The organism is Oceanimonas doudoroffii, assembly GCF_002242685.1.
Classification (GTDB): Bacteria; Pseudomonadota; Gammaproteobacteria; order Enterobacterales; family Aeromonadaceae; genus Oceanimonas; species Oceanimonas doudoroffii.
In genome coordinates, this window is record NZ_NBIM01000001.1 from 1885218 (window position 1) to 1942888 (window position 57671).

Here is a 57671-nt window from a genome sequence, read left to right on the forward strand (position 1 = left end):
ACAAGATGTGGATCACCAACGGCCCGGATGCTCGAGTGTTTGTGGTGTATGCCAAGACCAATCCGCAGGCCGGGGCCAGGGGCATCAGCGCCTTTATTGTGGAAGCCGGCACCCCCGGGTTTTCCACGGCGCAGAAGCTCGACAAGCTTGGCATGCGCGGCTCCAACACCTGCGAACTGGTGTTTCAGGACTGCCGGGTGCCCGCCGCCAATCTGCTGGGGCCACTGAATGAAGGCGTGAGCGTACTGATGAGCGGCCTGGATACCGAGCGGCTGGTGCTCTCCGGCGGGCCGCTCGGCATTATGGCGGCGGCCATGGATCTGGTGGTGCCCTATGTGCGCGAGCGCAAGCAGTTTGGCCAGGCCATTGGCGAATTTCAGCTGGTGCAGGGCAAGCTTGCCGACATGTATACCCGCATGAACGCCGCCCGCTGTTATACCTACATGACCGCCATGGCCGCTGACAGAGGCAGGCTCAGCCGTCAGGACGCCGCCGGGGTCATTCTGCTCGCCGCCGAAACCGCCACCCAGGTCGCCCTCGACGCCATTCAGCTGCTCGGCGGCAACGGCTATATCAATGAGTACCCCGCCGGCCGCCTGCTGCGGGACGCCAAGCTCTATGAAATCGGTGCCGGCACCTCGGAGATTCGGCGCATGCTGATCGGCCGGGAACTGGTGCGCGAACCCTAAGGAGCCGTTATGACCCAGTTTGTCAGCCGGGTACAGCCGGCCTCAGCGGAGTTTATTGCCAACCACAGCACCATGGCCGCCGAGGTGACGGCCCTGCGTGAACAGGTGGCCGCCATTGCCGAGGGCGGCGGGGCCGAAAGCACAAAGCGCCACCGGGCCAGAGGCAAACTGCTGGCACGGGAGCGCATTGCCGCCTTGCTGGATGAGGGCGCGCCCTTTCTGGAGCTGTCGCAGCTGGCGGCGCTCAACGTGTATGACGAGCCGGTGCCGGCGGCGGGCATCATCACCGGCATTGGCCGGGTGCAGGGGGTGGAGTGCATGATTGTGGCCAACGACGCCACGGTCAAGGGCGGCACCTATTACCCACTCACGGTAAAAAAACACCTGCGGGCCCAGGCCATTGCCGAACGCTGTCGCCTGCCCTGCCTGTATCTGGTGGACTCCGGCGGCGCTCACCTGCCCAGCCAGGATGAAGTCTTTCCCGACAGAGAGCACTTTGGCCGCATTTTTTTTAATCAGGCACGCATGTCCGCCGCCGGTATTCCACAACTGGCGGTGGTCATGGGCCTGTGTACCGCCGGCGGCGCCTATGTCCCGGCCATGGCGGACGAGTCCATTATGGTGCGCAATCAGGCCACCATTTTTCTCGGTGGTCCGCCTCTGGTCAGGGCTGCCACCGGCGAGGTGGTCAGTGCCGAGGAGCTGGGCGGTGCCGGCGTGCACACACAACAGTCCGGGGTGGCGGATCATGCCGCCGATGACGATCACCAGGCGCTGGCCCAGGCCCGCCGGCTGGTGGCCAACCTCAACCATGCACCGGTGCCGCCACCGCCTCGCGAGCCTCGCCCTCCGCGCTACGCCATTGATGAACTCTACGGCATTGTCGGCACCAGTCTGCGCACCCCCTTTGAAGTGCGGGAGGTGATCGCCCGGCTGGTGGATGATTCTGTGCTGGACGAATTCAAGCGCGACTATGGCCCCACCCTGGTCACCGGCTTTGCGCACCTGCACGGCTACCCGGTGGGCATTATCGCCAACAACGGCATTCTGTTCAGCGAATCGGCCCAAAAGGGGGCCCACTTTATCGAGCTGTGCTGCCAGCGAAAGATTCCCCTGCTGTTTCTGCAGAACATCACCGGTTTTATGGTGGGCAAAAAATACGAGGCCGAAGGCATTGCCAAGCACGGTGCCAAGCTGGTGACGGCGGTGGCCTGTGCCAGCGTGCCCAAGGTGACACTTATCATCGGCGGCAGCTTTGGCGCCGGTAACTACGGCATGTGCGGCCGGGCCTATGATCCCGACTTTTTGTGGTGCTGGCCCAATGCCCGCATTTCGGTGATGGGCGGCGAGCAGGCCGCCAATGTTCTCGCCACTGTGCGCCGGGATGCCCTGGCAAAAGCCGGCAAGGACTGGTCCGCCGAAGAGGAGGCCGCCTTTAAAGACCCCATTATCGAGCGTTACGAGCAGCAGGGGCATCCTTGGTATGCCAGCGCCCGGCTGTGGGACGACGGCGTCATTGATCCCAAAGACAGCCGCGCCGTGTTGGCCATGAGCCTGGCGCTGGCAGGCAATCGCACCCAATCCCCCACCCGCTTCGGCGTGTTTCGCATGTAAGGAGGCGTAATGTCCGAACCCGTGCTGCTGCAACCCGCCGGCAGGGGAGTATGGGAGCTGGCACTGAACAACCCCGAGCGCCGCAATGCGCTTAACGAAGCCACCATAGCCGCCTTTCATGCTCGCCTGAATGAAGCCGAAGCCGAGCCGGCCCTGCGCCTGCTGGTGCTCAGGGCAGAGGGCAAGCACTTTTGCGCCGGGGCGGATCTGGGCTGGATGCAGCGGGCCGCCCGGTTAAGTCCGGAACATAACCGCGCCGATGCCGCCCGGCTGGCCGAGCTGCTGTGGCGGCTGGACCGTTTTGCCCACCCTACTGTTGCGTTGGTGCAGGGGGCGGCCTACGGCGGGGCGCTGGGGCTGGTATGCGCCTGTGATGTGGTTGTCGCCGCCGATGATGCCCGCTTTTGCCTGAGCGAGACTCGCCTCGGGCTAATTCCCGCCACCATCTCCCCCTATGTGCTGCGGGTGCTGGGCGCCCGTCAGGCCCGGCGCTATATGCTGAGTGCCGAGGTCATAGATGCCATCCGCGCCGAACGACTGGGGCTGGTGCATGAAGTAACTACGCAGCCCTTGCAGCAGGCCGCCGCGCCCGTGATTGAGTCGCTGCTGCGGGGCGGCCCTCGAGCACAGATCGCGGCCAAGGCGCTGATTCGGGACTATGCCGGCCGGCCGGTAAACAAGGCGCTGGTAACTGACAGCGCACAGCGACTGGCCGCCCTGCGCGTCACCGATGAAGCCCGGGAAGGGCTGGCCGCCTTTCTGGACAAGCGCACTCCGAACTGGGAGGACGACTCATGCTGACCAGACTGCTGGTGGCCAACCGGGGCGAGATTGCCTGCCGAGTGCTGCGCACCGCGCGCCGGCTGGGGCTGCATACCATGGCCGTGTATTCCGATGCCGACCGCCACGCCCTGCATGTGGACATGGCCGACGAGGCCTGGTGCATAGGCCCGGCACCGGCGGCGAAGAGTTACCTTAATCAGGCGGCGCTGCTGGAGATTGCCGGCGCCTGCGGTGCCGATGCGGTGCATCCGGGCTACGGCTTTCTCTCGGAAAATGCCGGCTTTGCGCAGGCCTGTGCCGACACCAACCTGGTGTTTGTGGGGCCGCCTCCATCCGCCATTGCCGCCATGGGCGACAAGGCCGCCGCCAAGGCGCTGATGGCGTCTGCCGGTGTGCCCCTGGTGCCCGGTTATCACGGCGAGGAGCAGAGCAATGAACGGCTGAAAACCGAGGCCGCTGCCTGCGGCTACCCGCTGTTGCTTAAAGCCGTGGCCGGCGGCGGCGGCAAGGGCATGCGCGTTGTGCATACCCCTGCCGAGTTCGATGAGGCGCTGGCCGCCGCCCGGCGGGAGGCTAGGGCCGCCTTTGGCAACGACGCCATGCTGCTGGAGCGCTACCTGCCCGCGGCCCGCCATGTGGAAGTGCAGGTGTTCTGCGACGCTCACGGCAACGGCCTCTACCTCTCGGAGCGGGACTGCTCGGTGCAGCGCCGCCATCAGAAAATTCTGGAAGAAGCCCCCGCCCCCGGACTAAGCCCGGCCACCCGCACCGCCATGGGGGAAGCGGCGGTGCGCGCCGCTCAGGCCATCGACTATCGCGGCGCCGGCACCGTAGAGTTTCTCTATACCGACGACGGCCACTTTTACTTTATGGAGATGAACACTCGATTGCAGGTGGAGCACCCGGTGACCGAGCTGATCACCGGACTGGATCTGGTGGAATGGCAGTTGCGGGTGGCGGCGGGCGAGCCCCTGCCACTTACTCAGGAGCAAGTAACCATTCGGGGACACGCGGTAGAAGCCCGCATCTACGCCGAAGACGCCGAGCACGGCTTTTTGCCCGCCGCCGGCACCCTGCATGTGCTGCGCGAGCCGGCTACCTCGGAACGAGTGCGCCTCGACACAGGGGTGCGTGAGGGCGACGAAGTCGGCATTTACTATGATCCGCTGATCGCCAAACTGATCGTGCATGATCAAACCCGTGACGCCGCCCTGGCCGGGCTGGCACAAGCACTGGGGCAGTACCGAATCGGCGGGGTGAAAACCAATATCGGCTTTTTGCACCGCCTGTGCCGTCACTCGGCCTTTATCAACGAAGAGCTGCACACTCAATTTATCGAGCAGCATGAATCCAGACTGTTTACAGCGCCGACTCTTGCCAGCGGCGAGGTGCTGGCGCTGGGGGCACTGGCTTATGCTCTGCTTCTGCCACCACGTGGCACCTCCCCCTTTGCTGCCGCCACCGGCTGGCGGCTGAACCAGCCCGCCATTCACTCACTGCGGCTGGACTATGCCGGCGATATTGATGCAATCACACTGACCGCCACCGAGTCCGGCTGGCGAGCAAAAGTGAGTGGACAAGAGTTTGATCTGCAGGGCGAGTTGGCCGGTGAGCAGCTAAGGGTGACCATGAATGAGCGCCGGCTCAGCCTGTATATAGCCGGGTACGGCTCTCAGCTTTGGCTGTTTTATCGGGGTCAGCGCTTTGATCTGCACAGAGTGAATGACGAAGCCGGCAGCACCCAGCACGGCGCCGGCGGCGGCCTCACCGCCCCCATGCCCGGACTGGTGAACGAACTGAAGGTGGTCGAAGGCGACCAGGTAACGGAAGGCCAGACCCTGCTGGTGCTGGAAGCCATGAAAATGGAGCATCCCATTCGCGCGCCCATGGCGGGCAAAGTGGCGGCCATCCACTTTCGCGCCGGGGAGCAGGTGAGTGAAGGAGACGAGCTACTACGGCTGGAGGCCGATGATGGATAGCGTCAGACTGGTGGAAATGGGCCCCCGGGACGGCCTGCAGAACGAGCCGGTACAAGTGCCCACCCATATCAAAATCGAGCTGGTGGAACGGCTGGCCGACTGCGGCCTGACGCATATCGAGGCCGCCAGTTTTGTCTCCCCCAAGTGGGTGCCGCAAATGGCGGACGGCAGTGAGGTATTAACCGCTATTCGCCGGCGGCAAGGGGTTATTTACTCGGCGCTGACTCCCAATGTTAAAGGCCTGGAAGCGGCGCTGGCCGCGGGTGCCGATGAAGTGGCAGTGTTTACCGCCGCTTCCGAAAGCTTTTGCCGAAAAAACATCAACTGCTCGGTAGCGCAAAGCCTTGAGCGCTTTACCCCGGTACTGCAGCTGGCCCACGAGCACGGCCTGCGGGTGCGCGGCTATGTCTCCACCGTGCTGGGCTGCCCCTATGAAGGCGACATTACCCCCGCCGCCGTGGCCCGGGTTGCCGGCGCGCTGTACCGCCTGGGCTGCGATGAAATCTCTTTGGGCGATACCATTGGCACGGGCACGCCGAAAAAGGCCATCGCCATGTTGTCTGCGGTACGCCAGGAAGTCCCCCTGGCGCGGCTGGCGGCCCATTTTCACGATACCTACGGCCAGGCCCTGGCCAACCTTTATGCGGTGCTGGAGCAGGGCCTGCGCATTATCGACAGCTCGGTGGCTGGCCTGGGAGGTTGCCCCTATGCGAAAGGGGCCACCGGCAATGTGGCCAGCGAAGACGTGGTCTATCTGCTGCACGGCCTGGGCCTGGAAACCGGCGTAAACCTTGACCGGCTGGTGCACACCGGCCGCTGGATCAGCCGGCGGCTGGGCCGGGTGAACGGGGCAAAAACGGGCCTTGCCTGGCACCCCAACAAGTAAGGAGTCAATTGACATCAGAAAACCTCGTAATGATAATGCCTCTCACTATGGAATATTCATGACAGCCTCATGCTCCAGCGAGCCCAGGATTACATAGACAACTTCACCCTTTACGATCTGGTGCAACACCGTCGCTTTGGTGCCGAGTATCAACCCATAGTGGAACTGAGCAGTGGCGATATCATGGGCTGGGAAGCCTTGGCGCGCTTTTATACCCCCAGCGGCGATACCTTGCGTCCGGATCGCGTATTTGAGGCTCTGCACAGCGATAACCTCAGCCTGTTCAGCGTTGAGCATCAAATGAAGTCGCTGCAAATTGCTCAAGCTCCCGGCCAGGGGGACTTGTTTCTGAACCTGGACCCTCATGCCTTTGCCCTGTTCGGCCGGGATCCCCGCAACCCTTTACTGGAACTCTTCGCAGATCGGGACCGGCTGGTGGTAGAAATCATCGAAAACAGTGACGCCAACGATGCCCTGTACAGCGCCAGCATGAGCGACGCCCTGCGCGGACTGGGATTAAAGCTGGCGCTGGATGATATTGGCGCGCCCGACAGTATGCTGTCCTTTGAGCTGCTGGTGGATATGGATTACCTGAAGCTGGATCGCTCCTGGCTGAAGCCCGGGCAGTCGGAGCAGCGTCAGCAGCTGCTGCTGGCCCTGTGCCGCTTTGCCAGAAATTGTGGCAAACCCATAGTACTGGAAGGGGTCGAGCGGCAGGAAGATCTGGAAGTGGCCCGCCGACTGGGGGTCGACTATGTGCAGGGCTTTCTTTACCGGTCCCTGTTTAAAACCATTAAGGTTTAACTCGAGTCCCCAGCCCCAGTCCTCTGAATAAAAAAGGGAGCCGAAGCTCCCTTTTTAGTGTTTTAATCCGCCAACCTTACTGGTTAACGAACTCCACACCTTTCTGAATGTCGCCACGCAGGGTTTCCAGCATGCCGTCCATTGCCGCCTGTTCAAAGGCGCTGATGTCACCGTAGGGCAGCACTTTTTCCACGCCGTTCTTGCCGAGCAGTACCGGCTGGGCGAAGAATTCAGCGTGCTCGCTGCCGCCGTCTACATAGGTGCACTCAACCACGTTGGCTTCACCCTGCATGGCCTTGACCAGAGACAGCGCGAAACGGCAAGCAGCCTGACCCATGGACAGGGTGGCGGAGCCGCCACCGGCCTTGGCTTCAACCACTTCGGTACCGGCGTTCTGAATGCGGTAGGTCAGCTTCTCGATTTCCTCGTCGGAGAAGGAAGCGCCTTCCACCTGGGACAGCAGCGGCAGAATGGTCACACCGCTGTGGCCACCGATAACCGGAACCTTGACTTCAGACACGTTCAGGCCCTTGGCTTCGGCCACGAAAGTCTCGGCGCGGATCACGTCCAGGGTAGTGATGCCGAACAGCTTGTTCTTGTCGTATACACCGGCCTTTTTCAGTACTTCGGCGGCAATCGGTACAGTGGTGTTCACCGGGTTGGTGATGATGCCGATGCAGGCCTGCGGGCAGGCGGCAGCGGCTTTTTCGATCAGGTTCTTGACGATGCCGGCGTTCACGTTGAACAGGTCGGCACGGTCCATGCCCGGCTTGCGGGCCACACCGGCGGAGATCAGCACGATGTCGGCGCCGGTCAGGGCCGGAGTGGGATCTTCACCACCAAAACCAACCACGCTTACGGCGGTGGGGATGTGGCTCAGATCGGCAGCAACGCCGGGAGTGACAGGAGCGATATCATACAGGCTCAGTTCAGAGCCGGCAGGCAGGTTGTTCTTCAACAGCAGGGCGAGAGCCTGGCCGATACCACCGGCAGCTCCGAGTACGGCAACTTTCATAGCTGAACTCCGTTTATTATTGAATAGTTATACGTTTCCTAGGCCTATGCAAAATAGCGAAACCGCCGTGCAAACACAATGCCCAGGCCCATCAAATGTAACAGTTCTGTGAGCCAGCCGGCTCATTCATCCCTGTTGCTGAAACGCCAGCGCACGCCGCTCCAGCAACCGGAACAGCCAGGTCAACAGGCTGTTCATCAGCAGGTAGATTACTCCGGCCACGCCGAATACCGTCAGGGTGTCGTAGGTCTGGCCGTTGATGCGCTGGGCCAAGCCCATAATGTCCATAATGGAGATGGTGCTGGCCAGGGAACTGCCCTTGAGCACCAGCACCACCTCGTTGGAATAGGCCGGAATCACTCGGCGCATGGCGTGGCGCAACTTCACACTCAGGGTCTGCCATTCGCTCATGCCGAGCGCGCGGCAGGCCAGGGTTTCGCCCTTGGGCACCGCGTCCAGTGCGCCCTTGAACAACCGGCAGGTGTAGGCGCCGGCATTCATGCCCAGGGCCAGAATGGCACAGAACATTGGCTCGCGCAGATACTGCCAGGCCCAGCTTTGCTTGATGCTGTCGAACTGGGCCGGGCCGTAGTAGATCAGAAAGATCTGCACCAGCAAGGGCGTTCCGGTGATCAGCAGCAAATAGCCTTCCGCCAGCCAGTTCAGCACCGGTACCCGCTTGTCCAGGATCCAGGTCAGCAACAGGGCGATCACCAGGCCCAGCAGCAGGCCGGTGGTGGTGATCAGCAAGGTGATCTGCAGGCCGTCCAGCAAGGCAAGGGAGTAATCGAGCAATTTAGTCATAGCGGGTCACCCTCGCCTGCAGTCGTTTCAGGCCCTGCTGGCTGATCAGGGTAATGGCCAAATAGATCAGCGCCGCCGAGGCATACCAGGTAAAGGGCTCATAGGTACTGGCCGCCGCGGTCTTGGCCTGATGCATAAGATCATGCACGCCAATCAACGACACCAGCGCGGTGTCTTTCAGCAACACCAGCCACTGGTTGCCGAGCCCCGGCAGGGCATGGCGCCAGGCCTGGGGCAGCACGATGCGAAAAAAGCTGTACAAGGGGGGCAAACCCAGTGCCAGGGCCGCCTGCCGCTGGCCGCGAGACACCGCATTGAGCGCCCCGCGCAGGGTTTGGGCGCCATAGGCGGCAAACAGCAACGACAGTGCGGTCACCCCGCACCAGAACGGGCTGAATTCAATGTATTCCCCGGTCAGCAAAAACAGCAAATGGGTGGAGCCAAAATAGATAAAGAACACCACCAGAATTTCCGGCAGGCCACGCAGCACGGTAGTGAGCGCGGACGCCGGCAGCCGCAACAGCCGCCAGCGGCTCATTTCCGCGCCGCAGAACAGCATGGCCAGCACCATGCCCACCACCAACGAGACCAATGCCAGCCCGAGGGTCATCAGGCCGGCATTAAACAGATGCGTCATCATCAGTGCGGGAAGTACTTGCCGTAGAGCCGATCATAGGTGCCGTTGGCCTTAAGTTCGGCCAGGCCCTGGTTGAGCTTGTCGAGCAGTTCCTGGTTGCCCTTGGTGACGGCAATGCCAAAGCCGGTGCCAAAGTAGTTGTCGTCGGTCACCGCCTCGCCTACGACGTCATAGCCTTCGGACTTGGCCAGCCAGTCACCCACCACGGCGGTGTCGGCAAACACGGCTTCAATGCGGCCGTTGGTCAGATCCAGCAGGGCGTCCTGCACGCTCGGGTAGGCACGGGGATCCAGGCCATCGCTTTCAAGGTTGTCCTGAATGTACTTCTGGTGCGAGGTGCCGTTCTGCACGCCCACGGTTTTGTCCTTGAGGGCCTCAATGGCATTGAACTGGCCGGCGGGTGCCACAAACACCGCAGAGTTCTCGTAGTAGATGTCGCTGAAGTCGACCTGCTCGGCCCGCTCCGGAGTAATGTCCATGGCGGCGATGGCGGCATGATAGCGCTTGAACTTGAGGCTGGGGATCAGGCTGTCAAAGGCCTGATTGTGAAAGCTGCACTCAAGCTCTGCCACTTCACACAGGGCCTTGGCCAGATCGATGTCAAACCCCTGCATTTCGTTGTTGTCGTCAACGAATTCAAAGGGAGGATAGGCGGCGTTGGTCACGAACTTTACTTCGTCGGCCTGGGCGGCGGTGCTGCCGGCGGCGGCCAGCAGGGCCAGGGACAACAGGGTCTTTTTCATGGGTATGTCCTTATCAATGAGTCAGAAATTCCGCCAGACGCTTGGTCTGGGGATGGTCAAGCAAAGCAGCGTCGCCGTATTCCACCAGCTTGCCCTGCTCCAGATAGGCGACCTTGGTCGCCACTCGGCGGGCAAAGCCGACTTCGTGGGTAACGATCACCTGGGTAATACCGGTTTTGCCCAGTTGTAAAATGATCTCCGCCACCTCCTTGGTGATCTCCGGATCCAGCGCCGCCGTGGGTTCGTCAAACAACAACACCTCGGGGTTCATCATCAGTGCCCGGGCGATGGCCACCCGCTGCTGCTGGCCACCGGACAAGGCACCGGGCCAGGCCTGACGCTTGTCGGCCAGCTTGAGCTGAGCCAACAGGCCGGCGGCCTTGTCTCTGGCCTCGGCCTTGTTCATGCCCAGCACCTTGAGCGGGGCTTCCAGCAAGTTTTGCTCCACGGTCAGATGGGGCCACAGATGGTATTGCTGAAACACCATGCCCACCTTGCGGCGCAACTCCTGCGCCCGTCTTGCCAGACGGCCGTTGTCGTCGGCGGGAAAGCTGAATTGCTCACCGGCCATGGCCAGGGTGCCGGCATCCGGCACATCCAGCAGGTTCATCAGCCTGAGCAAAGAACTTTTTCCTGCGCCACTGGGCCCAAGTAGCACTAATGTCTCTCCGGCGTCGCATTGCAGCGAAACCTGGCTTAAAATTTCCTGCCCGGCCCAGGACTTGCTTATGCCGCTGAATTCTATGCCCATGCGCTATGTTCACTTCATCTGTCAGAGTCTTTGGCTGATTTTATTTTGCATTATTGTTAATGCAAGCTAAATCTGCATCTTTATGCAAGATAAATGACTATTCCTTGATAAAACCCCATAACGGATAGACAATATGCCCCATTCACTCACGCTCGGTCGGCTGCAAAAAATGAACGAAAAACAGGAACAACTGGTCAAGGCATTCAAGGCGTTGCTTAAAGAGGAACGCTTTGGCTCCCAGGCGGAAATCGTTAATGCCCTGCAGGAGCTGGGGTTTGAAAACATCAACCAGTCCAAGGTGTCACGCATGCTGAGCAAATTCGGCGCCGTGCGTACCCGCAATGCCAAGATGGAAATGGTGTATTGCCTGCCGGTCGAACTGGGCGTGCCCACCAGCAGCAGCCAGCTCAAGAACCTGGTGCTGGACGTGGGTCACAACAGCGCGCTGATTGTCATTCATACCAGCCCGGGGGCGGCCCAGCTCATCGCCCGCATGCTCGACTCCCTTGGCCGGGCCGAAGGCATTCTCGGCACCATTGCCGGCGATGACACCATCTTTATTACCCCCACCAAGGAAACCCCCATCGAAGAGCTGTACCAGAGCGTACTGGAGCTGTTCGAACAATACGTGTAAGCGAACGCACCAAGAGGGGTGAAGAGTAAGGGGTGAGGCGCCCTGAGCGCCAGTGCGCAGTCCCCCTCACTCCTCTCCCCTCCCTTTTCACTCGGGGTTACGCATCCCCCTGCGATAACAGCCAGTTTTCCGATGGCGCGAAAAACGCGGCGCCGGTTTCCGCCCGGGTAAACAGTGTTAAATGATCAAAATTCCCCTGCTCGTCACGCCGGTACATGCTCTCCAGCATGCGGGTAAAGTGTAGTGGCGTACGGCAGCAGGAAATAAACACCAGTCCCTGCTCGGTGGCACTGCCCCAGGGCATGCTCTGGCGCAGAATTTCCATGCTGTTGCCGTTGGTGTCCTTCAGGCTGGTACGCCGGGTATGGGCGGTCATCGGTTTGTCGGCTGCAGCATACTCGATGTTATCGGCCTTGGTGCGGCCATAAATGTCTTCCTGCGTCTTCAGCGCCAGCTTTTGCCAGCGGGCCATGCGGTGATGGTAGCGCTGTACATGCACATAGCTGCCGCCGGCAAAGGGCCCCTCGGCCACCAGGGCAACGGTTGCCCTGTCTTCGCCTTGCGGGTTTTCGGTGCCGTCCACAAAGCCGGTCATGTCGCGGCTATCCAGGTAACGAAAGCCCTGGCGCTCGTCCTTGAGCTCCACCATTCCTGCCAGCAGCGCCATCACCTTCTGCACCGCGATATAGGCCACGTCGAGGCGATCGGCACGCAGCTGAAAGAACAGATCAAAGGGCGTTTCCGGCGCCGCGCGTTCGCCTTCTCCCTGGGCCGGAAAGGCACGCAGCTCGGCGGGGCGCTGCCGTGGATACAGCTCGTCCCAGGCCTGGTGACCGATGGCCACCAGGCCGGAAAAGGCGGCATTCGAATAAGTATCGGCCAGCTCCCGCCACAACGCGGGCACGGCCTTGAGCTTGTTTCTTACCTCGGACTGATGGCCGGGTAAAATATTGAAAAACAGGTAATGGGCGTGAAGATTGGGTTCGGCGCAAATGCCGGCTTGTGCTGTCATTCTTTGCTCTTCCATTGCTTCAAAAGAGGTCAGTATAACGGCAAACAGTGACACTGGGGATGGGGGATGATCAAGGCAGGCTGGAATTAAGCAGGACTCATTCCAACCTGGATGTTGCCCGCCTCACGCCACTTCCCGCCGGCGCTCGGCTTCGTCGGGAAAAAAGGTCAGGGCATGGGGTGCCACGGTCACCTGCACATTGGCCACTGCCGGCAGCGGCTCGTTGATGCTCACCTCCAGGGTCAACCCCTGGCATTCCACCAGACAGCGGGTATGGGCACCGAGAAACTGCTGCTCCAGCACCCGGCCATTGCCCTGCTCCGCTTCGCTCAGCAGCAGCTGACGCGGTCGCAGCAACAGCCGACCTTCACTGCCGGGCTCGGCACTAATGGCCGCCAGGCTGGCAATCCGGCCCAGGGGAGTCTGCAGGCTGTGGCTGTCGTGCACCGTGGCCGGCACATAGTTGCTCTGACCGAGAAAGTCGGCCACAAAGGGGGTCTGCGGATGCTGATACAGGGTTTGCGGCCGGCCCACCTGTTCGATGTGGCCCTGGCGAAACAGCGCCAGCTTGTCGGCAAAGGCAAAGGCCTCTTCCTTGCTGTGGGTCACAAAGATGGCGCTGATGCCCTGCTCCTTGAGCAGGCTGCGAATTTCACTGATCAGGCGCATGCGAACCTGAGTATCAATATTGGAAAAAGGCTCGTCCAGCAACATCAGCTGGGGCCGGCAGATCAGCGCCCGGGCAATGGCCACTCGCTGCTGCTGGCCACCGGAAAGCTGGTGCGGATAGCGCTCGCCCAGGCCGGCCAGGTTGACCAGCTCCAGCACCTCGTCGACCCGCGTCCGAATCACCGCCTTGTTGCTTTCCTTGCTCTGCAGGCCAAAGGCCACGTTTTGCGCCACGTTGAGGTGGGGAAACAGGGCATAATCCTGAAAAATCATGCCGATATTGCGCTCTTCCGGCACCACCGCCGCGCCGTTGCCGTTGACCTTGCGGCTGTTGATGCAAATGTCCCCGCCAGACACCGGCAGCAACCCGGCCACCGCCTTCAGCAGGGTGGTCTTGCCGCAGCCGCTGGCACCCAGCAGGCACATGATTTCATTGCTTTCTACCCGCAGCGACAGGCCATCCAGCACCGCCTTGCCGTTGTAACTGCAACAAATGTCGTCAATCGTGAGTGCCGCCATCAGTGATGTTGCTCCAGTGAACGGTTTAGAAAAATCAGAGGTATCAGCCCCACCAGCACAATCACGATGGCGGGCAGCGCCCCCAGCTCCAGTTGCTCGTCGGAAACAAACTGATACACATAGGTGGCCAGGGTCTGAAAGTTGAACGGCCGCAGCAGCAGCGCCGCCGGCAGTTCCTTCATGCATTCAATGAACACCAGCAGGGCCCCGGCCAGCATGCCCTTGCGAATCAGCGGCAGGTGCACTCGACGAATCATGGCCGCCGGGCCATAGCCCATGGTCTGGGTCACCATATCGAGGGATGGCGACACCTTGTTCAGGCTGCTTTCCACCGCCCCGATGGCCATGGCACCAAAACGCACCAAATAGCCAAAGGCGATGGCGGTCATGGTACCGGTCAGCAGCAGGCCAGGCTCGGGCAAGCTCAGCCACAGCGCCAGATCGTTGATGGCAAAGTCCATCATAGTCAGCGGCACCAGCACCCCAATGGCCAGCACGGTGCCGGGCAGGGCATAGCCCATGGCCGCCAGCCGCAACGGCAGCACGGTATGACGCTTGCCCTTGAGCCGGTGGGTCATGCCCAGCAGCAGGGCAATGGCCAGCCCCAGCACCGCCACCACCGCCGACAGCACCAGGCTGTTAAGGCTGTATTCAAAGAAGCGGGCATTCCAGGCCTGATCGAAATAGCGCACCGCGTGGTAGCACAGAATGACAAAAGGCAGCAGGAAGCCGAGACCGACCAGGCCCCAGCAGAACGCCAGCGCCGCCCATTTTCGGCCGCCGGTGAGCCGGTAGCCGGCCTCCTGCTCGTGGCCCATGCTCTTTTGAAACACCTGCTGGCGCTTGCGGCTCATGCGCTCCAGGCTCAGCAGCACCATCACCACCAGTAGCATGATGGCGGAGATCTTGGCCGCCGCCTGCAGGCTGCCATAGCCAAGCCAGGTGTCGTACACCGCCGTGGTCAGGGTGTTGACCGCAAAGAAATTGACGGTGCCGAACTCGGCCAGGGTTTCCATCGCCACCAGTGACAGCCCCACCGCAATGGCGGGACGGGCCAGGGGGAGGCTGACCCGGCAAAAGCTTTGCCAGGGCGTGCAGCCCAGCAGCCGGCTGGACTGAATTAGGCTGGTGGACTGTTCCAGAAAGGCGGTGCGCCCGAGCAGGTAGACGTAGGGGTAGAGCACCAGTCCCAGCACCAGGGCGGCGCCCCCGAGACTACGAATGGGAGGAAAATAGTAGTCGCCGGCAGACTGCCAGCCGAACCAGTCGCGCAGCGCCAGCTGCACCGGGCCGGAATAGTCGAGCAAGTCCGTATAGACAAAGGCGACAATGTAGGACGGCATGGCCAGGGGTAATATCAGTGCCCACTGCAACCAGCGGCGTCCGGGCAGCTCGCACATGGCCATCAGCCAGGCGGCGGGCAGGCCAAACAGCAGGCTCAAGCCCATCACCAGCGACACCAGCCAGAAGGTGTTGCCAATGTAGGCCGGAAGCACAGAAGCCCACAGATGACGGAAGATGTCTTCTGCGGGCAACAGGGCTTCGACTATCAGTGCCAGAATCGGCAAGGTCAGCACCAGGGCGATGCCCCAGCTGCTGACCGTCCAACCATATCTTTTCATGTACAACTCAAAACGGGGGACAGGCCCCCGTCTTTTTACAGATCGTATTTCACTTCGTCTACCAGCTTGATCGCTTCCTGGGCGTGTTTGGCCACGTCGGTCAGCGGCAGGGTATCGGACTTGAAGTCACCCCAGGCCTTCACCAGGTCGGACGGATCCACGCCCGGCTTGACCGGATATTCGTGGTTGGCGGACGCATACAGGTGCTGGGCTTCGTCGCCGGCCAGGAACTCCATCAGCTTGAGGGCCGCATCCTTGTTCTTGGCATGCTGAGTCATGGCCACGGCGGAGATATTGACGTGGGTGCCACGATCGCCCTGATTGGGGAAGTTGATGTAGACGGACTCGGCCGCTTCACGCTGATCGTCGTTGGTCAGCATCACGCCGTAGTAGTAGCTGTTGCCCAGGGCATAGTCACACACGCCGTCACGAATGGCCTTGATCTGATCCCGGTCGCCGCCCTGGGGCTTGCGCGCCAGGTTATCTTTCAGGCCCTGCAGCCAGTTTTTGGTGTACTCGCTGCCGTGCTCGGCAATCATGGAGGCGGTCAGCGCCACGTTGTAGGGATGCTTGCCGCTGCGGGTACAGATCTTGCCCTTGTACTTGGGATCCGCCAGCTCTTCATAGGTAATGTCGTCACGCTTGCCCACCCGGTCAACCGAGCTGTAAATGGCACGGGCGCGGGTGGTTACCGCGAACCACTTGCCGTCGGCATCGCGATATTGGGCCGGAATGTTTTGTTCCAGCACGTCGCTTTGCACCGGCTGGGTCAGATCCTTGTCCACCACGTCCATCAGGCGGCTGACGTCCACGGTCAGCACCAGATCGGCCGGAGAAAGACGACCTTCCCGCTCCAGACGTTCACCCATGCCGTCCTTGATAAAGACCACGTTCACATCGATACCGGTTTCCTTGGTAAAGGTGTCGAGCATGGGCTTGATCAGGAATTCCTGACGGTTGGAGTAGACGTTGACTTCTTCGGCTGCAGCCTGGGCGGTGAAGCTGGAAGCCAGCAGGGCAGCGGCGGCGGTGAGGAAAAACGGTCTGGTCATTATCCGGTTCCATTGGTTGACTGAGAATAATTAACGTTCAGCAGTATACCGGGCTCCAAGAGGGAATCAACCACCGGCGAACACTCAAATAATAAAAATTGTTATCTTCACTTCGGTGTTTTGAGGCGGATCAAAAAAAGAGGAGCACAAGGCTCCTCAAAACAAGACCCGGCGGCCTCGTGACGTAAGCGTGTTACTGGGCCGGCAATCAGCGCGGCTTGAGGGTAACGAACTCGGGATAGGCGTCGATGCCGCAGTCTATCTGGTCCATGCCCGACATCTCTTCTTCCTCACCCACACGAATACCCATGGTGCGCTTGAGCAGGTACCACACCAGCAGGCTGGCACCGAATACCCAGCAGCCAATAACCAGGATGCCGACCAGCTGGGCAAAGAAGGTGGCATCGGTGTTGGCCACCGGTACCAGCAGCAGGCCCAGAATGCCGCACACACCGTGTACCGAAATGGCACCCACAGGATCATCGATGCGCAGTTTGTCCAGGGCCACGATGGAGTACACCACCAACACGCCGGCCAGCAGACCAATGGCGGCAGACCACAGGTGGCTCGGTGACAGCGGGTCGGCAGTAATCGCCACCAGACCGGCCAGGGCACCGTTGAGAATCATGGTCAGATCTGCCTTGCCCCAGGTGATTTTGGTGACCAGCAGTGCGCCAATGGCACCGGTGGCAGCGGCGGCGTTGGTGTTAACGAAGATTTTGGATACGGCAGTGGCGTTTTCCACATCCGACAGCAGCAACTGAGAGCCGCCGTTAAAGCCGAACCAGCCCATCCACAGAATAAAGGTACCCAGGGTCGCCAGCGGCATGTTGGAGCCGGGAATCGGGTGAATGGCGCCGTTTTTGCCATATTTGCCCTTACGAGCCCCCAGCAGCAGCACACCGGCCAGGGCCGCGGCGGCACCGGTCATGTGCACAATGCCGGAGCCGGCGAAGTCACTGAAGCCCAGCTCGGACAGGAAACCACCGCCCCAGGTCCAATAGCCTTCCAGCGGATAGATAAAGCCGGTCAGCACCACGGAGAAGCCCAGGAAAGCCCACAGCTTCATACGTTCGGCCACGGCACCGGATACCACGGACATGGCGGTAGCCACGAATACCACCTGGAAGAAGAAATCGGACTCCAGGGAGTGATCCGCATCGGCACTGGGGCTGCCAATCAGGCTGCCCAGGCTCGGCAACCAGCCGCCTTCGGCATTATCCACATACATGATGTGGTAACCCACCAGCAGGTACATGGTGCAGGCGATGGCAAACAGCAAAATGTTCTTGGTCAGAATTTCGGTGGTGTTCTTGGCTCTAACCAGGCCGGCTTCCAGCATGGCAAAGCCGGCAGCCATCCACATTACCAGCACGCCCGACATCAAAAAGTAAAAGGTGTCGAGGGCAAATTTCACTTCGGTTAATGCATCCATGACATTGTTCTCCCTTAAATGGCTTCCACGTCCCGCTCACCGGTACGAATACGTACCGTTTGCAGCAGGTCAAATACGAAGATCTTGCCGTCTCCGATTTTGCCGGTTCCGGCAGCCTCGGTAATGGTCTCGATCACCCGCTCCACGTCTTCACTCTGGGCGGCGATCTCCAGCTTGATCTTGGGCAGAAAATCCACCTGGTATTCGGCACCCCGATACAACTCGGTGTGCCCCTTCTGGCGGCCAAATCCTTTGACTTCACTGACCGTCATACCATCTATACCCAGGCTGGACAGGGCCGAACGCACATCGTCGAGCTTGAAGGGTTTGATAATGGCGCAAATCATTTTCATGGGGGGCTCCTCGCGCAGAAAAGAAAGTCCCCCTGTTCTTTACAAGCTTCGTGCCAATTTTTTAAACCATTAAAATCAATAACTTAAAATCATTCCCTTGGATGGTGCAATGAGCATCATGTTATGCTGGTGCATCCATCCGACAGCGCGCACCAAAACAGTGCAAAGGAAAGTTACATGCTGGAAATTTCCGCCCGAGTAAGCATTCCGGAACGGGAACTGGAGTTTATTACCACTCGTGCCGGTGGCCCCGGAGGTCAACACGTCAACAAGACCGACTCCGCGGTGCAACTGCGCTTTGACTACGCCAGCAGCCCCAGCCTGCCTGAGGGTTACAAGGAGGCGCTGGCGAAAATGCGGGATCACCGCGTGCTGCCCAGCGGCTGGATATTAATCAGGGTGGAAAGCGAACGCAGTCAATTGATGAATCGGGAAGCGGCCAGGGAGGCCTTGGTGGCCCTGCTGCAAAAAGCCGGCAAGCCGGTCAAGGTGCGCCGCCCCACCAAGCCCAGCAGGGCGGCAAAGGCCAAACGCACCGACAGCAAGACCCACAGGGGCAAGATCAAAAGCTCTCGCGGAAAGGTAAAGTTCTAGGCTGTCGCCTGTGGCCGTAAGGGGGTAAGACGTAAGGAGAAATACAGGTCCGATATCAGACCCAGTCGCTGTGTTTATCACCCCTCACCGGCTCTGAATAAACTCCCGCCACTGGGTCAGCAGCCGGGCCAGATCGTCCAGGCCGCAGCCGGCGTAGTGGGCGTCGTCATAATAGCTCATGCCCTCTTCCAGCTCGCCGCCGTCAAAGGCCAGGCCGTGGCCGATAAGCTCGGCCTCGCCGTCGCCCAGGGCCAGGGTGAATTCGGCGTATTCCCGGCGAAGCTCGTCCTGCTGACGCGCATCCAGCCCGGCGATGGCGTCCAGCAGCCGCGTGGCTTCGGCGGCATCCACCTCGTCGGTCAGCCACTGGCCAAAGGCCTCATGGCCCATGTCACACCGGGCCCGGCAGCGGCCGTCCAGATCACGTAAAAAGTCGAATTCCATGGCCGCTCTCCCGGCGAAAAAGGCGCTATTCTAGCCGCCGCCTTCCGCTTCTCACAAGAGCCCGCGGCCAGCACTCGGTCAGGGCCCGCCACAGCTTGCCCCCGGTCACCCAGAATGGTCGTAGAATCAGGGTTGTCATGCGCTGGTAACGCAGGTTGTCTTTTTCCCCCACCCCAAACTCAAGCGGCTCCGGCGTTGAGGTGGTCACATACAGGGTGCCGAACATCCAGTCCCAGATCGACAGGTTGGTGCCATAGTTCAGGCTGAAGTGCTTTGGATCTTTGCTGTGATGGATCTGATGCTGGGCCGGACTGTTGAGCACATGCTCCACCACGGGGCCAAACGACAGCCACACATGGCTGTGGCGCAGGTTGGCCGCCAGCGAATTGAACAACAGCACCATATAGCTGACACCAAACAGGGTGTACTTGCTTACCTGGCCGCCGCTGAAATAGAAAAACAGCCCGGCAAACAGCGCCAGCGCCGTGCCCTTACACAGTTTTTCAATCAGCTTCTCCACAATATGAATGCGGCTGGCGGTGGGCGGCACCATCACGGTGGCGGAATGATGCACCTTGTGAAACTCCCACAACCAGCGACCATGAAAGGCCCTGTGCACCCAGTAATGCACAAAGTCCGACACCAGAAAGGCGCCCAGGCCATAGGCCAGCATCAGCGCGGTGCTTTCCCCCTGCCAGGGACGCTCACCCCACCACTGTGTTAACCGGGCACTGACATCCCCCGAGCGCAGCAGATAAGGATCCAGCCAGGCCAGCACCGGCACGACCAGGGCCGCGTGCAGCAATACCCGCAGAAAATAGTACTGGTAATCGATCAGGGCGGAGCGATGCAGCCAGACCCGCCGGCCACCGAGAAACTGGCCAAAGCTGCCCACGGCGCCTCGCCGCCGGTACAGCAGGAAGGCCACGGTAAAGGAAATGGCGAGAAACACCACGCCCAAGCGGCCATTCAGATCGAACAGGCCGGCAAAACGCCGCCAGAGGGGCAGCCAGATCTCGCTGTGAAGGACGTCGGCCAGCGCCGAAATCGGTTCCATGTTGTCTTGATTGCTCGTTCGAATCGCCAAAGGGGACGGAATTTTAAAAGAAAGTCAGTCTCAATACCATTCTGTCCCAAAAGACTGATTTTTGAGTCAAGTGAATGCATTCCATACAGAAACTGTACACATTACACACAAAACATGCGTTCAATTACTGGCCGTTTTATCCCATATCCAGTATTCTATGCGCCCTTCGGCGGTTCGGCCGCCAGCATAACCATAACAATGACAACCCAGTTGCAACACACCGGAAAAAATATGTCTAATCACACGCAGCAACCTTCAAACCAGAGCGAACTGGTATACCGGCTTCATGACAAGCCGCCCTTTTGGCAGTCCCTGTTTGCCGCCGTTCAGCACCTGCTGGCCCTGTTTGTGGCGGTGATCACGCCGCCGCTGATCATCTGCCAGGCCCTGGGCATTCCCGCCGCCGACACCGCCCACATCATCAGCATGTCGCTGTTTATTACCGGTGTAGCTTCCTTTATTCAGATGAAGCGGTTCGGCCCCATCGGTACCGGCCTGCTGTCGATTCAGGGCACCAGCTTTAACTTTCTCGGCCCCATCATCGCCAGCGGCCTGGCCATGAAGGACGGTGGCGTTACCACCGAAGCCATGCTGGCGGCCATTTTCGGCACCGCCCTGCTGGCCGCCCCCACCGAGATGATCATCTCCCGCTTTCTGCATCTGGCCCGACGCATCATCTCCCCCCTGGTCAGTGGCATTATCGTAACCCTGATCGGCCTGACCCTGATCCAGCTGGGCCTGACCTCCATCGGCGGCGGCTTTGGTGCCATGGAAGCCGGCGAGTTCGGCTCCCTGGAGAACCTGGCGCTGGCGGGTACCGTGCTCGGCATCATTATTCTGATGAACCGCAGCCGCAACCCCTATGTTCGCCTGTCCTCCATTCTGGTGGCCATGGTCGCCGGCACCCTGCTGGCCTGGCAGATGGGCAAGCTGGCGCCGCTGTCGGACAGTCTGCCCACCGTGGCCCTGCCCATTCCCATGCAATACGGCCTGGGATTTGACGCTTCCCTGTTTATTCCGCTGGTGCTGGTCTATGTGATCACCTCACTGGAAGCCATTGGCGACACCACCGCCACCTCTGAAGTGTCCGGCGAGCCGGTATCCGGTCCGGTGTACATGCGCCGGCTCAAGGGCTGCGTACTGGGTGACGGTGTGAACTCCTCGCTGGCCTCCATCTTCAACACCTTTCCGGTGTCCACCTTCAGCCAGAACAACGGCGTGATCCAGATGACCGGCGTGGCCAGCCGCCACGTGGGCTTCTTTGTGGCCGCCATTCTGGTGATCATGGGCCTGTTCCCGGCCATCAGCACCCTGGTGCAGCGCATTCCCGAGCCGGTACTGGGGGGCGCCACCCTGGTGATGTTCGGCTCCATCGCCGCCGCCGGCGTGCGCATTCTGTCCCGGGAAACACTGGATCGCCGCGCCCTGTTCATCATCGCCATTTCCTTTGGCATGGGCCTGGGCATTTCCCAGCGACCGGACATTCTGCAGTTTATGCCCGACATCATTAAGAACGTGTTTGCATCCGGCATCTCCGCCGGCGGCATCACCGCCATCGTGATGAACATCATCATGCCGATGAACAAGCCGCAAGCCGATGAGGCCACCGAGGCCGCGCACGCCGAGCAGGCCGGCTGACCCACGATCGCCCGAGGCCGGCACCGTCCTCAAACATAAAAAACGGGCGGCCAGTCAGACTGGCCGCCCGTTTTTGTCTGCGGCGTTATCACTCAGGAATAGGCTTTCGATGTTTCCAGGCAGCCTACCTTGCCGCTGGCCACGGCCTGCTCACGGTCCGCCTGGTGATCGGGAATATGTTCCAGGTTACCTTCTACCCCGGCCTGGGTCAGAAAGTGCAGGTGTTGCTGAAACTCATTCAGTATATCGTGTGCCACCTGCAGCCGGGTGTAACCATTGAGATCCTGCCCTACGCTACCATCGGCCAGATGCACATCAAGGCGAAGGTAATAGTCGTCATCCGCCAGCAAAAAACTCGGTGGCTGCATACGCCGCGTATGGATCTCGTAAATAAAGCTCGGGGCTCCCTCGAAATCCACCCGCAACATGGGACACGGCAGCCGTTCTTCATCGGTTTCCCGCTCAATCAGGCTGGCATGCTGGCCCCGCCGGGTCAGCTCCTCCACCAGCTCGGTCATGGCCGGACGAATCGCATGGCGTATGGTGGCGTCTGCACGATCATGGGTGGCACCATCCAGGGTACGATCGAGCCGCTCCCGCCAGTCAAGCACGGCACCGTTGCCGGTCACCACCTGCTGGCGCGCCTCCAGTTTGCCGGCTTCTATTCTTAACGAACGATAGAGACCGATCATGCTCAGCACGATGATTGCCGAGAATGGCAGGGCGGTGATCACCACCGCACTCTGCAGGGTTCTGAAGCCGCCGGCCATCAACAGCACCATGGTGATAAGGCCAATCAGCACCGACCAGAAGATACGCAGCCGAACCGGCGCATCATGATTGACGTCACGCAGTATATAGGTGAAGTTGGACAGCACCAGTGCCCCGGAGTCGGCCGAGGTTACAAAGAAAATGATGCTTAACAGCACCACGACACTGGCGGTGAGGCCAACCCAGGGCAGCTGCTCCAGCAGGGTATAGATGGTTGCCTGGGGCATATTGATGGCCTGCTCGCCCAGCACCACCAGCCCCTGCTCCACCATGTTGATGCCGCTGTTGCCCAGCACGGAAATCATCACCATCACAAAGATAAGCGGAATGAACAGAGCCCCGGCAACAAACTCGCGAATGGTACGGCCGCGGGAAATACGCGCCAGAAACAGGCCGACAAAGGGAGCCCAGGCAATCCAGAAGCCCCAGAAAAACACGGTCCAGCCACTGAACCAGCCCTTGGCGTCGGGGTGATAGGCATAGGTATCAAAGCTCTTGCCAACCAGGGCGGTCAGATAATCTCCCGTGTTCATCACCAGGGCATTGAGCAGCATCAGGGTGTCTCCCTGCAGCAGCACAAACAGCACCACGGCGGCCACCATCAGCAGGTTGAATTCCGACAGCCGGCGAATGCCCTTGTTGACCCCGCTCACCACCGACAGGGTCGCCAGGATAACCACCAGCAGGATCAGCAGCGTCTGGGTGGTCAGCCCTTCCGGCACGTCAAACAGGTAGGCCAGCCCGTAATTCATCTGCATCACACCAATGCCGAGGGCGGTGGCAATGCCGAACACGGTCGCCACGACGGAAGCAATGTCCACGGCATTGCCAATCGGACCGTAGATGCGCTTTCCCAGCAGGGGATACAGGGTTGAGCGAATGGCCAGCGGAAGGCGATGGCGATAGCTGAAATAGGCCAGTGCCATGCCCATCACCACAAACACTCCCCAGCCCGAAATGCCCCAGTGCATAAAGGTTTGCACCATGGCCCGGCGCTGGGCGTCGATATCGCCGCCGGCGCCGACGGGGGGCGTCAGGTAATGGGTCAGCGGCTCGGACACCACGAAGAATAAAATGGCGCCACCGATGCCGGCAGCAAACAGCATGGCCGACCAGGACAACAGTGAAAACTCCGGTCGCGAGTGATCCGGTCCAAGGCGGATCTTGCCGAAGCGCGAGACACCAATCACTCCCACGAAGACCAGGTAGGAGGTGATCACCAGCATGTAATACCAGCCAAAGGTCTGGCCAATCCAGTCCAGACCGGCGTTAAACAGCGCATTGGCATGTTCGGTATAGGCTATCGTATAGATCAAAAATATCAGTATTCCCGCCACCGAGCCGTGAAAGACGGCCAGGTTGAGGCGGCCTTCCTGCCCGTTGCCTGTATGTTGCTGTGTCATAGAGAATCCCTCTCATAGTGTGACTACCGTGAACCTTTGCTGATCAAGAGTACCGGCCCGTTGCAGGCGAGCCTGCACATCGGCCTTGGCCCTTGCCAGATACAACCTTCCTCCCCTGCTTCGACAACGGCTTGCCTGTTGCTGAAGCAGGTGAATACCACTGAGATCGATAAAATTGATGCCTTCCGCCAGGATCACCAGGTTGGGACGCTCATACGCCTCCAGCCGACGAGCAATCGAGTCACAGGCGCCGAAAAACAGGGAGCCGTCAATCCGCACCACCATGCAGGACGCTTCCTCGACCGCCAGACGAACTTCATCGGGGGCCTGAGACAGGGAACAGGGCACCACGGGTGGTCGTGTCGTTTTAAGCAAATAGAGTGCCAGTGAAGCCAGTACGCCAAGAAAGATCGCAAACTCCAGCGCCAGCAGCAGGGTGCTGGCAAAAGTGATCAGCAGCACCGTGGTTTCCGACCGGCTGACCGTCAGCGCTTCGCGAATACTGTGCCGATCGACCAGGTTGGCGGCGACCAGCAGCAACATGCCGGCCATGGCGGGCATAGGCACATAATCCAGTAACGGCGTCGCCAGCAGCACCATGGGCGCCAGAAACAGGGCGGCCATGACCGCCGCCAGTGGTGATTGGGCCCCGGCACTGGCATTGAGTCCCGAGCGGGTAAAAGAGCCCGAAGAGACATAGCTCGAAAAGAAGGCGCCTCCCAGGTTGGACAGCCCCTGACCAATAAACTCCTGATTGCTGCTGGTTCGCTGCCCGGAGCGAAGCGCCATGGCGCGAGAAATGGCCGATGCTTCCACCAGCCCCAACAGTCCCAGGGCCATGGCTCCCGGGATCAGCAGGCGCAGGGTATCCATGGACAAATCCGGCATCGAAAAGGGGGGCAGGCCTGACGGCACGGCGGCAATGCGCTGAATCACAACGCCCTGTGGATCGAGCCAGAACGCCAGCAAAGACGCCCCGGCCAGCGCCAGCAGCATGCCCGGCCAGCGGGGCAGCCAGTGGCGACAGGCCAGACTGACCACCAGGGTGAACCCGGCCACCAGCACGGCTTCAGGCCGAATGTCCTCAAGCCGTGCAAACAACCTGGACCAGGTATCAAAAAAGCCGCTGCCAGCCAGCGGGCCCAGCCCCAGGGCATGGGAAAGCTGACTGGTGGCAATGATCAGTGCGGCTCCGGCGGTAAAGCCGGTGACCACCGAATGCGACACCAGGTTGACCAGCGCCCCCAGCCGGGCCAGGCCCAGCACTAACTGGAACAGTCCGGTCAGAAAGGTCAGGGTCAGCACCAGTGCAACAAACTCTCCCATCCCCGCCTCAACAACCGGCTGCAGGGTGGCAAACAAGGCAATCGACAAGGCCGCCGTTGGTCCGCTGACCATTTGCCGGGACGAACCGAACAAGGCCGCCAGTATGGTTGGAATAATGGCGGTATACAGGCCGTATTCCGGGGGCAGTCCGGCCAGCAGGGCATAGGCCACCCCTTGCGGCACCACCAGCACGGCCCCGGTCAGGCCGGCCAGCATATCCGCCCGCAGCGAACGCGCGGTTTGCTGCGGCAACCAACCGGTAAAGGGCACCAGGCACTGCAACAGTGCCTGGTAACGCTGCGCCCTGCCCAGTACCGCCGTCATGAGTGCTGTTCGGAAGCTACCGGGAATCGCGCCCGCCGCTCCAGATCATCAAGATCAATGGTATTGCGCATATATTGGGTGCTGGCATCAAACAGCGGCTGATGATCCCAGGTGGTCACCTTGCCGGTGCTCAGCGCCCTGGATACCAGCCTGCGTCGGCGCTGGCTCGCGATCACTTCGCCATGCAGACGATCGTAGTCCCAGCGTGAGGCAATCTCGGTGCGGAATTCGCGGCAAAGGTCCTGATATGCCGAATCCTGAGCCAGGTTATTAAGCTCCAGAGGATCCGCTTCCAGATCAAACAACTGTTCCGGATCGGGCGCCGAATACACAAACTTGTAGCGGCCACGGCGAATCATCAGCAGCGGGGCAATGGCCCCTTCCCCCAGATACTCGCCAATCACCTCGTCGTGGCCACCGGTTCCATTGAGATGCGGCAGCAGGCTGCGGCCATCCAGAGGGGCCGCGTATTCAGGCGCCACATTGTTGTTTGCCAGCTCGGCAAAGGTGGGCAACAGATCCATGGTGGAGACCGACTCACTGACGCGCTTCGGTGCAAAGCGGACAGGGGCATGAACAATCATCGGCACCCGGGCCGAGCCTTCAAACCAGCTCATCTTGTACCAGAGGCCGCGCTCGCCCAGCATGTCGCCGTGATCGCCGGAGAACACGATAATGGTGTCCTGATCCAGGCCGGTTTCCTTCAATACGCTGAGCACAGAGCCAATTTGATCATCCACATAACTGATGGATCCGTAGTAGGCATGGCGCGCATTGCGGATCTGGGCGTCGGTAAGGGTGCGCTCGTCCAGCTGATAGACATGACGCAAACGACGGGAATGGGGATCCGCCAGTGCTTGGGAGAAAGGCACCTTGGGCATGTCGATCTCGTCGTGATCGTAACGATCCCAGTACTGCTGCGGAATGGTATAAGGGTCGTGGGGATGAGTCAGCGAGACCGTCAGACAGAACGGCCGCGGCTCGCCATTGCGCGCGTAGTCATACAGGAAGCGCCGAGCCCGAAAGCTGACCTCATCATCGAAGTCCAGCTGGTTGGAACGCACGCAGGGGCCGGCCTGGGTCACCGAAGACATGTTGTGGTAATAGCTGGGGCGGGTTTCAAAATCCTCCCAGTTGACGAACCAGCCATAGTCGGCCGGATAGATGTCAGTCGTCAGCCGCTGTTCAAAGCCGTGCAACTGATCCGGACCACAAAAATGCATCTTGCCGGACAGCGCGGTAAAGTAGCCGGCATCCCGCAGGTAATGAGCGAAAGTGGGAATATCGGCGGGAAAGTCGGCGGCGTTGTCATATCCACCGATGCGCGATGGCAGCTGGCCAGACATCAGGGTAAAGCGGGACGGTGCGCACAGCGGGCTGTTGCAGTAGGCCGAATCAAACACCACTCCTTCGTCCGCCAGGCGGGATAAATGGGGTGTTCTGACCAAAGGGTGACCGTAAAAGGGCAGTGACGAGGTGGCCATTTGGTCGGCCATAAGAAACAGAATATTGGGCTGCTTGGCAGTCATGAATGGGCTCTCCCTGAGTCGTTGACATCGCCGGACGTCGGCACTGTAGCCAGTCTCCCAGTCACCCCTCATGCTGTAAACTCGTTAAATTTTTATGTCTGCAATTAGCTCAGCTAATGTTATGAATGAATAACATCATGTCGTAAATCGGCATTCCTGCATCAACCGGGCGCCACTATAGTGGTCCTCTGATATAGCATGAACATCTACTGAGCTAATGTTGTTACTGAACAGAACCGTGTCCCCCAACAGCCTGCGGGTCTTCGAGGTTGCGGCCCGCCAGCTGAATTTTACCGCGGCGGCCAGAGAGCTGCGCTCAACCCAGTCGGCGGTCAGCCAGCACATTCGCACCCTGGAAGAGCAGCTGGGTCTGCCGTTATTTGAGCGGGTCTATCGTGGCGTCAGGCTCACCGACGCAGGCCAGGCACTGTTTGCCAGTGTACGAGAAGGGTTCAGCACCATGGAGCGCACCCTGGAGCGCCTTCAGCAACAGCACCGTCATCCCAGGGTCAATATTCTCACCGACTTCTCGTTTGCCGCTTACTGGCTGATGCCGCGACTGCCGCTGTTTCGCCGCCTTCACCCCCAGATTGACGTACGCATCATGACCAATCAGGGCGTACTGGACTGGAAAGACAAGGAAGTCGATGTTGCCATCGTGTTCTGTGACGAACAAACCCTGGCAAACGTGCCACGATTACTGCCCGAAGTCGTATTTCCGGTTTGCAGCCCCGCCTTTCTGCAGGAGCATGGTCCTTTTGATGATCTTGCTCAACTGGCCGATGCGCCGCTGCTGACGCTCACGGCCGATCAGGGCCAGAGCTGGATGGACTGGCCCGGCTACTTTCAGCAGCGGGCCGGCATCAACCACCTGCACCCTTCAGAGCTGACATTCAACAACTATACCCTGTTGTTACAGGCGGTTATCGCGGGCCAGGGCATTGGCATGGGTTGGCGGGGGCTGGTTGACGGCTTGCTGGAAAGCGGCATTCTGGTCGCCCTGGATACGCAACCGCTCCACTCTCGACGTGGCTATGGACTGATCGATATTCAGCCCGACGACAATAGCGAAGCCAAACAGGCACTGCAGCAATGGATACTGACCTGTGCCATACAAAGTACATCAATGACTCCCCACCGCCTTGCTGAGGGCAACCCTGCTTCCACCAGTTAACCCAGTCCGTTGTTCGGCTCACAACGCCCAGCGGCGCAGCAGGTTGTGATAGACCCCGGTGAGCTGAATGCTGGCTTCGCTGTCGCTGCCCAGTTGCTGGTTGAGGCTCTGAATGCCGGTATCCAGATCAAACAGCAGGCTGCGCTGGCCGTCGTCCCGTACCATGCTCTGAATCCAGAAAAAGGAGCTGATGCGCGCGCCCTGCGTCACCGGCAGCACCTTGTGCAGGCTGGAGGATGGGTACAAGATCAGATCGCCGGCGGGCAGCTTGACGCTGTGGGCACCATAGGTGTCTTCCACCACCAGCTCGCCCCCTTCGTATTCATCCGGGTCACAGAAAAACAGGGTGGCCGATAGGTCGGTGCGAATACGCTCGCCCGTAACCGGATTCATGCGAATGGCGTTATCCACATGAATGCCAAACGACTGGCCGCCCTGGTAACAGTTGAACAACGGCGGAAAAATTTTCTCCGGCAAGGCCGCGGCCACAAACAGCGGATGACGAGACAGTGCCTCGGTGATCAGCTTGCCGATGGCCCTGCCGGTGTCACTGTCTTCGGGTAATTGCAGGTTGTTCTTGGCCTGGGCCGACTGAAAGCCGGCGGTGGCATTGCCATCTACCCATTGTGCGGCCAATAGACGCTCACGGCATTCGGTCACCTGCTCGGCGCTCAATACGCCGGGTATATGCAGCATCATGGTGAAATTCTCTTTTCCTGATAATGAATAAAGCCCCATCAGGGGCTTTGTTTAAATATACGGCCATTGGAACGCAGGCGGCTCGACTGCATCAGCGCCCCAGGGACACCCGCGCCCCATTAAATCAGAACCGGTAGTTGGCAGACAGCACGGCGGAGCGGCCGTCACCCAGCTCAACAGCGGAGCTGCGAGTGTCGGTGCCCGGACGACCACGCACCCGTTCCACATATTCCTCGTCAAACAGGTTATTGACGTTCAGCTGAAGGCTGAAGGCGTCGGTGACCTGGTAAGACGCCATGGCATTATGCACCCAGTAGCTGTCGATCTTGGCATCCACATCAGACGCCACGTAGCGAGAGCCCACATAACGGGCGCCATAGCCCAGCTCCACGCCCGGCAGGATTTCATAGGTGGTCCACAGGTTGGCGCTGTTACGTGGTGTATTGCCCAGCGGCTGCCCCTCGGAATCGCGGCCACCCGCTTGTGGCGCCGCCACTGACTTCAGGGTTTCGCTGTCGAGGAAAGTGTAGTTGGCAAATACCTTCCATTGCTCGGTCAGCACACCGGTCAGGCCCACTTCCACGCCCTGCACCCGCTGCTCGCCGGCCAGTTCCAGCTCGTTGGTCAACTCATTGGTTTCACGGGCATTGGTCTTGTCGACCCGGAACAGGGCACCGTCCAGGCCCAGGCGGCCATCCAGTAGCTCCCACTTGGTACCCAGTTCCCAGGTCTCGTTTTTCTCGGGCTCAAGGTTTTCACCAGAGACCCTTCCCGAGGTGGCAAGAGCCTCTGCCGCCGGGTTAAAGGAAGTGCCATAGGCCAGATAAATACGGCCGTTCTCGGCAGGCTTGTAAACGATACCGGCGCGGCCACTGAACATCTGATCGCTGCTGGAGGCAGTATCGCCACTGACCTTGTTGGTGGTTTCGCCGGAAATCCAGTCGTGGCGCAGGCCCAGGCTCAGATCCCACTGCGGGGCAAGCGTAATGGTATCAAACACATAGAGGGCACGGGTATCAAGCTCGGCATCGGTACCGCCGGAATTGGCGTAGCTGGTGGGGCCGGTCCATTTACCCGGCGGGTTGTAAAGATCAAAGCCGCCGGCCGGGTAATTGCCGCTCAGGTTGTAACTGCCGGTGGTCAGATCATAGGTTTCCCGGGAGATCTCGCCGCCCACCAGCATATCGTGCTTAAAGGCACCGGTGTCGAACTCAAAGGCCAGACCGGTCTGGTTGATCCACATCTCGGTCTGGGCATCCCGGCGATAGGCCTGCGGGCCGGCGGGAAGGTAATTACCCTCGGGCACTCCGGCAGTGTTGACGTGAGACGCAGAAATGGTGGTATCCCGATCTACCCGGCTGTAACGGGTCTGGTTCTCGATGCGGGCGGTGTCGCTCAGTTCGTGTTCCAGCTTCAGGGTAACGGCGTCGGACTGAATCTTTTCCTCGTCCAGGTTGCGCCAGCCAAAGTAGCTCTCCCGATCCACGCCGGGCAGCACCTTGCCGTCCCGGGCCGGCAGGCCGTAGTCGGGCAGGTTGTCGTCCTGCTGGTGAAAATAGCTCAGGGTGGCCTGGGTCTGCTCGCTCAGGCCAATGGTCACGGACGGTGCAATGCCGAAGCGCTCACGGTCGATATTGTTGCGGCCGGGCACGTCGTTTTCGTGAACCATCAGGTTAATACGGGCGGCGCTGTTAACGCCTACGTCGTCCAGGGTGGTGTTGGCGTCCAGGGTCATACGACGGTATTCGTCGGTGCCCAGGCTGGCGCCGATTTCGGCGAAGTCACGCTGTTGGGGAGCCTTGCTCACCTGGTTGATGGCGCCTCCCGTGGTGCCGGCACCGCCAAACACCGAGTTGGGCCCCTTCAGCACTTCCACCTGCTCGATGTTGAAGGTGTCGGTACGGTTGTTCTGGCTGCTGTCGCGCAGGCCATCGATCTGCATGTTGGAGTTGGCACTGAACCCACGAATGTTGATCTTGTCGCCGGAGCCACCGCCGCCCTCGCCCGCATCAAAGGTAATGCCGGATACATTGGACAGCACCTGGCGCAGGCTCAGGGCCTGCTGCTCCTTGATCACTTCCTTCGGCACCACGGTCACGGTCTGGGGGGTGTCCAGCAACGGCTTCACATACTTGCTCGATGCCGACGCCTCGGTCTTGTAGCCCTGCTCGCGGGACTCCTTGACCAGTACGGTATCCAGACGGGTTACGTCTTCCTGGGCATGGGCCGGTACCGCCAGGCTGGCCACGGCCAAGCCGACCGCCGAGCCGATCATGGTTTTGGGGGGAAGTGCGGTTGAGCGAATAAAGGTGCGCACTGACAACTCCTCGATACAAGTTAATTATAAGAATTATTGCCACTTCAAAAAGGCGACTCATTCTCATTTATTGTTTAATCGAGATCAATGCAAAATGTGACTTTTGTTACAAATGTGTCAGCGGCGCGCATAAAAAAGCCAGCCCGAGGGCTGGCTTAGGTCTGACGTTATGACTAGATAGTCATTATTGCGTCTTAGATGGCCTGCTTAAAAATCACCGTATCGGCCTTCTGCACGTAGCTGTCCAGCTCGTCGAAGTTCAGGTAGCGATAGGTATCGGCGGCGGTGGCGTTCAGCTCCTGGGCGTATTCCAGGTACTCGGCCACGGTCGGCAGCTTGCCGTGAATGGCAGCCACGGCGGCCAGCTCGGCCGACGCCAGATACACGTTGGCACCCTTGCCCAGACGGTTGGGGAAGTTACGGGTGGAGGTCGACACTACGGTGGTGTTGTCGCCTACCCGCGCCTGGTTACCCATGCACAGGGAGCAGCCCGGGATCTCGATGCGGGCACCGACCCGGCCAAAGATGCCGTAGTAGCCTTCGGCGGTCAGCTGATCCTTGTCCATCTTGGTCGGCGGTGCCACCCACAGCCGGGTCGGCAGCTGGCCCTTGAACTTGTCGAGCAGCTTGCCGGCGGCACGGAAGTGACCGATGTTGGTCATGCAGGAGCCGATGAAGATCTCGTCGATGTGCTCACCGGTCACGTCGGACAGCAGGCGGGCATCGTCGGGATCGTTCGGGGCACACAGGATCGGCTCCTTGATCTCGCTCATGTCGATTTCCAGCACGTGGGCGTACTCGGCATCGGCATCGGCTTCCATCAGCTCGGGGTTGGCCAGCCACTCTTCCATGCCCTTGATGCGGCGCTCCAGGGTGCGCTGGTCACCGTAGCCTTCGGCGATCATCCACTTCAGCATCACGATGTTGGAGTTGAGGTATTCGATGATCGGCTCTTTATCCAGCTTGATGGTACAACCGGCGGCGGAGCGCTCGGCGGTGGCATCGGCCAGCTCAAACGCCTGCTCCACCTTCAGCTGGGGCAAGCCCTCGATTTCCAGCACCCGGCCGGAGAATTCGTTGATCTTGCCTTCCTTGGCCACGGTCAGCAGGCCGTGCTGAATGCCGTAGTAGGGAATGGCGTGCACCAGATCGCGCAGGGTGATGCCGGGCTGCATTTCGCCCTTGAAGCGCACCAGCACGGATTCCGGCATGTCCAGCGGCATCACGCCGGTGGCGGCGGCAAAGGCCACCAGGCCGGAGCCCGCCGGGAAGGAGATGCCGATGGGGAAACGGGTGTGGGAGTCACCGCCGGTGCCCACGGTATCGGGCAGCAGCATGCGGTTCAGCCAGGAGTGGATCACGCCGTCGCCCGGACGCAGCGACACGCCGCCCCGGTTCATGATGAAGTCGGGCAGGGTGTGGTGAGTAGTCACGTCCACCGGCTTGGGATAGGCGGCGGTGTGACAGAACGACTGCATGGTCAGATCGGCGGAGAAGCCCAGGCAGGCCAGATCCTTCAGCTCGTCCCGGGTCATCGGGCCGGTGGTGTCCTGGGAGCCGACGGTGGTCATTTTGGGCTCGCAGTACTGACCGGGGCGAACGCCGGTCACGCCGCAGGCCTTGCCCACCATCTTCTGGGCCAGGGTGTAGCCCTTGCCGGAGTCGGCCACCGGGGCCGGGCGCTTGAACACCTCGGAGGGTGCCAGACCCAGCGCTTCACGGGCCTTGTCGGTCAGGCCACGGCCGATGATCAGCGGAATACGGCCGCCGGCACGGACTTCGTCGAGCAGCACGTCGGTCTTCAGCTTGAAGGTGCTCAGCACCTCGTCGCTGCCGTGGCGGCAAATCTTGCCCTCGTAGGGGTAAATGTCGATCACGTCGCCGGTGTTCAGTTTGGTGACGTCGCACTCGATGGGCAGGGCGCCAGCATCTTCCATGGTGTTGAAGAAGATGGGGGCAATCTTGCCGCCAATGCAGATGCCGCCGGCGCGCTTGTTGGGCACGAACGGAATGTCGTCACCCATGTGCCAGAGCACGGAGTTGGTAGCGGACTTGCGGCTGGAGCCGGTGCCGACCACGTCGCCCACATAGGCCAGCGGATGCCCTTTTTCCTTCAGGGCGTCAATGGCCTTGATCGGACCAATGGTGCCGTCTTCATCGGGCTCAATGCCGGGACGGGCATTCTTCAGCATGGCCTGGGCGTGCAGCGGAATGTCGGGGCGGGACCAGGCGTCCTGGGCCGGAGACAGATCGTCGGTGTTGGTTTCGCCGGGCACCTTGAACACGGTCATGGTGATTTTGTCGGCCAGTTTGGGGCGCTCGAGGAACCACTCGGCGTCGGCCCAGGACTGCATCACCTGCTTGGCAAATTCGTTGCCGGCCTTGGCCTTCTCGTCCACATCGTGAAAGGCGTCGAACATCAGCAGGGTGTGGCTCAGGGCCTTGGCGGCGATGGGCGCCAGCGCGGCCACGTCCAGCAGCTCAATCAGCGGGGCGATGTTGTAACCGCCCTGCATGGTACCCAGCAGCTCGGTGGCCTGCTCGGCAGACACCACCGGCGAGCTCACCTCGCCCTTGGCCACGGCGGCGAGAAAACCGGCTTTTACATAAGCGGCTTCATCAACACCAGGGGGAATGCGGGTAGAAAGGAGTTCGTAGAGGAAGGCTTCTTCGCCGGCGGGCGGGTTTTTGAGTAATTCAACCAGGGCGGCTACTTGCTCTGCATCGAGTGGCTTGGCAACCACTCCCTCTGCGGCACGTTCTTCGACGTGTTTACGATAGGCTTCAAGCACGACTGTATCCTCTTATTATCATTCGCCACCGAGGGCGTAAATGTCCTTGTAGGGGGCCAGGGGCGTCCTTCAGAACGCCGCGAAAGTATATAAGTTTTAACCATGAATTAAAATCCGGCCCACCTCCCCTTTGCTCGAATATTTGACTAACGCCATGTTTTACATGACCTTTCCATACTCTTTTGAGCACGTTCGGGATCGAACCCGCCATTCACATCAGAAGCTGAACAGGTTGCCGAAGTAGAGGTAAATACTACTTTTATTTCCTTCACCCTGGCCGTAGGCCAGATAGAGCGGGCCCCAGTTGGTGTCGACGCCAACGAATATGCTGCCGGCGATGAGCGAGTTGCCCCAGCCCACCTCGCTTCCGGAGTTCCATACCCCGCCCCGCTCCAGTGAACCGCCCAGATAAACCGGTGAGCGAAAGGCACCAAAGTCGTTGTCGGCCCAGCGATAGTGATAAAGCACACCTGCCAGGCCGCTGTAGCGGCCGCTGAGCTGTTCGCTCTGGTAGCCGGACAGGTTGAACAGGCCGCCCAGGCTGCGGGCAAACACCGGCAGCGGCTGTTCGGCGGTGGAGCCGCCCAGCACCAGCTTGCCCACAAAGGTATGCCGGCCGGCATTCCAGGGGCGCAACCAGTCCAGCTCATAATCCAGCCCGGCTACCCGTTCGTCATCCTCCTGACCTTCCAGCCGGTTGCGGTAATACCCCAGGGTCAGCTCCGCCGCCTCGCCGTGGGTGGGGAAAAACACATTGTCCAGGGTATCGTGGGTAAAGCGCAGGTAGGGGCCTACCGAGCCAACGTCCAGGCTGTCATTGAAGTTGCGCGCCTCAATGTCGCCGGTCAACCCCTGCAGCCCCAGGGCCAACTCACTCCAGGGGTTGAGGTTGTAACCCAGCTCTCCCAGCAGCTGCCAGGTGGCGTAGTCGAAGTCCAGGGTCGTCAGCCGGCCAAACAACAGTAAGTCATCGTCACCCGGCTCGACAAAAAAGGTGCGCCGGCGCTTCTGGTATTCGGCCCTCGCCTTCATAAAGAAGTCGTAATCGGTGTCCAGGGGCGTGTAGTACTCGGTGGCCACCAGCTTGTTGCTGCCGAGGGTGGCCTCGGCCAGCCATTCGCCCCCGAGAGCGGTGATATTGGTGCGGCGAAACTGGGCACCAATCTCAAAGTTGGTGCGGCTGGAAAAGTCGTCTTCCAGGGCAAACTTGAGGTCGACAAAGCCCGGTCCCCAATCTTTTTCACGGGTGTGCACCGTGAGCACCTGCTCCTCGTCCTGCTCTTCGATGCGGTAACTGACCTGCTCAAAGGCGTCCAGGGCATAGAGCCGGCGCACCCCCTGCTCCAGATCCTCGGTTTGGTGGAACTGTCCAGGCCTGAGCCCCAGCGCGTCCAGAATCACCGCCTCGCTGAGACGGGAGTCGTTCTCCACCACCACCCGGTCGAGAAACACCGCATCGCTGCGCTGCAACCGTGCCCGCCGGTCGAGCTTGCGGTCTCTGTAGTCGGCATAGTCCTGCTCACTCAGGGCGAGCGCCAGCAGTTGCGGCAGCAGTGCCGTGGCCGCCGCCTCCCCCCGGGCAATGGCTTCGGGCATGCGGTTAAAGTCACCCACACCAATGCCAATAATATCCGGAGTGAGCAAGACATCGTCATCGGTGAGCAGGGCCTTCTGCCGCTCGGTGCCGGCCCGGGTCAGGTAGTTGGTGAGCTGGGTCACCATGGCCAGGGCGTTGTGTAGCTTGTCCCGGGGCAGCATGGCGTCGCCGATGTCCACGGCGATCACCACCTCGGCGCCCAACTCTCTGGCCACGTCCACCGGCAGGTTGTTGACCACGCCGCCATCCGCCAGCAGCCTGCCGTTGAGCTCCACCGGCTGCAGCACGCCGGGCACCGACATGGAGGCCTGCATGGCAGTAGCCAGGTGACCCCGCCCCAGCACCACGGGGGTCATGGTTTCCATGTCGGTGGCCACCGCCCGGTAGGGTATGGGCAGGTGATCGAAGTTTTTCAGTCGGGGAATGGTCAGGGTGCTGCGCCGAAGCAGGGCGCCCAGGGCTTGGCCCTGAAAAAAGCCGCCGGGCAGGCTGAGCTGCCAGTCTTCGTCAATGCCGATATCGGTTCGCAGCAGAAATTCGTCATTCTGCCGCTTGCGCCGCAACGACAACTCGTCCCGGCCCACCTTGTCCTGATAGCCCTGGTTCCAGTCCAGGGCCAGCAGTTGCCGCTCCAGCTCATCGGCGTCCAGCCCCAGGGCGTACATGCCCGCCACATAGGCTCCCATACTGGTGCCGGTAACAATATCCACGGGAATGCGATGTTGCTCCAGCACGCGAATCACCCCCACATGGGCGGCGCCCTTGGCCCCGCCGCCACTCAGCACCAGGGCCACGTGAGGACGCTCGGCCAGCGCCGGCAACGACAACAACAGGGTCAGCAACAGCAGGTAAGGACGCATGGCAATTCGACGGCAACGAGCACATTATGTTCGCATTGTATGCCGTCAAACGAAAAATGGGGAGTGCCGGCCAGGCCGCAAAAGACAACGGCAGGCACAGGATTCGGGAAGGAAACGCTCAAGTCCTTGTTCCTCAGCGCCTGCTCTCCAAACAAAAAACGCCCGGCCAGATGGCCGGGCGTTGCATTCCTCAGGCAAGAAGAAAACTTACTTCTTCTTCTTGGCCTTGGGGTTCGGCATGTCGGTGATGGAGCCTTCGAACACCTCGGCGGCCATGCCCACGGACTCGTGCAGAGTGGGGTGAGCATGAATGGTCAGCGCGATGTCTTCGGCGTCGGCGCCCATTTCAATGGCCAGGCCGATTTCACCCAGCAGTTCGCCGGCGTTGGTACCAATGGTGGCACCACCCAGTACGCGGTGAGTGTCCTTGTCGAAGATCAGCTTGGTCATGCCGTAGGAAGAGTCGGAGGCAATGGCCCGGCCGGAGGCCGCCCAGGGGAAAGAAGCCACTTCAAAGTTCAGGCCTTTTTCCTTGGCTTCCTTCTCGGTCACACCCACCCATGCCACTTCCGGCTCGGTGTAGGCGATGGACGGAATGACTTTGGGATCGAAGTAGTGCTTCATGCCGGCGATCACTTCGGCGGCCACGTGGCCTTCGTGCACCCCCTTGTGCGCCAGCATGGGCTGACCCACGATGTCGCCGATGGCGTAGATATGCGGCACATTGGTGCGCAGCTGCTTGTCGACGTTGATGAAACCACGCTCGTCCACGTTAACACCGGCTTTCTCGGCGTCCAGGGACTTGCCGTTGGGGGTACGGCCGATGGCCACCAGCACGGCGTCGTAAACGTTGGTGATGCTCTCGCCTTTCTTGTTTTCCATGGTGACGTGAATACCGTCATCCTTGGCGTCAACGGCGGTCACCTTGGTTTCCAGCATCATGTTGAACTTGCTCTTCACCTGTTTGGTGAAGATCTTGATGATGTCCTTGTCGGCCGCCGGAATCACCTGGTCGAACATTTCAACCACGTCGATCTTGGAGCCCAGGGAATGGTACACGGTACCCATTTCCAGGCCGATGATACCGCCACCCATGACCAGCAGCTTCTCGGGGACTTCCTTCAGCTCCAGCGCATCGGTAGAGTCCCATACGCGCGGGTCGTCGTGAGGAATGAAAGGCAGTTTGATCGGACGGGAGCCGGCGGCAATGATGGCGTTGTCAAAATTGACGGTGGTATTGCCGTTCTCGCCTTCCACGACCAGGGTGTTGGCACCGGTGAACTTGGCAAAGCCGTTCACTACCTTGACCTTGCGCATCTTGGCCATGCCACCCAGACCCTGGGTCAGCTGGCCAATTACTTTTTCCTTATGCGCGCGCACCTTGTCCAGATCGATCTGCGGCTCGCCAAAGGTCACACCGTGGCTGGCCATCATCTTGGATTCTTCAATCACCTTGGCGATGTGCAGCAGCGCCTTGGAGGGGATACAGCCCACGTTCAGGCAAACACCGCCCAGGGTGGAGTAGCGCTCGACAATAACGGTTTCCAGGCCCAGATCGGCGGCACGGAAAGCGGCAGAATAGCCGGCAGGGCCCGCGCCCAGAACCACAACCTGAGCTTTGACTTCTTGACTCATGGTGACCTCTATTATGATTTTTCAGCCCTGTTCAGGCAGTGACGGCCGGAGCACCAGACTCAAGACGGCCACTACATTGCAAACGGGCAAAAGTTTACTGTTCTGTTATTAAAAAGAAAGTAAAAAGGCAGGCTTATGCCTGCCTTGTCACATTAAAGGGCCAGGCGACGAAGGTCGCTCAGTACACCACTCAGCATGGTGATGAAGCGGGCGCCGTCGGCACCGTCAATCACTCGGTGGTCGTAGGACAGTGCCAGCGGCTGGATCAGGCGAGGTTCAAATTCCTTGCCGTTCCACACCGGCTTGATGCTGGACTTGGACACACCCAGAATGGCCACTTCCGGCGCATTCACGATGGGGGTGAACTGGGTGCCACCAATGCCGCCCAGAGACGATATGGTGAAGCAGCCGCCCTGCATGTCGGCCGCGGTCAGCTTGCCGGCGCGGGCCTTCTTGGAGATTTCACCCAGCTCCAGCGCCAGTTCGCGAATGCCTTTCTTGTTGACGTCGCGAACCACCGGAACCACCAGGCCGTTGGGAGTATCCACCGCCACACCGATGTGCACGTACTTCTTCATCACCAGGCTCTGGCCGTCTTCCGACAGGGAAGAGCAGAACTTGGGATAGGCTTCCAGTGCCTTGGCGGCGGCCTTCATGATGAAGATCAGCGGAGAGATCTTGTAACCCAGCTTCTGCTTCTCGGCGATGGCGTTCTCGGTCTTGCGGAACTCTTCCAGCTCGGTGATATCGGTCTCGTCGAACTGGGTAACGTGGGGAATTTTCACCCAGTTACGGTGCAGGTTCGGACCGGAGATCTTCTGAATGCGGGTCAGGGCCACTTCTTCCACTTCACCGAACTTGGCAAAGTCGACCTTGGGCCAGGCCAGCACTTCCAGACCGTTGCCGGCCACGGCCACACCCGCAGGCTGACCTTCCACGCGCTTGATGATGGACTTGACGTAGTTCTGCACGTCTTCCTTCAGAATGCGCTGTTTCGGGCCGGTGGCGGATACCTTGGACAGATCAACACCAAACTCGCGGGCCAGGCGGCGAACCACCGGGGTGGCGTGCACATAGGCATTGTTCTCAACGAACTCGCCCTTGGCAGCGGCCGGCGCAGCGGCGGTCGCGGCAGCCTTGGGCGCTGCAGCTTTCGGCGCCTCGGCCTTGGCCGGAGCGGCGGCGGCAGGGGCAGCAGCCGGAGCGGCACCTTCCACTTCAAACACCATCACCAGAGAGCCGGTGTTCACCTTGTCACCGGTGGCCACCTTGATTTCCTTGACCACACCGGCGAAGGGCGCGGGCACTTCCATGGAGGCCTTGTCGCCTTCCACGGTCAGGATGGACTGATCGGCGTCCACCTTGTCGCCCACGGCGACCATCACCTCGGTGACTTCCACTTCGTCACCGCCGATGTCCGGCACGTTCACGTCCTTGGCGGCGGCAGCGGCCGGGGCAGCAGCAGGCGCGGCTTCGGCCGGCGCGGCGGCAGCAGCCGGTGCGGCACCACCGGCTACTTCAAATACCATGATAAGGCTACCGGTGTTGACCTTGTCGCCCACGGCAATCTTGATCTCGGCGACCTTGCCGGCAAACGGCGCCGGTACTTCCATGGAAGCCTTGTCGCCTTCCACGGTGATCAGGGTCTGCTCTTCTTCAATGGTGTCACCTACGGCCACGGCGATTTCGGTCACTTCCACCTCGTCACCACCGATGTCCGGTACCTGCACCTCTTTCAGGGCGCTGGCGGCGGCAGCGGCCGGGGCCGCTTCGGCCTTGGGCGCTTCTTCGGCAGCAGCCGGGGCGGCAGCGCCGCCCTCTGCTTCAAATACCATGATAAGAGAACCGGTGTTGACCTTGTCGCCCACGGCAATCTTGATTTCCTTGACCACGCCGGCGGCGGGGGCAGGCACTTCCATGGAGGCCTTGTCGCCTTCCACGGTGATCAGAGACTGCTCTTCCTCGACCTTGTCGCCCACGGCAACCAGGATCTCGGTAACTTCAACCTCGTCCGCGCCGATATCCGGCACCAGAATATCTTTAGACATGTGTTACCCCTTATGCGTACAGCGGGTTGATCTTGTCGGCATCGATGCCGTACTTGGCGATGGCGTCGGCCACGACCTGCTTGTCGATGGTGCCCTGCTTGGCCAGCTCGGTCAGCGCGGCAATCACCACATAGTGCTTGTTCACTTCAAAGTGACGACGCAGGTTCTCACGGCTGTCGGAACGACCGAAACCGTCGGTACCCAGCACCTTGTAGCTCACGGACGGCATAAAGGCACGCACCTGTTCGGCGTAGTTCTTCATGTAGTCGGTGGCGGCGATGGCCGGCTCGGTGCCCATCACCTGAGCGATGTAAGGCACGCGGGCCTCTTCGGTCGGGTGCAGCATGTTCCAGCGCTCGGCGTCCTGACCGTCGCGGGTCAGTTCGTTGAAGGACGGTACGCTGTACACGTCGGAGCCGATGCCGTATTCCTCGGCCAGGATCTGGGCGGCTTCACGCACACCCACCAGGATGGTGCCGGAGCCCATCAGCTGAACCTTGCCCTTGCTGCCTTCTACGGTTTCGAGCTTGTAGATACCCTTGCGGATGCCTTCCTCGGCGCCTTCCGGCATGGCCGGCTGGTGGTAGTTCTCGTTCAGCGTGGTCAGGTAGTAGTACACGTTCTCGGGGTTGTCGCCGTACATGCGACGCAGACCGTCCTGCACGATAACCGCGACTTCATAGGCGTAAGTCGGATCGTAGGTGATACAGTTCGGAATGGTGCCCGCCAGAATGTGGCTGTGGCCATCTTCATGCTGCAGACCTTCACCGTTCAGGGTGGTACGACCGGAGGTGGCACCCAGCAGGAAACCGCGAGCCTGTTGGTCGCCGGCGGCCCAGCACAGATCGCCTACCCGCTGGAAACCGAACATCGAATAGTAGATGTAGAACGGAATCATGGGGCAGTCGTTGGTGCTGTAGGAGGTGGCAGCGGCCAGCCAGGACGACATGGCGCCCAGCTCGTTGATGCCTTCCTGCAGTACCTGGCCCTTCTTGTCTTCCTTGTAGTAGGCCACCTGCTCACGGTCCTGAGGAACGTACTTCTGGCCGTGCGGGTTGTAGATACCGATCTGACGGAACAGGCCTTCCATACCGAAGGTACGGGCTTCGTCGGCCAGGATGGGCACGATGCGCTTACCGATGGACTTGTCCTTCAGCATGATGTTCAGGGAACGCACGAACGCCATGGTGGTGGAGATTTCGCGCTTTTGCTCTTCCAGCAGCGGGGCGAAGTCTTCCAGCGCGGGAATGTCCAGCTTGACGGTGGTTTCCGGCAGGCGGGTCGGCAGGAAGCCCTTCAGGCTCTGACGACGGGCGTGCAGGTACTCGTGCTCGCGGGAACCTTCCTCGATCTTGATGTAGGGCAGGTTCGGCAGCTCTTCGTCGCTCACTTCAATGTTGAAACGATCGCGGAAGTGCTTGAGGGAAGACATGTCCATCTTCTTGACCTGGTGCGCGATGTTCTTGCCTTCGGCGGCATCGCCCATGCCGTAACCCTTGATGGTCTTGGCCAGAATAACGGTCGGCTTGTCCTTGGTGTCGGCGGCGTTCTTGTACGCGGCAAACATCTTGGCCGGATCGTGGCCACCCCGGTTCAGGGCAAAGATTTCCTCGTCGGTCCAGTCCTTCACCAGCTCGGCGGTCTCCGGATACTTGCCGAAGAAGTGCTCGCGCACGTAGGCACCGTCTTTGGACTTGAAAGTCTGGTAGTCGCCGTCCAGGGTCTCGTTCATCAGCTGAACCAGCTTGCCGGAGGTGTCCTTGGCGATCAGATCGTCCCAGCGACGACCCCAGATAACCTTGACCACGTTCCAGCCGGCACCGGTGAACAGGCCGTCGAGTTCGTTGATGATCTTGCCGTTACCCACCACCGGGCCGTCCAGGCGCTGCAGGTTACAGTTGATGATAAAGCACAGGTTATCCAGCTTCTCGCGGGCGGCGATGGTGATGGCACCCTTGGATTCCGGCTCGTCCATCTCGCCGTCGCCCAGATAGGCGTAAACGCGCTGCTCGGAGCAGTCTTTCAGGCCACGGTCGGTCAGGTACTTGAGGAAGCGGGCCTGATAGATGGCGTTGATCGGGCCCAGGCCCATGGAAACGGTCGGGAACTGCCAGAAGTCCGGCATCAGCTTGGGATGCGGATAGGACGGAATGCCCTTGCCGTCCACTTCCTGACGGAACATGTCGAGCTGGGCTTCGGTCAGGCGGCCTTCGGCAAAGGCGCGGGCGTAGATGCCGGGAGAGATGTGCCCTTGAAAGAACACCAGGTCGCCGCCGTCTTTCTCGTTGCGGGCGCGGAAGAAGTGGTTGAACGCCACTTCGTACATGGTGGCGCTCGAAGAGAAGGAAGACATGTGGCCGCCCAGATCCAGGTCTTTCTTGGAGCCGCGCAGTACGATCATGACTGAGTTCCAACGGATGATGGCGCGGATCCGCCGTTCCAGATCCCAGTTGCCCGGGTACTCAGGTTCTTCGTCGGTGGTGATGCTGTTGACGTAATCTGAGTGAGCATTGCGGGCCACGGCAACGCCATGCTTGATGGCTTTGGTGGTCAGGCGCTCGTAAATGTACTGCGCGCGCTCAGGTCCTTCTTGACGGATCAAAGACTCCAGGGCGTCAAGCCACTCTTGAGTCTCTATTGAATCCACATCATTTTTCAGGATATCAGACATGGCTGTTTCCTATCTCGTTTGGGGCTGACGCCCATGGGTTTCGTCGCTGCCGAAGGCATTATTATTCCTGTTGACGGGTTCGGCGCAGGGAGCGCTGAATACGGCTCTCTTCACGCTGAATGTCAAACAGGGTTTCTTCAATAAAGGCCAGGTGCTCATGACAAGCGTCCCTGGCCTGCTCCGGCTCGCGTGACAAAATGGTCTGGATCAGATTGGCGCGATGCTTGCGAATCTTCTCCACCATGCCGGCTCGCCGGTTAAGAATCTGAATGTTGCGCAGAATGCTGGACTCCAGCATGGGCTGAATGGCACGTAACAGGTGCAGCAGCACCACGTTGTGGGCCGCCGCCGCCACCGCCAGGTAGAACTCGGCGGCGTATTTGGCTTCTGCGGCCAGATCGCCCTTTCCCTGGGCCTGAATGATGGCCTGCTGGGCCGCGCGAATGGCGTCGAAGTCGGTTTCGGTACCGCGCATCGCCGCATAAAAGGCAGAAATACCTTCCATGGTGTGACGAAACTCCAGCAGGTCGTACTGGGACTCCGGGTGCTCCGCCAGCAGCTGGAACAACGGATCGGCCAGCCCCTTGGTCAGGGCGTTCTGCACATAGGTGCCGCCGCCCTGTTTGCGGGACACCAAACCGCGCACCTCCAGGTGCTGAATGGCCTCACGCACCGAGGGGCGTGACACCGCAAACTGCTCGGCCAGCTCCCGCTCCGGCGGCAGACGCTGCCCCGGCTGCAGGCTGCCTTCGACTATCATCTGCTCCAGTTTGGCGGCGATGGTTTCGGCAAGTTTGGGTTGTTTGATGCGCTGATAGGTCATTCGCTCGGCTTTTAAAATTGGTAATACCAATTAACACTGTTAAAAAAAGGTATCAGAGCAGGCAAGAATTGTCCATGGTTTTTGTGATCATTGCATACAAATGAAGGATATCGGCCGGTGTTTTTTCGAACCGGCTCATAAAACTAGCCCAGCCACAGTAAAACACAAGAAAATTGGTAATGGTCAGACCAACCGAAAACCGGGGAATGGGGATTAGGGATTGGGGGCTGGGGAATGGGGATGGCGTAGGTTGCGAATGAGCGCAGCGAATTCCAACATGGTGCCGCTGGCCACTCCCCTGTTGCGATTCGCTTCGCTCATCACAACCTACCACTTCTGTCAGCCATCAAAGCATGGCGCGAAACCGTTTCCAGTCAAACCCGGGGCCGGGGTCGGTTTTGCGGCCGGAGGCAATATCGCTGTGGCCGGTAATGCGTGTCGGCGTGATGGCGGGATAGGTGCACATCAGCATTCGGCTCACGTCGGCCAACCGCTGATACTGGGCGTTGGTGTAGTCGCCGGTGTCGGTGCCTTCCAGCTCAATGCCGATGGAAAAATCATTACACCTGTCACGGCCGTCAAAGCAGGACACCCCGGCATGCCAGGCCCGGCGGTGAAACGGCACATACTGTACCAGCTCGCCGTCGCGCCGTATCAGGCAGTGGGCCGACACTCGCAGTTGGTAAATATCCTCAAAATAGGGATGCGCCGCCGGCGCCAGCCGTCCCAGGAACAGATCATCGATATAAGGGCCACCAAAACGCCCCGGGGGCAGGCTGATGCAATGCACCACCAGCAGGGAAACTTCGGCATCGGGACGTTCGTCCTGGTGAGGCGATTCACAATGGCGGGCCGGGCTCAGCCAGCCCTGATTCAGGCTCAGGGGCATGATGGTTCCAGTAAAGAGTGACGGGCGCGCATATACTAACAGGTTAAGGGACCGAAGGCGGACAAGGAGCGAGGATGACGCAACCAAGGGATCCGGTCCGACGCACCGGGCGCATCATGTGGCTGCTGGCCTGGCTGCTCGCATTGATGCTGCTGACCTGGCACTTTCACCAGCGCCTGATGCTGCGCGCCGATACCGAACGCCAGGTGCAGGTCGTCGGTTCCGACAGCGTGGTGCTCCAGCAAAGCCGCCACGGCCACTACCTGGCCGACGGCGCCATCAACGGCCAGCCGGTGGTACTGCTGCTCGATACCGGCGCCACCCAAATGGCAGTGCCCCAGGCGGTCGCGGCACGGTTGACCCTGCCGGTGGGCGCGCCTCTGCGGCTTAGTACCGCCGCCGGGCATGTCACCGGCTACCGTACCCGCATTAAAACGTTGTCGCTCGGCCCCTTCACCCTGTACGATCTGGATGCTGTCATCATGCCCGGCACCAGCGACGAAGTGCTGCTGGGCATGAACGCCCTGCGCCGCTTTGAGCTGACCCAGCGGGGCTCGCAGCTGACCATGAAGTTCTTGCAGCAGGCCCCCTAGCCTTCGGCAAGCCACATTACATCTGCATATGTGACAAAAGGTAGACGCCATGCACAACGCCTCCCTGGCCCGGGAAATACGCTTTAACGTCACCGCCGCCCTCACCGAGGATCTGGGCGGCAATCTGGATCCCCGGCAGGATATTACCGCCATGCTGCTGCCCGAAGATCAGCAAGTGACCGCCCACCTGATCACCCGAGAAGACGGCGTGTTCTGCGGTCGGGACTTCGCCGAAGAGACCTTTGTGCAACTGGGCGGGCAAGTCAGCCTGCACTGGCTGGTCAAGGACGGTGATGCCATTACCGCCGGCCAGCGGCTTCTCACCCTCTCCGGTCCGGCCCGGGCCATCCTCACCGGCGAGCGCACCGCATTGAACTTTATTCAGACGCTGTCGGCGGTGGCCACCGCAACCCGGCGCTATGTGGATCTGCTGGCCGGCACCCACTGCCGCCTGCTCGACACGCGCAAGACCCTGCCCGGCCTGCGCCAAGCGCTGAAATACGCGGTGACCTGTGGCGGTGGCCACAACCATCGTATGGGCCTGTATGACGCCTACCTTATCAAGGAAAACCACATCTTCGCCTGTGGCGGCATCGACAAGGCGGTGAGAGAGGCCCGCCGGCTACAGCCGGAGAAACCGGTGGAAGTGGAAGTGGAATCCCTGGCCGAGCTGGTGCAGGCCCTGGCGGCCGGCGCCGATATCATCATGCTCGACAACTTCAGCGTGCCCGATATGCGCACCGCCGTGGCCACCACCGCCGGACGCGCCAAACTGGAAGTATCCGGCAACGTCACCCAGGAAACCATTGCCGGCTACGCCGCCACCGGAGTCGACTTTGTGTCGGTAGGCGCCCTCACCAAGCATGTACACGCCCTGGATCTGTCATTGCGGGTCGAAAGCTGAGCCCTTTTCTGCCGGTTACCATCCGTAAAATGCCGGGCTTGCCCGGCATTTTTTATGGCCGGCCACGGTTCGCTCACAAGCGCTAGCAAAACCTCAAAAAACATCCATATCAAAAAATCGCAAGGTTGAGCGAAAAAGAACGGGAGTTTGTCCCATTCCGTTAAACTGTTTGCTGGAAAAAAACACAACCGCTTGCTATCAATAAATGGCAGGCTTGAATGAAGCCGGAGATACCCCTCTTTTTTCTGCCACTCAAGGATGACGTTATGAAAAAGACCTCTCTTTCCCGCCAGGGCGGCTTTACCCTGATTGAACTGATGATAGTGGTGGCCATTGTGGCCATACTGGCGGCAGTGGCGCTGCCGGCCTACCAGACCTATACCAATCGTGCCAAATTCAGTGAAGTGATCGCTGCTACTGGAGCGGTTAAGACCACCATAGAAGTGTGCACACAATCCGGAAATGCAGGTGGTACCTGTGCAAACCGCGCAACCAGTGCCGCCGATGGAACAGTTGCTACGGATTTGGTCAACTCAGTCACAACTTCTTTTAGTGATCCAGATTTTACGGTTACAGCGACAGGAGCTGGTGATGTATCTGGCGCCACTTATACCATGACAGGGACTGTCAATAGCGGGCGTATTACTTGGGACAGCTCTTGTAGCCCTGCAGAATATTGCTAATTGATGAGTTCCCCTGCTAATACCACCATCAGCGGCCTGGCCCGTAGCCTGGCCGCTTCATCCATTCTGGATTCGGCCCAACTGGAGCAGGCCTGTGCCCGCGCCGTTCAGGAAGCCAAGCCCCTCAGTACCGTGCTGGTGGAAACCCGGCTGCTTTCCAGCGAGGAACTGGCTCGCTTCTGCGAGCGGGAATTCGGCCTGCCCCTGGTCAGTCTGGACGACTTTGATACTGAGGAAGTGCCGTCACAGTATCTGAGCATGGATCTGATCGAGCGCCATTACGCCATTCCCGTGCACCTGCGCGGCAAAGTGCTGTATCTGGCCATGTCGGATCCCACCAATGTGGCGGCGCTGGAAGACTTCGGCTTTCGTTTCAACCTGGTCACCGACACCCTGCTGGTGGAAGAGAGCAAACTGCAGCAGTTGCTGAGTAGCCTGCAGCAAAACACCGGCACCGGGCTGGATCTGGACAATATCGCCGACGACGACATCGCCGGCCTGGAACTAGGCGAAGATCCCTCGGAGCGGGACGACGAACCCGGCGGCCAGGAAGACGACGCCCCCATCGTGCGGTATATCAACAAAATCATGCTCGACGCGGTGCGCCGGGAAGCCTCGGATCTGCACTTTGAGCCCTACGAAACCTTCTTTCGCATTCGCTTTCGCATTGACGGTATACTGCACGAGGTGGCCTCGCCGCCGGTTAACCTGGCCTCCCGCTTTGCCGCCCGACTCAAGGTCATGGCCCGCCTCGACATTGCCGAACGCCGCCTGCCCCAGGATGGCCGCATCAAGCTCAAGCTCACCCGCAGCAAGTCGGTGGACATGCGGGTCAACACCCTGCCCACCATGTGGGGCGAAAAAATCGTCATTCGTATTCTCGACAGCTCTGCCGCCCGCCTTGACATTGAGCAGCTGGGTTACAGCGAAGTCCAGAAAGCCCTCTACCTCAATGCCCTGAACCGGCCACAGGGCATGATACTGGTCACCGGCCCCACCGGTTCGGGCAAGACGGTGTCGCTCTATACCGGCCTGAGTATTCTCAACAAGGTGTCGGCCAACATTTCCACCGCCGAAGATCCGATTGAAATCAATCTGCCCGGCATCAATCAGGTACAGATCAATCCCAAGGCGGGGCTGAGCTTTTCCCACGCCCTGCGCGCCTTTCTGCGCCAGGATCCCGATATCATCATGGTAGGGGAAATTCGGGATCTTGAAACCGCCGAAATCGCGGTCAAGGCGGCCCAGACCGGTCACCTGGTGCTGTCTACCCTGCATACCAACTCCGCCGCCGAAACCCTGACCCGACTCAGCAACATGGGGCTGCCGGCCTACAATATCGCGTCATCGGTCAGCCTGATTATCGCTCAACGGCTGGCACGCAAGCTGTGTACCCACTGCCGGGAACCCGAGCAGATGAGTGCCGAGCAACTGCAGGCCCTGGGCTTTACCCCGGCCCAGCAGGCCGAGGGTATTACCCTGTATCGCGCCGTGGGCTGCGCCCAGTGCACCGATGGCTACAAGGGCCGCACCGGCATTTACGAGGTACTGGCCATGAGTGAACGCCTGTCGAGCCTGATCATGAACGACGCAGGCTCCCTGGCGCTGGCCCGGGCCGCCGAGGAGGATGGCATGATGACCTTGCGCCAGTCGGCCCTGGCGAAGGCCCGCCTGGGCATTATCAGCCTGTCCGAGGTCAATCGGGTAACCGGCTAAGCCCCATTCGCCACAGGGAGGTCGCATGGCAACCACTAAAGAGCTGAAGGTCTACCCGTTCAAGTGGGAAGGCATTAACCGCAAGGGCAAGAAGGTGTCGGGCTTCGTGCAGGCCGCCGATACCAGAACCGCCAAGCGTGAACTGCAGCGCCAGGGCATTAATGCCATCAAGGTCAGGCGCAAGAGCCAGGGGGTGCTGGCCCGCTGGAAGGATGCCATCAAGCCGGCGGACATCGCCATTATTACTCGCCAGGTGGCCACCATGCTGGCGGCCGGGGTCCCCCTGGTACAAACCCTGCAAATCATCGCCCGCTCCAATGAGAAGAACAGCATTCGCGAGCTGACTGGCGGCATTGCCGCCGACGTAGAGGGTGGCACACCGCTGTCCCAGGCGCTGCAGAAGCATCCCAGATATTTTGATGAGCTTTACTGCGACCTGGTGCAGTCCGGCGAGCAGACCGGCTCGCTGGAGCATATATTCGACCAGATCGCGCTCTATCGTGAAAAGGCCGAGGCCATCAAGTCCAAAATCAGGAAGGCCATGTTCTACCCCATCATGGTACTGCTGGTCGCCTTTGCGGTGACCGCCATATTACTGCTGTTTGTGATCCCCCAGTTTGAAGAAATTTTCGCCGGTTTTGGCGCCACCCTGCCCGCTTTTACTCAATTGGTGATCAATCTGTCGCGCTGGCTGCAGCAATACTGGCTGTTTATTCTAATCGCTCTGGTAATCGGCGGCTGGCTCTATGTGCGGGCCTGGCGCAATTCGCAAAAGGTGCGGGACGCCACCGACCGCTTTATTCTGCGCCTGCCCGTCGTCGGCAAAATACTGCACAAGGCGGCCCTGGCCCGTTTTGCCCGCACCCTGGCCACCACCTTTTCCGCCGGCATTCCGCTGGTGGAAGGCCTGTTGTCTGCCGCCGGTGCGTCGGGCAATGTGGTATATCGCGAAGCGGTCAAACAGATGCGCGACGAAGTGATAGCCGGCATGCAGATGAACCTGGCCATGCGCGCCACCGGGCTGTTCCCGGACATGGTGGTGCAAATGGTGATGATCGGCGAAGAGTCCGGCGCCATAGACGACATGATGCACAAGGTGGCCGGCATTTACGAACGGGAGGTGGACGACGCCGTGGATGGGCTCACCAGCCTGATCGAACCCCTGATCATGGTGGTGCTGGGAGTTTTGGTTGGCGGTCTGGTCATTGCCATGTATCTTCCCATCTTTAATCTGGGCAGCGTGGTACGCTGAACTGCCTTGGGCGAAGCTGAAAGTCACACAATAATATGGCGGCCTGCCGTATCGATATTTTTCGGGAACTCCATGATTGCACTGCTCGACAATACCGCCCTGCTTTACCTTGTTATTCCCCTGCTGGGGCTGCTGGTGGGCAGCTTTCTTAACGTGGTGATCCATCGGCTGCCGCTGATAATGCAGCGGGAATGGCAACGGGAGTGCGCGGCCCTGCAGGACCAGCCGGTGACCGATGAAGCTCCCTTTAACCTCTGCGTGCCCCGCTCCCGCTGCCCTCACTGCGAACATACCCTGGCGGCCAGCGACAATATTCCCCTGTTGAGTTGGCTGTGGCTGAAAGGCCGCTGTCGTTACTGCCAGGCGCCGGTGTCACGGCGCTACCCCTTGGTGGAGCTGGCCTCGGCGCTGCTCGCCGCCATCACCCTGTGGCGCTTCGGTGCCGGCCCGCAGTTACTGGCGGCGCTGGTCTTCAGCTGGATGCTGCTGTGCATGACCCTGATCGACCTCGATCACTTGCTGCTGCCGGATCAACTCACCCTGCCGCTGCTGTGGCTGGGTCTGCTGCTCAATATCAATGAGCTGTTCGTACCGCTGCAGTCTGCGGTGATCGGCGCCGCCGCCGGCTATGGCATTCTGTGGAGTCTGTACTGGCTGTTCCGGCTTGCCACCGGCAAGGAAGGCATGGGCTATGGCGACTTCAAACTGCTGGCCGCCATCGGCGCCTGGTTTGGCTGGCAAAGCCTGTTGCCGGTGCTGCTGCTGGCGTCCTTTACCGGCGCAGCCCTGGGGCTTGGCCTGATGGCCCTGCGGCGCCTGGGGGAAGACCGGGTGCTGCCCTTTGGTCCGGCCCTGGCCCTGGGCGGCTGGAGCTACCTGATGTGGGGCACGGACGTGGTTAAACTGTACTGGAGACTGGCACTGTGAGTTATGTGGTAGGACTGACCGGCGGCATTGGCAGTGGCAAAAGCACCGTGGCTGAGCTGTTCGCCAAACAGGGCGTCGACATTGTCGACGCCGACATCATCGCCCGTGAGGTGGTGGCTCCAGGAGAGCCGGCGCTGGCAGCCATTGAGCAACATTTTGGATCCGAGGTAATCACCGCAAGCGGTGAGCTGGACCGGCGCGCCCTGCGCGCCCGGGTGTTTGATAACGCACAGGAAAAAGACTGGCTTAACGCCCTGCTGCATCCGGTTATTCGTGGTCGCATGGTGACCGCCTGTGCCGCCGGCACCTCCTCCTACTGCCTGCTGGTGGTGCCGTTACTGGTGGAAAACAACCTCACCGGCCTGTGCAACCGCGTGCTGGTAGTGGACGTCAGCCCCGAGACCCAGCTTGCGCGCACCGTTAAACGGGACAATGCCGATGAAGCACAAATTCGCGCCATCATGGCCGCCCAGGCCAGCCGCGAGCAGCGCCTGGCCGCCGCCGACGACGTCCTGAACAACAACAGCCCCGACCAGGCGGGGTTGCACGCGGAGGTGGCACGGCTGCACCGGGAGTATTTGGCCCTGGCAAAAGACGAAAACGGTGAGACGTGGAAGGAAAAACGTGAGGTGTGAGGCGTGAGGGGATAACTGCCAGACGGCGTCTATCCCCCCTTTTTTACCTCAGGCGGTGCGGGTAAAAATCAGATCCCAGACGCCGTGGCCCAGGCGGTGGCCGCGCTGTTCGAACTTGGTCAGCGGGCGGTAATCGGGGCGCGGCATATAGTCGCCCGGGCTACCGGAATGAGCGGCGGCATTGGCATAACCGGGAGCGGCATTCATCACTTCCAGCATGTGCTCGGCGTAGTTTTCCCAGTCGGTGGCCATGTGGAATTCGCCGCCGATTTTCAGCTTGCTGCGCACCATTTCCACAAATTCAGGTCGTACGATGCGGCGCTTGTGGTGACGCTTTTTGTGCCAGGGATCCGGGAAAAACAGCTGTACCCGGTCCAGGCTTTGCTCGGGCAGCATTTGCTCAAACACTTCCACCGCATCGTGACACATCACCCGCAGGTTGGTCAGGCCGGCTTCCGCCGCGCCCATCAGACAGGCACCCACGCCCGGGGTGTGCACCTCAATACCGATAAAGTCCTGCTCCGGGGCGGCGGCGGCCATTTCCACCAGCGAGCCGCCCATGCCAAAGCCGATTTCCAGCACGCGGGGGGCGGCGCGGCCAAATACCGCGTCCAGGCTCAGCAGCTCACCGGAAAAGTCGATGCCCATCACCGGCCACTGCTCCGCCATGGCCTTTTCCTGGCCCTTGGTCAGGCGGCCTTCCCGGCGCACAAAGCTGCGAATTTTGCGCTTGCGCAGGTCTTCTTCGGTCTGGGCGGGCGGCTTCTGTTCAGTCATCTCGTTTCTCCGGCTGGCAATGAAGTGCGAATTATCCAAAGTTAAGCCAAAGGTGCAAGCCGAAAACGCCGGCAGAAAAAATCCTCCATATTCACGCCATTTTCAAAAAGAACACGCCGTCATGCCCGCCAATACCAAAAAAAGTGTCATTCAGCCCCACCTAGACTGAAGGTCATCACCGGTCATTGAAGGAGTCTGCCCATGGCGCCCATGCATAACAACGGTAATAACAATGGCAAGGTGACCGACGCCCTGATGCCCTATCTGCAGGAACCGCGGCTGGTGCGTGAGCTGGCCTACCTCAACGGCCAGTGGGTGCACGGTCAGCGCGACTTGCCGGTATTCAATCCGGCCACCAATGATGTTATTGGCCATGTGCCCCGGCTCAACACCGAGCAGGCAGGGCTGGCCGTTACCGCCGCGCACACCGCCCTGGGTCCCTGGCGCAGCCTGCCGGCGGACGAGCGCGCTGCCCTGCTGCTGCGCTGGCACGATCTGATCCTTGAGCACAAACAGGATCTGGCCACCCTGATAGTACTGGAGCAGGGCAAGCCGCTGGCGGATGCGCTGGGCGAAATCGACTATGGCGCTTCCTTTGTACGCTGGTTTGCCGAAGAGGGCCGGCGCGCCGGCGGCGATACCCTGCCCAGCCATATTCCCGGCGCCGAGTTGCATACTCGGCGCGAGCCGGTGGGCGTGGCGGCCCTGATCACCCCCTGGAATTTTCCCCACGCCATGATCACCCGCAAGGCCGCGGCGGCCCTGGCCATTGGCTGCACAGTAGTGATCAAGCCCGCCAGCGAAACGCCGTTTTCCGCCCTGGCGCTGGCCGAGCTGGCGGAGCGGGCCGGCTTTGCACCTGGGGTGATTAACGTGATCACCGGCTCCGGTGCCGAGCTGGGTAACACCCTGTGCCGGGACGATCGCGTACGGGCACTGTCCTTTACCGGCTCCACCGCGGTGGGTAAGCAACTGCTGGCCGCCTGCGCCGATACGGTAAAGAAATGCGCCATGGAGCTGGGCGGAAATGCCCCCTTTATGGTGTTGCCCGACATGGATATTCAGATGGCGGCGCGGGCGGCGGTGGCTGCCAAATTCCAGACCGCCGGCCAGGACTGCCTGGCCGCCAACCGCATACTGGTGCCCCGCCCCCGCTACGAGGAGTTTCTCGACGCCTTTGCCGGCGAGATGGCTCGCCTTCGTGTCGGCAACGGCCTTGAAGCCGGTGTCACCATGGGGCCGCTTATCCACCGCCGGGCGGTGGACAACGCGCAAAGCCTGGTGGACGACGCCCTGGCCCACGGCGCCCGCCTGTTTGCCGGCAACCGGCAGCCCGGCCCCGGCGAAAACTTCTTTCTGCCGGTGCTGCTGGCCGACGTCACCCCCGCCATGCGGGTATACCGGGAAGAGAACTTCTGTCCGGTCGCGGCGGTGTTGGCCTATGAGGATCCCGCCGAATTGCTGGCGCTGGCCAACGACACCGAATACGGCCTGGCCGCTTACATCTTCGGACACGATCAGCGGCTGATCAGACCCCTGCTGGACAGGCTGGAGTTCGGCATGGTGGCGGTCAACTCGGTAAAAATGACCGGCCACTGCATTCCCTTTGGCGGCATCAAGCACTCGGGCCTGGGCCGGGAAGGCAGCCGTCATGGTTTTGATGATTTCAGCCAGCTCAAATACTGCTGCCTGGGCGGGCTTTGACGGTGCAGTTTATCAAGGAGGTTCACCATGACCCTGAACACGCAACAATGGCTTGAGGCCGACCGCAACACCGTGTTTCACGCCTCAACCCCCCTTGGACAATATGCCAGAGGCGAGATGGGCGGACGCATCATTGCCGGTGCCGAGGGCATTCGCATTTATGACTCTCAGGGCACCGAGCTGATTGACGCCTTTGCCGGCCTGTATTGCGTCAATATCGGTTATGGCCGCCCCGAGATGGCCGAGGCCATGTACGAACAGGCCAAAAAGCTGGCCTATTACCACACCTATGTGGGCCACAGTAACCAAGCGCTGATTGAATTGTCCCGGCGCATTCTCGACAAAGCGCCGGCAAACATGAGCAAGGTCTATTACGGCCTGTCGGGCAGTGACGCCAACGAAACCCAGATCAAGCTGGTGTGGTACTACAACAATGTGTTGGGCCGCCCCGAGAAGAAAAAGATCATCTCCCGGGAACGGGGCTACCACGGCTCCAGCGTGGCCGCCGGCTCCCTCACCGGGCTGCCGCTGTTTCATGCTCATTTCGATCTGCCGCTGGAACGTATTCATCACACGGTGGCACCCTATTATTATCGCCGGGGTGACGACAGCCTGAGCGAGCAGGCATTTTCCCGCTGGTGCGCCGAGCAGCTTGAAGCAAAAATTCTGGCCGAGGGCCCGGACACGGTGGCCGCCATGATCGCCGAGCCGGTGCTGGGCACCGGCGGCATCGTGCCGCCACCGCAAGGCTACTGGTCCGAAATACGCAAGGTGCTCGACAAATACGACATTTTGCTGATTGCCGACGAGGTGGTGTGCGGCTTTGGCCGGCTGGGCACCGAGTTTGGCTCGCTCCATTACGACATGCGGCCGGATCTGATGACGGTGGCCAAGGGCCTGACCTCGGCCTATCAGCCCCTGTCGGGCGTGATTGTCGGCGAAAATGTCTGGCAGACCCTGGAGCGGGGCACCGACGACTGGGGCGCCATCGGTCACGGCTATACCTACTCCGGCCACCCCATGGGCGCGGCGGCAGCGCTGTGCAACCTGGACATCATCGAGCGGGAAAACCTGGTGGCCAATGCCGAGCATACCGGTGCGCACCTGCAGCGGCGCATGAAAGAAACCTTTGGCGGCCACCCGCTGGTGGGGGAATGCCGGGGCATCGGCCTGCTGGCGGCACTGGAATTTTCCGCCGATCCGGCCAGCCGCACACCACTGGAGCCCGCCCTCAAGGTGGGTCCGCGCATTGCCGCCGCCTGCCTGCAGCAGGGGCTGATCGCCCGTGCCATGCCCCACGGCGACATTCTGGGCTTTGCCCCGCCCCTGGTGGTCACCCCGGACGACATTGACGACATCGTCGCCCGTACCCAAAAGGCGGTGAATACCGTTACCGACGAACTGGTGCGCAGCGGCGAGTGGCGCCCGGCCAGGGATTGAGATGTAAGACGTGTAGGTTGTGATGAGCGAAGCGAACCACAACACGAAGCCGTCGGTGGGTTGTTGGAATTCGCTGCGCTCATTGCCAACCTACGGTCTGGAATGAAAAAAGGGCCTGTCATCGACAGGCCCTTTTGCTGTGTGCACGATTTCCGCGATTAGCGCTGCGGACGCAGGGTCGGGAACAAGATCACGTCGCGAATGGTGTGGGAGTCGGTCAGCAGCATCACCAGACGGTCGATGCCAATACCCTGGCCGGCGGTGGGCGGCAGGCCGTGCTCCAGAGAGGTCACATAGTCCTCGTCGTAGAACATGGCTTCGTCGTCACCGGCGTCCTTCTGCTCCACCTGGTCGCGGAAACGCTGGGCCTGATCTTCGGCGTCATTCAGCTCGGAGAAGCCGTTGGCGATTTCGCGGCCACCGATAAAGAACTCGAAACGGTCGGTGATGCTCGGATCCTCGTCGTTACGACGGGCCAGCGGCGACACTTCGGCCGGGTACTCGGTGATAAAGGTCGGCTGGATCAGGCGGTGCTCGGCGGTCTCTTCAAAGATCTCGGTGATCACACGGCCCAGGCCCCAGGTCTTCTCGACCTTGATCTTGAGATCCTTGGCCACTTCACAGGCGCTCTCAAAGGTCGCCAGCTGGTCCTGGGTCACTTCCGGGTTGTACTTGAGGATGGCGTCCTTCATGCTCAGGCGCGCAAAGGGCTTGCCGAAGTCAAAGGTTTCTTCGCCGTACTGCACCTCGGCACTGCCCAGCACTTCGGTAGTGACGGTGCGCAGCATTTCCTCGGTGAAGTCCATCAGGTCACGGTAGTCGGCATAGGCCCAGTAGAATTCCATCATGGTGAATTCAGGGTTGTGCCGGGGCGACAGGCCTTCGTTACGGAAGTTGCGGTTGATCTCGAACACCTTCTCGAAACCGCCCACTACCAGCCGCTTCAGGTACAGCTCGGGGGCGATACGCAGGTACATGTCCAGATCCAGCGCATTGTGATGGGTAATGAACGGTCGGGCCGAGGCACCCCCCGGAATCACCTGCATCATGGGAGTTTCCACTTCCATAAAGCCGTGGCTATTCATAAAGCCGCGAATGGCGGCCATGACCCTGGAACGCACCACAAAGGTCTGGCGGGAGTCTTCGTTGGTGATCAGGTCCAGGTAGCGCTGGCGGTAGCGGGTTTCCTGGTCGGACAGGCCGTGGAATTTCTCCGGCAACGGGCGCAGGGCCTTGGTCAGCAGTTTGAAGCTGTCCATGTTGACGTAGAGGTCGCCCTTGCCGGATTTGTGCAGGGTGCCGGTCACGCCGATGATGTCACCAATGTCGAGGCCGTTATACTGATCCTTGATCAGCTTCTGGGCATCCTTGGTGGCATAGGCCTGAATACGGCCGGACATGTCCTGCAGGGCCAGGAAGGGGCCACGCTTGGCCATGATGCGGCCGGCCACGGAAGCCACCTTGCCGAGAGACTCGAGGGTGTCCTTGTCGTGCTCGCCAAACTCGGCCTGCAGATCGGCGGCCAGGTGTTCGCGGCGAAAATCGTTGGGGTGACCATTGGCCGGGCAGTCCTTGCGGATCTGCTCGAGCTTGGCCCGGCGCTCGGCAATGAGCTTGTTCTCGTCTAGTTGCTGCTCTGTCGTCATGATTAAGCCTTGTTTGAATCTTTTCTACGAAATAACCGAGTCCGCATTCCGCCACGTCGGTCGATACCACCCGCAGACTCGCCGTAAACCCTTCCATGGGGGCTCCACCGCGCCGTCCCTGGCGCGGAGGGTCTGCTCGGCGGCATTCGACCACCGTGGCTCGAAGCCGGTCTCCGTTACTTACAGCCCGGACTTGAGGCTGGCTTCAATAAACTTGTCCAGGCCGCCGTCCAGCACCGCCTGGGTATTGCGGGTTTCCACGCCGGTGCGCAGATCCTTGATACGGGCATCGTCCAGCACGTAGGAACGGATCTGGCTGCCCCAGCCGATGTCGGACTTGCTGTCTTCCAGCGCCTGCTTTTCGGCGTTCTGTTTTTGCAGCTCCAGCTCATAAAGCTTGGCCTTCAGCTGCTTCATGGCCTGGTCACGGTTCTTGTGCTGGGAGCGGTCGTTCTGACACTGCACCACAATGCCGGTGGGCTCGTGGGTAATACGCACCGCCGAGTCGGTCCGGTTAACGTGCTGACCACCGGCGCCGGAAGCGCGGTAGGTGTCGATGCGCAGGTCCGCCGGGTTGATCTCGATTTCGATATCGTCGTCGATTTCCGGGTAGACAAAGGCGGAGCAGAACGAGGTGTGGCGGCGGCCGCCAGAGTCGAACGGAGATTTCCGTACCAGGCGGTGTACGCCGGACTCGGTACGCAGCCAGCCAAAGGCGTATTCGCCGGTAAAGCGTACGGTAGCGGACTTGATGCCGGCCACTTCGCCTTCG

Annotated in this window: 47 protein-coding genes (2 of these 47 cut by a window edge); 19 read left to right on the top strand and 28 right to left on the bottom strand. The window is 60.5% G+C overall.

What is annotated here, in order from left to right; translation table 11 throughout:
- The 6 genes from B6S08_RS08765 to B6S08_RS08790 form a co-directional block, all read left to right on the top strand.
- Nucleotides 1–689: the 3' portion of an isovaleryl-CoA dehydrogenase gene (locus tag B6S08_RS08765; RefSeq protein ID WP_094200331.1), read on the top strand. It extends 475 nt beyond the left edge of the window; 689 of the gene's 1164 nt are visible here — the last part of the coding sequence; its start codon lies off the left edge, out of view; it ends in the stop codon at nt 687–689.
- A gap of 9 nt (nt 690–698) precedes the next feature.
- Nucleotides 699–2303, top strand: a complete 1605-nt coding sequence (locus tag B6S08_RS08770) for a carboxyl transferase domain-containing protein (protein ID WP_094200332.1) — start codon at nt 699–701, stop codon at nt 2301–2303.
- Nucleotides 2304–2312: 9 nt separating this feature from the next.
- A complete protein-coding gene (locus B6S08_RS08775; RefSeq protein WP_094200333.1) occupies nt 2313–3104 on the top strand; it encodes an enoyl-CoA hydratase-related protein in 792 nt (263 codons plus the stop codon).
- Complete coding sequence (locus tag B6S08_RS08780) at nt 3098–5065, top strand: acetyl/propionyl/methylcrotonyl-CoA carboxylase subunit alpha (RefSeq protein WP_094200334.1); 1968 nt, start codon at nt 3098–3100, stop codon at nt 5063–5065. The genes B6S08_RS08775 and B6S08_RS08780 overlap by 7 nt, the downstream gene beginning before the upstream one ends.
- Nucleotides 5058–5951: a hydroxymethylglutaryl-CoA lyase gene (locus tag B6S08_RS08785; protein WP_094200335.1), complete on the top strand. Its 894-nt coding sequence runs from the start codon at nt 5058–5060 to the stop codon at nt 5949–5951. Before B6S08_RS08780 ends, B6S08_RS08785 begins: the two co-directional genes overlap by 8 nt.
- A 69-nt stretch (nt 5952–6020) precedes the next feature.
- A complete protein-coding gene (locus B6S08_RS08790) occupies nt 6021–6755 on the top strand; it encodes an EAL domain-containing protein (protein ID WP_094200336.1) in 735 nt (244 codons plus the stop codon).
- A 76-nt stretch (nt 6756–6831) separates the two neighbouring features.
- Here the strand turns inward: B6S08_RS08790 and mdh are convergent, their stop codons facing one another.
- The 5 genes from mdh to B6S08_RS08815 all read right to left on the bottom strand — a co-directional run bounded on the left by mdh (nt 6832) and on the right by B6S08_RS08815 (nt 10705).
- The gene (gene mdh / locus B6S08_RS08795; RefSeq protein WP_094200337.1) at nt 6832–7770 is read right to left on the bottom strand and encodes a malate dehydrogenase; all 939 of its coding nucleotides are present in this window, start codon (nt 7768–7770) and stop codon (nt 6832–6834) included.
- 126 nt (nt 7771–7896) lie between these two features.
- Nucleotides 7897–8565, bottom strand: coding sequence for an arginine ABC transporter permease ArtM (artM, locus tag B6S08_RS08800; protein ID WP_206063608.1), 669 nt, complete (start codon nt 8563–8565; stop codon nt 7897–7899).
- 1 nt (nt 8566) lies between these two features.
- A complete protein-coding gene (gene artQ, locus B6S08_RS08805; RefSeq protein ID WP_094200339.1) occupies nt 8567–9214 on the bottom strand; it encodes an arginine ABC transporter permease ArtQ in 648 nt (215 codons plus the stop codon).
- Nucleotides 9214–9954, bottom strand: a complete 741-nt coding sequence (locus B6S08_RS08810) for a lysine/arginine/ornithine ABC transporter substrate-binding protein (protein WP_094200340.1) — start codon at nt 9952–9954, stop codon at nt 9214–9216. Before B6S08_RS08810 ends, artQ begins: the two co-directional genes overlap by 1 nt.
- A 13-nt stretch (nt 9955–9967) precedes the next feature.
- Nucleotides 9968–10705, bottom strand: coding sequence for an ATP-binding cassette domain-containing protein (locus tag B6S08_RS08815; RefSeq protein ID WP_094200341.1), 738 nt, complete (start codon nt 10703–10705; stop codon nt 9968–9970).
- A gap of 133 nt (nt 10706–10838) precedes the next feature.
- Between B6S08_RS08815 and argR the strand changes: the two genes are divergently transcribed.
- Nucleotides 10839–11339: a transcriptional regulator ArgR gene (argR, locus tag B6S08_RS08820; RefSeq protein ID WP_240919634.1), complete on the top strand. Its 501-nt coding sequence runs from the start codon at nt 10839–10841 to the stop codon at nt 11337–11339.
- Between the two features lie 97 nt (nt 11340–11436).
- Here argR and B6S08_RS08825 read toward each other — a convergent pair whose 3' ends face one another.
- The 6 genes from B6S08_RS08825 to B6S08_RS08850 all read right to left on the bottom strand — a co-directional run bounded on the left by B6S08_RS08825 (nt 11437) and on the right by B6S08_RS08850 (nt 18001).
- The gene (locus B6S08_RS08825) at nt 11437–12351 is read right to left on the bottom strand and encodes a Dyp-type peroxidase (RefSeq protein WP_094200342.1); all 915 of its coding nucleotides are present in this window, start codon (nt 12349–12351) and stop codon (nt 11437–11439) included.
- A gap of 123 nt (nt 12352–12474) precedes the next feature.
- A complete protein-coding gene (locus B6S08_RS08830) occupies nt 12475–13539 on the bottom strand; it encodes an ABC transporter ATP-binding protein (protein WP_094200343.1) in 1065 nt (354 codons plus the stop codon).
- Nucleotides 13539–15161, bottom strand: a complete 1623-nt coding sequence (locus tag B6S08_RS08835) for an ABC transporter permease (RefSeq protein ID WP_094200344.1) — start codon at nt 15159–15161, stop codon at nt 13539–13541. Before B6S08_RS08835 ends, B6S08_RS08830 begins: the two co-directional genes overlap by 1 nt.
- 35 nt (nt 15162–15196) lie before the next feature.
- Nucleotides 15197–16213 carry a Fe(3+) ABC transporter substrate-binding protein gene (locus tag B6S08_RS08840; protein WP_094200345.1) on the bottom strand — a complete coding sequence of 339 codons (1017 nt, stop codon included), beginning with the start codon at nt 16211–16213 and terminating at the stop codon, nt 15197–15199.
- Between the two features lie 208 nt (nt 16214–16421).
- Entirely contained in the window at nt 16422–17648 is a 1227-nt protein-coding gene (locus B6S08_RS08845; protein WP_094200346.1) for an ammonium transporter, read from the bottom strand.
- Nucleotides 17649–17662: 14 nt separating this feature from the next.
- Nucleotides 17663–18001 carry a P-II family nitrogen regulator gene (locus B6S08_RS08850; RefSeq protein WP_094200347.1) on the bottom strand — a complete coding sequence of 113 codons (339 nt, stop codon included), beginning with the start codon at nt 17999–18001 and terminating at the stop codon, nt 17663–17665.
- 177 nt (nt 18002–18178) lie between these two features.
- On the opposite strand from B6S08_RS08850, the gene arfB reads away from it, so the two are divergent.
- On the top strand, nt 18179–18595 hold the full coding sequence (gene arfB, locus B6S08_RS08855; RefSeq protein WP_094200597.1) for an alternative ribosome rescue aminoacyl-tRNA hydrolase ArfB: 417 nt from the start codon (nt 18179–18181) through the stop codon (nt 18593–18595).
- 84 nt (nt 18596–18679) lie between these two features.
- Here the strand turns inward: arfB and B6S08_RS08860 are convergent, their stop codons facing one another.
- Together B6S08_RS08860 and B6S08_RS08865 are read right to left on the bottom strand one after the other, a co-directional pair.
- The gene (locus B6S08_RS08860) at nt 18680–19039 is read right to left on the bottom strand and encodes a YacL family protein (RefSeq protein ID WP_094200348.1); all 360 of its coding nucleotides are present in this window, start codon (nt 19037–19039) and stop codon (nt 18680–18682) included.
- 25 nt (nt 19040–19064) lie between these two features.
- Entirely contained in the window at nt 19065–20096 is a 1032-nt protein-coding gene (locus tag B6S08_RS08865; protein ID WP_094200349.1) for a sterol desaturase family protein, read from the bottom strand.
- Nucleotides 20097–20357: 261 nt separating this feature from the next.
- Here B6S08_RS08865 and B6S08_RS08870 point away from each other — a divergent pair, with 261 nt between their 5' ends.
- Nucleotides 20358–21764 carry a uracil-xanthine permease family protein gene (locus B6S08_RS08870; protein WP_094200350.1) on the top strand — a complete coding sequence of 469 codons (1407 nt, stop codon included), beginning with the start codon at nt 20358–20360 and terminating at the stop codon, nt 21762–21764.
- A gap of 92 nt (nt 21765–21856) precedes the next feature.
- On the opposite strand, the gene betT is transcribed toward B6S08_RS08870, so the two are convergent.
- Genes betT through betC form a run of 3 tightly spaced genes read right to left on the bottom strand, consistent with a single transcriptional unit; the run spans nt 21857 to nt 27117 of the window.
- Complete coding sequence (betT, locus tag B6S08_RS08875) at nt 21857–23938, bottom strand: choline BCCT transporter BetT (RefSeq protein WP_094200351.1); 2082 nt, start codon at nt 23936–23938, stop codon at nt 21857–21859.
- 12 nt (nt 23939–23950) lie between these two features.
- Nucleotides 23951–25588, bottom strand: a complete 1638-nt coding sequence (locus B6S08_RS08880) for a SulP family inorganic anion transporter (RefSeq protein ID WP_094200352.1) — start codon at nt 25586–25588, stop codon at nt 23951–23953.
- Nucleotides 25585–27117 carry a choline-sulfatase gene (gene betC, locus B6S08_RS08885; protein ID WP_094200353.1) on the bottom strand — a complete coding sequence of 511 codons (1533 nt, stop codon included), beginning with the start codon at nt 27115–27117 and terminating at the stop codon, nt 25585–25587. Before betC ends, B6S08_RS08880 begins: the two co-directional genes overlap by 4 nt.
- A gap of 238 nt (nt 27118–27355) precedes the next feature.
- Between betC and B6S08_RS08890 the strand changes: the two genes are divergently transcribed.
- The gene (locus B6S08_RS08890; RefSeq protein WP_211284180.1) at nt 27356–28291 is read left to right on the top strand and encodes a LysR substrate-binding domain-containing protein; all 936 of its coding nucleotides are present in this window, start codon (nt 27356–27358) and stop codon (nt 28289–28291) included.
- An 18-nt stretch (nt 28292–28309) separates the two neighbouring features.
- On the opposite strand, the gene B6S08_RS08895 is transcribed toward B6S08_RS08890, so the two are convergent.
- The 9 genes from B6S08_RS08895 to ampD form a co-directional block, all read right to left on the bottom strand.
- On the bottom strand, nt 28310–28990 hold the full coding sequence (locus B6S08_RS08895; RefSeq protein WP_094200355.1) for a Fe2+-dependent dioxygenase: 681 nt from the start codon (nt 28988–28990) through the stop codon (nt 28310–28312).
- A gap of 124 nt (nt 28991–29114) precedes the next feature.
- On the bottom strand, nt 29115–31307 hold the full coding sequence (locus B6S08_RS08900) for a TonB-dependent receptor (protein WP_094200356.1): 2193 nt from the start codon (nt 31305–31307) through the stop codon (nt 29115–29117).
- A 194-nt stretch (nt 31308–31501) separates the two neighbouring features.
- The gene (gene acnB, locus B6S08_RS08905; RefSeq protein WP_094200357.1) at nt 31502–34099 is read right to left on the bottom strand and encodes a bifunctional aconitate hydratase 2/2-methylisocitrate dehydratase; all 2598 of its coding nucleotides are present in this window, start codon (nt 34097–34099) and stop codon (nt 31502–31504) included.
- A 216-nt stretch (nt 34100–34315) separates the two neighbouring features.
- Nucleotides 34316–36556 (bottom strand): patatin-like phospholipase family protein, encoded by a 2241-nt coding sequence (locus tag B6S08_RS08910; RefSeq protein WP_094200358.1) that lies wholly within the window; start codon nt 36554–36556, stop codon nt 34316–34318.
- A gap of 207 nt (nt 36557–36763) precedes the next feature.
- Nucleotides 36764–38191, bottom strand: coding sequence for a dihydrolipoyl dehydrogenase (lpdA, locus tag B6S08_RS08915; protein ID WP_094200359.1), 1428 nt, complete (start codon nt 38189–38191; stop codon nt 36764–36766).
- Nucleotides 38192–38343: 152 nt separating this feature from the next.
- On the bottom strand, nt 38344–40239 hold the full coding sequence (aceF, locus tag B6S08_RS08920) for a pyruvate dehydrogenase complex dihydrolipoyllysine-residue acetyltransferase (protein ID WP_094200360.1): 1896 nt from the start codon (nt 40237–40239) through the stop codon (nt 38344–38346).
- 10 nt (nt 40240–40249) lie between these two features.
- Nucleotides 40250–42910, bottom strand: coding sequence for a pyruvate dehydrogenase (acetyl-transferring), homodimeric type (aceE, locus tag B6S08_RS08925; protein ID WP_094200361.1), 2661 nt, complete (start codon nt 42908–42910; stop codon nt 40250–40252).
- Nucleotides 42911–42971: 61 nt separating this feature from the next.
- A complete protein-coding gene (gene pdhR, locus B6S08_RS08930; RefSeq protein ID WP_094200362.1) occupies nt 42972–43733 on the bottom strand; it encodes a pyruvate dehydrogenase complex transcriptional repressor PdhR in 762 nt (253 codons plus the stop codon).
- Between the two features lie 346 nt (nt 43734–44079).
- Complete coding sequence (gene ampD / locus B6S08_RS08935; protein ID WP_211284181.1) at nt 44080–44622, bottom strand: 1,6-anhydro-N-acetylmuramyl-L-alanine amidase AmpD; 543 nt, start codon at nt 44620–44622, stop codon at nt 44080–44082.
- Between the two features lie 74 nt (nt 44623–44696).
- Here ampD and B6S08_RS08940 point away from each other — a divergent pair, with 74 nt between their 5' ends.
- From B6S08_RS08940 to coaE, 7 genes are all read left to right on the top strand, one after another.
- A complete protein-coding gene (locus tag B6S08_RS08940; RefSeq protein WP_094200363.1) occupies nt 44697–45215 on the top strand; it encodes a retropepsin-like aspartic protease family protein in 519 nt (172 codons plus the stop codon).
- Between the two features lie 49 nt (nt 45216–45264).
- Nucleotides 45265–46119 carry a carboxylating nicotinate-nucleotide diphosphorylase gene (gene nadC, locus B6S08_RS08945; protein ID WP_094200364.1) on the top strand — a complete coding sequence of 285 codons (855 nt, stop codon included), beginning with the start codon at nt 45265–45267 and terminating at the stop codon, nt 46117–46119.
- A 266-nt stretch (nt 46120–46385) separates the two neighbouring features.
- Nucleotides 46386–46802, top strand: coding sequence for a pilin (locus B6S08_RS08950; protein ID WP_094200599.1), 417 nt, complete (start codon nt 46386–46388; stop codon nt 46800–46802).
- A 3-nt stretch (nt 46803–46805) separates the two neighbouring features.
- Complete coding sequence (gene pilB / locus B6S08_RS08955; RefSeq protein ID WP_094200365.1) at nt 46806–48518, top strand: type IV-A pilus assembly ATPase PilB; 1713 nt, start codon at nt 46806–46808, stop codon at nt 48516–48518.
- 25 nt (nt 48519–48543) lie between these two features.
- Complete coding sequence (locus tag B6S08_RS08960; RefSeq protein ID WP_094200366.1) at nt 48544–49770, top strand: type II secretion system F family protein; 1227 nt, start codon at nt 48544–48546, stop codon at nt 49768–49770.
- A gap of 72 nt (nt 49771–49842) precedes the next feature.
- A complete protein-coding gene (locus B6S08_RS08965) occupies nt 49843–50697 on the top strand; it encodes a prepilin peptidase (RefSeq protein WP_094200367.1) in 855 nt (284 codons plus the stop codon).
- Complete coding sequence (coaE, locus tag B6S08_RS08970) at nt 50694–51332, top strand: dephospho-CoA kinase (protein ID WP_094200368.1); 639 nt, start codon at nt 50694–50696, stop codon at nt 51330–51332. Before B6S08_RS08965 ends, coaE begins: the two co-directional genes overlap by 4 nt.
- A gap of 48 nt (nt 51333–51380) precedes the next feature.
- Here coaE and trmB read toward each other — a convergent pair whose 3' ends face one another.
- Nucleotides 51381–52109 carry a tRNA (guanosine(46)-N7)-methyltransferase TrmB gene (gene trmB / locus B6S08_RS08975; RefSeq protein WP_094200369.1) on the bottom strand — a complete coding sequence of 243 codons (729 nt, stop codon included), beginning with the start codon at nt 52107–52109 and terminating at the stop codon, nt 51381–51383.
- A gap of 201 nt (nt 52110–52310) precedes the next feature.
- On the opposite strand from trmB, the gene B6S08_RS08980 reads away from it, so the two are divergent.
- Nucleotides 52311–53813, top strand: coding sequence for an NAD-dependent succinate-semialdehyde dehydrogenase (locus B6S08_RS08980; RefSeq protein ID WP_094200370.1), 1503 nt, complete (start codon nt 52311–52313; stop codon nt 53811–53813).
- 27 nt (nt 53814–53840) lie between these two features.
- Nucleotides 53841–55253 (top strand): aminotransferase, encoded by a 1413-nt coding sequence (locus tag B6S08_RS08985; protein ID WP_094200371.1) that lies wholly within the window; start codon nt 53841–53843, stop codon nt 55251–55253.
- A gap of 158 nt (nt 55254–55411) precedes the next feature.
- Here the strand turns inward: B6S08_RS08985 and lysS are convergent, their stop codons facing one another.
- Together lysS and prfB are read right to left on the bottom strand one after the other, a co-directional pair.
- Entirely contained in the window at nt 55412–56899 is a 1488-nt protein-coding gene (gene lysS / locus B6S08_RS08990) for a lysine--tRNA ligase (protein ID WP_094200372.1), read from the bottom strand.
- A 180-nt stretch (nt 56900–57079) separates the two neighbouring features.
- Nucleotides 57080–57671, bottom strand: a protein-coding gene (gene prfB / locus B6S08_RS08995; protein ID WP_141202184.1) for a peptide chain release factor 2; it runs 507 nt beyond the window's last position. Within the gene, nt 57080–57671 belong to an annotated coding region that runs on past the window's edge; the region does not span the whole gene.

Coding starts and splice junctions, on each gene's coding strand:
- B6S08_RS08770 (WP_094200332.1), top strand. CDS start 699: ATGACCCAGTTTGTCAGCCGGGTACAGCCGGCCTCAGCGGAGTTTATT.
- B6S08_RS08775 (WP_094200333.1), top strand. CDS start 2,313: ATGTCCGAACCCGTGCTGCTGCAACCCGCCGGCAGGGGAGTATGGGAG.
- B6S08_RS08780 (WP_094200334.1), top strand. CDS start 3,098: ATGCTGACCAGACTGCTGGTGGCCAACCGGGGCGAGATTGCCTGCCGA.
- B6S08_RS08785 (WP_094200335.1), top strand. CDS start 5,058: ATGGATAGCGTCAGACTGGTGGAAATGGGCCCCCGGGACGGCCTGCAG.
- B6S08_RS08790 (WP_094200336.1), top strand. CDS start 6,021: ATGCTCCAGCGAGCCCAGGATTACATAGACAACTTCACCCTTTACGAT.
- mdh (WP_094200337.1), bottom strand. CDS start 7,770: ATGAAAGTTGCCGTACTCGGAGCTGCCGGTGGTATCGGCCAGGCTCTC.
- artQ (WP_094200339.1), bottom strand. CDS start 9,214: ATGATGACGCATCTGTTTAATGCCGGCCTGATGACCCTCGGGCTGGCA.
- B6S08_RS08810 (WP_094200340.1), bottom strand. CDS start 9,954: ATGAAAAAGACCCTGTTGTCCCTGGCCCTGCTGGCCGCCGCCGGCAGC.
- B6S08_RS08815 (WP_094200341.1), bottom strand. CDS start 10,705: ATGGGCATAGAATTCAGCGGCATAAGCAAGTCCTGGGCCGGGCAGGAA.
- argR (WP_240919634.1), top strand. CDS start 10,839: ATGCCCCATTCACTCACGCTCGGTCGGCTGCAAAAAATGAACGAAAAA.
- B6S08_RS08825 (WP_094200342.1), bottom strand. CDS start 12,351: ATGACAGCACAAGCCGGCATTTGCGCCGAACCCAATCTTCACGCCCAT.
- B6S08_RS08830 (WP_094200343.1), bottom strand. CDS start 13,539: ATGGCGGCACTCACGATTGACGACATTTGTTGCAGTTACAACGGCAAG.
- B6S08_RS08835 (WP_094200344.1), bottom strand. CDS start 15,161: ATGAAAAGATATGGTTGGACGGTCAGCAGCTGGGGCATCGCCCTGGTG.
- B6S08_RS08840 (WP_094200345.1), bottom strand. CDS start 16,213: ATGACCAGACCGTTTTTCCTCACCGCCGCCGCTGCCCTGCTGGCTTCC.
- B6S08_RS08845 (WP_094200346.1), bottom strand. CDS start 17,648: ATGGATGCATTAACCGAAGTGAAATTTGCCCTCGACACCTTTTACTTT.
- B6S08_RS08850 (WP_094200347.1), bottom strand. CDS start 18,001: ATGAAAATGATTTGCGCCATTATCAAACCCTTCAAGCTCGACGATGTG.
- arfB (WP_094200597.1), top strand. CDS start 18,179: ATGCTGGAAATTTCCGCCCGAGTAAGCATTCCGGAACGGGAACTGGAG.
- B6S08_RS08860 (WP_094200348.1), bottom strand. CDS start 19,039: ATGGAATTCGACTTTTTACGTGATCTGGACGGCCGCTGCCGGGCCCGG.
- B6S08_RS08865 (WP_094200349.1), bottom strand. CDS start 20,096: ATGGAACCGATTTCGGCGCTGGCCGACGTCCTTCACAGCGAGATCTGG.
- B6S08_RS08870 (WP_094200350.1), top strand. CDS start 20,358: ATGTCTAATCACACGCAGCAACCTTCAAACCAGAGCGAACTGGTATAC.
- betT (WP_094200351.1), bottom strand. CDS start 23,938: ATGACACAGCAACATACAGGCAACGGGCAGGAAGGCCGCCTCAACCTG.
- B6S08_RS08880 (WP_094200352.1), bottom strand. CDS start 25,588: ATGACGGCGGTACTGGGCAGGGCGCAGCGTTACCAGGCACTGTTGCAG.
- betC (WP_094200353.1), bottom strand. CDS start 27,117: ATGACTGCCAAGCAGCCCAATATTCTGTTTCTTATGGCCGACCAAATG.
- B6S08_RS08895 (WP_094200355.1), bottom strand. CDS start 28,990: ATGATGCTGCATATACCCGGCGTATTGAGCGCCGAGCAGGTGACCGAA.
- B6S08_RS08910 (WP_094200358.1), bottom strand. CDS start 36,556: ATGCGTCCTTACCTGCTGTTGCTGACCCTGTTGTTGTCGTTGCCGGCG.
- lpdA (WP_094200359.1), bottom strand. CDS start 38,191: ATGAGTCAAGAAGTCAAAGCTCAGGTTGTGGTTCTGGGCGCGGGCCCT.
- aceF (WP_094200360.1), bottom strand. CDS start 40,239: ATGTCTAAAGATATTCTGGTGCCGGATATCGGCGCGGACGAGGTTGAA.
- aceE (WP_094200361.1), bottom strand. CDS start 42,910: ATGTCTGATATCCTGAAAAATGATGTGGATTCAATAGAGACTCAAGAG.
- pdhR (WP_094200362.1), bottom strand. CDS start 43,733: ATGACCTATCAGCGCATCAAACAACCCAAACTTGCCGAAACCATCGCC.
- ampD (WP_211284181.1), bottom strand. CDS start 44,622: ATGCCCCTGAGCCTGAATCAGGGCTGGCTGAGCCCGGCCCGCCATTGT.
- B6S08_RS08940 (WP_094200363.1), top strand. CDS start 44,697: ATGACGCAACCAAGGGATCCGGTCCGACGCACCGGGCGCATCATGTGG.
- nadC (WP_094200364.1), top strand. CDS start 45,265: ATGCACAACGCCTCCCTGGCCCGGGAAATACGCTTTAACGTCACCGCC.
- B6S08_RS08950 (WP_094200599.1), top strand. CDS start 46,386: ATGAAAAAGACCTCTCTTTCCCGCCAGGGCGGCTTTACCCTGATTGAA.
- pilB (WP_094200365.1), top strand. CDS start 46,806: ATGAGTTCCCCTGCTAATACCACCATCAGCGGCCTGGCCCGTAGCCTG.
- B6S08_RS08960 (WP_094200366.1), top strand. CDS start 48,544: ATGGCAACCACTAAAGAGCTGAAGGTCTACCCGTTCAAGTGGGAAGGC.
- B6S08_RS08965 (WP_094200367.1), top strand. CDS start 49,843: ATGATTGCACTGCTCGACAATACCGCCCTGCTTTACCTTGTTATTCCC.
- trmB (WP_094200369.1), bottom strand. CDS start 52,109: ATGACTGAACAGAAGCCGCCCGCCCAGACCGAAGAAGACCTGCGCAAG.
- B6S08_RS08980 (WP_094200370.1), top strand. CDS start 52,311: ATGGCGCCCATGCATAACAACGGTAATAACAATGGCAAGGTGACCGAC.
- B6S08_RS08985 (WP_094200371.1), top strand. CDS start 53,841: ATGACCCTGAACACGCAACAATGGCTTGAGGCCGACCGCAACACCGTG.
- lysS (WP_094200372.1), bottom strand. CDS start 56,899: ATGACGACAGAGCAGCAACTAGACGAGAACAAGCTCATTGCCGAGCGC.